General features: G+C 73.0%; 73 protein-coding genes (1 of these 73 only partly in view). 52 read left to right on the forward strand and 21 right to left on the reverse strand.

Translation table 11 applies throughout. The annotated features are described in order from the left end of the window. The 14 genes from ABTX81_RS30210 to ABTX81_RS30275 all read right to left on the reverse strand — a co-directional run. Nucleotides 1-728 (reverse strand): hypothetical protein (locus ABTX81_RS30210; RefSeq protein WP_350552100.1); only part of this gene is annotated, 728 nt, incomplete at its 3' end. Nucleotides 729-825: 97 nt separating this feature from the next. Continuing rightward, complete coding sequence (locus ABTX81_RS30215) at nt 826-1,494, reverse strand: hypothetical protein (RefSeq protein ID WP_350552103.1); 669 nt, start codon at nt 1,492-1,494, stop codon at nt 826-828. 34 nt (nt 1,495-1,528) lie between these two features. Then, nucleotides 1,529-2,185, reverse strand: coding sequence for a hypothetical protein (locus ABTX81_RS30220; RefSeq protein ID WP_350552106.1), 657 nt, complete (start codon nt 2,183-2,185; stop codon nt 1,529-1,531). Further along, nucleotides 2,182-3,309: a hypothetical protein gene (locus tag ABTX81_RS30225; protein ID WP_350552109.1), complete on the reverse strand. Its 1,128-nt coding sequence runs from the start codon at nt 3,307-3,309 to the stop codon at nt 2,182-2,184. The genes ABTX81_RS30220 and ABTX81_RS30225 overlap by 4 nt, the downstream gene beginning before the upstream one ends. A gap of 80 nt (nt 3,310-3,389) precedes the next feature. Then, on the reverse strand, nt 3,390-4,133 hold the full coding sequence (locus ABTX81_RS30230) for a hypothetical protein (RefSeq protein WP_350552112.1): 744 nt from the start codon (nt 4,131-4,133) through the stop codon (nt 3,390-3,392). Between the two features lie 274 nt (nt 4,134-4,407). Continuing rightward, a complete protein-coding gene (locus ABTX81_RS30235) occupies nt 4,408-4,878 on the reverse strand; it encodes a hypothetical protein (protein WP_350552115.1) in 471 nt (156 codons plus the stop codon). Next, nucleotides 4,871-5,593: a zinc finger domain-containing protein gene (locus ABTX81_RS30240; protein ID WP_350552117.1), complete on the reverse strand. Its 723-nt coding sequence runs from the start codon at nt 5,591-5,593 to the stop codon at nt 4,871-4,873. The genes ABTX81_RS30235 and ABTX81_RS30240 overlap by 8 nt, the downstream gene beginning before the upstream one ends. A gap of 82 nt (nt 5,594-5,675) precedes the next feature. After that, complete coding sequence (locus ABTX81_RS30245; RefSeq protein WP_350552120.1) at nt 5,676-6,680, reverse strand: hypothetical protein; 1,005 nt, start codon at nt 6,678-6,680, stop codon at nt 5,676-5,678. Nucleotides 6,681-6,924: 244 nt separating this feature from the next. After that, nucleotides 6,925-7,122 carry a DUF6011 domain-containing protein gene (locus ABTX81_RS30250; protein ID WP_350552123.1) on the reverse strand — a complete coding sequence of 66 codons (198 nt, stop codon included), beginning with the start codon at nt 7,120-7,122 and terminating at the stop codon, nt 6,925-6,927. A gap of 63 nt (nt 7,123-7,185) precedes the next feature. After that, the gene (locus tag ABTX81_RS30255; RefSeq protein WP_350552126.1) at nt 7,186-7,485 is read right to left on the reverse strand and encodes a hypothetical protein; all 300 of its coding nucleotides are present in this window, start codon (nt 7,483-7,485) and stop codon (nt 7,186-7,188) included. Next, a complete protein-coding gene (locus ABTX81_RS30260) occupies nt 7,482-7,790 on the reverse strand; it encodes a hypothetical protein (protein WP_350552127.1) in 309 nt (102 codons plus the stop codon). Before ABTX81_RS30260 ends, ABTX81_RS30255 begins: the two co-directional genes overlap by 4 nt. A gap of 58 nt (nt 7,791-7,848) precedes the next feature. Next, on the reverse strand, nt 7,849-8,334 hold the full coding sequence (locus tag ABTX81_RS30265) for a hypothetical protein (RefSeq protein ID WP_350552130.1): 486 nt from the start codon (nt 8,332-8,334) through the stop codon (nt 7,849-7,851). Between the two features lie 28 nt (nt 8,335-8,362). Then, complete coding sequence (locus tag ABTX81_RS30270) at nt 8,363-8,908, reverse strand: 3'-5' exonuclease family protein (protein ID WP_350552132.1); 546 nt, start codon at nt 8,906-8,908, stop codon at nt 8,363-8,365. Continuing rightward, on the reverse strand, nt 8,905-9,444 hold the full coding sequence (locus tag ABTX81_RS30275) for a hypothetical protein (protein WP_350552134.1): 540 nt from the start codon (nt 9,442-9,444) through the stop codon (nt 8,905-8,907). Before ABTX81_RS30275 ends, ABTX81_RS30270 begins: the two co-directional genes overlap by 4 nt. Before the next feature lie 409 nt (nt 9,445-9,853). Here ABTX81_RS30275 and ABTX81_RS30280 point away from each other — a divergent pair, with 409 nt between their 5' ends. The 45 genes from ABTX81_RS30280 (at nt 9,854) to ABTX81_RS30500 (ending at nt 40,028) form a co-directional block, all read left to right on the forward strand. Beyond that, nucleotides 9,854-10,537, forward strand: coding sequence for a hypothetical protein (locus ABTX81_RS30280; RefSeq protein WP_350552137.1), 684 nt, complete (start codon nt 9,854-9,856; stop codon nt 10,535-10,537). A gap of 86 nt (nt 10,538-10,623) precedes the next feature. Next, on the forward strand, nt 10,624-12,069 hold the full coding sequence (locus tag ABTX81_RS30285; protein ID WP_350552140.1) for an AAA family ATPase: 1,446 nt from the start codon (nt 10,624-10,626) through the stop codon (nt 12,067-12,069). Between the two features lie 81 nt (nt 12,070-12,150). After that, nucleotides 12,151-12,360, forward strand: coding sequence for a hypothetical protein (locus tag ABTX81_RS30290; protein WP_350552142.1), 210 nt, complete (start codon nt 12,151-12,153; stop codon nt 12,358-12,360). Then, a complete protein-coding gene (locus tag ABTX81_RS30295) occupies nt 12,357-12,968 on the forward strand; it encodes a WhiB family transcriptional regulator (protein WP_350552145.1) in 612 nt (203 codons plus the stop codon). The genes ABTX81_RS30290 and ABTX81_RS30295 overlap by 4 nt, the downstream gene beginning before the upstream one ends. Continuing rightward, nucleotides 12,965-13,345, forward strand: coding sequence for a hypothetical protein (locus ABTX81_RS30300; protein ID WP_350552148.1), 381 nt, complete (start codon nt 12,965-12,967; stop codon nt 13,343-13,345). Before ABTX81_RS30295 ends, ABTX81_RS30300 begins: the two co-directional genes overlap by 4 nt. Continuing rightward, a complete protein-coding gene (locus tag ABTX81_RS30305) occupies nt 13,339-13,716 on the forward strand; it encodes a hypothetical protein (protein WP_350552151.1) in 378 nt (125 codons plus the stop codon). Before ABTX81_RS30300 ends, ABTX81_RS30305 begins: the two co-directional genes overlap by 7 nt. A 1,167-nt stretch (nt 13,717-14,883) precedes the next feature. Next, nucleotides 14,884-16,689, forward strand: a complete 1,806-nt coding sequence (locus tag ABTX81_RS30310) for a hypothetical protein (protein ID WP_350552153.1) — start codon at nt 14,884-14,886, stop codon at nt 16,687-16,689. Nucleotides 16,690-16,983: 294 nt separating this feature from the next. Beyond that, complete coding sequence (locus ABTX81_RS30315; RefSeq protein WP_350552155.1) at nt 16,984-18,135, forward strand: ParB/RepB/Spo0J family partition protein; 1,152 nt, start codon at nt 16,984-16,986, stop codon at nt 18,133-18,135. Nucleotides 18,136-18,433: 298 nt separating this feature from the next. Then, a complete protein-coding gene (locus ABTX81_RS30320) occupies nt 18,434-19,288 on the forward strand; it encodes a ParA family protein (RefSeq protein ID WP_350552158.1) in 855 nt (284 codons plus the stop codon). Nucleotides 19,289-19,651: 363 nt separating this feature from the next. Continuing rightward, entirely contained in the window at nt 19,652-19,963 is a 312-nt protein-coding gene (locus tag ABTX81_RS30325; RefSeq protein ID WP_350552161.1) for a hypothetical protein, read from the forward strand. Nucleotides 19,964-20,166: 203 nt separating this feature from the next. Beyond that, nucleotides 20,167-20,736, forward strand: coding sequence for a hypothetical protein (locus ABTX81_RS30330; protein WP_350552164.1), 570 nt, complete (start codon nt 20,167-20,169; stop codon nt 20,734-20,736). Nucleotides 20,737-20,835: 99 nt separating this feature from the next. Further along, nucleotides 20,836-21,075, forward strand: a complete 240-nt coding sequence (locus ABTX81_RS30335) for a hypothetical protein (protein ID WP_350552167.1) — start codon at nt 20,836-20,838, stop codon at nt 21,073-21,075. 171 nt (nt 21,076-21,246) lie between these two features. Then, on the forward strand, nt 21,247-21,573 hold the full coding sequence (locus ABTX81_RS30340; protein ID WP_350552170.1) for a hypothetical protein: 327 nt from the start codon (nt 21,247-21,249) through the stop codon (nt 21,571-21,573). Between the two features lie 191 nt (nt 21,574-21,764). After that, nucleotides 21,765-22,241 carry a hypothetical protein gene (locus ABTX81_RS30345; RefSeq protein ID WP_350552172.1) on the forward strand — a complete coding sequence of 159 codons (477 nt, stop codon included), beginning with the start codon at nt 21,765-21,767 and terminating at the stop codon, nt 22,239-22,241. Nucleotides 22,242-22,301: 60 nt separating this feature from the next. Further along, nucleotides 22,302-22,718 (forward strand): hypothetical protein, encoded by a 417-nt coding sequence (locus ABTX81_RS30350; protein WP_350552175.1) that lies wholly within the window; start codon nt 22,302-22,304, stop codon nt 22,716-22,718. Continuing rightward, the gene (locus ABTX81_RS30355; RefSeq protein WP_350552177.1) at nt 22,715-23,332 is read left to right on the forward strand and encodes a hypothetical protein; all 618 of its coding nucleotides are present in this window, start codon (nt 22,715-22,717) and stop codon (nt 23,330-23,332) included. The genes ABTX81_RS30350 and ABTX81_RS30355 overlap by 4 nt, the downstream gene beginning before the upstream one ends. Continuing rightward, nucleotides 23,329-23,742: a RusA family crossover junction endodeoxyribonuclease gene (locus ABTX81_RS30360; RefSeq protein ID WP_350552179.1), complete on the forward strand. Its 414-nt coding sequence runs from the start codon at nt 23,329-23,331 to the stop codon at nt 23,740-23,742. Before ABTX81_RS30355 ends, ABTX81_RS30360 begins: the two co-directional genes overlap by 4 nt. Before the next feature lie 94 nt (nt 23,743-23,836). Continuing rightward, complete coding sequence (locus ABTX81_RS30365; protein ID WP_350552182.1) at nt 23,837-24,316, forward strand: hypothetical protein; 480 nt, start codon at nt 23,837-23,839, stop codon at nt 24,314-24,316. A gap of 102 nt (nt 24,317-24,418) precedes the next feature. After that, nucleotides 24,419-24,817, forward strand: coding sequence for a hypothetical protein (locus ABTX81_RS30370; protein WP_350552184.1), 399 nt, complete (start codon nt 24,419-24,421; stop codon nt 24,815-24,817). Nucleotides 24,818-24,887: 70 nt separating this feature from the next. Then, nucleotides 24,888-25,832, forward strand: a complete 945-nt coding sequence (locus ABTX81_RS30375) for a hypothetical protein (RefSeq protein WP_350552186.1) — start codon at nt 24,888-24,890, stop codon at nt 25,830-25,832. Continuing rightward, nucleotides 25,829-26,170 (forward strand): hypothetical protein, encoded by a 342-nt coding sequence (locus tag ABTX81_RS30380; protein ID WP_350552189.1) that lies wholly within the window; start codon nt 25,829-25,831, stop codon nt 26,168-26,170. The genes ABTX81_RS30375 and ABTX81_RS30380 overlap by 4 nt, the downstream gene beginning before the upstream one ends. Nucleotides 26,171-26,243: 73 nt before the next feature. Beyond that, complete coding sequence (locus ABTX81_RS30385) at nt 26,244-26,966, forward strand: hypothetical protein (RefSeq protein WP_350552192.1); 723 nt, start codon at nt 26,244-26,246, stop codon at nt 26,964-26,966. Further along, entirely contained in the window at nt 26,963-27,295 is a 333-nt protein-coding gene (locus ABTX81_RS30390) for a hypothetical protein (RefSeq protein WP_350552195.1), read from the forward strand. The genes ABTX81_RS30385 and ABTX81_RS30390 overlap by 4 nt, the downstream gene beginning before the upstream one ends. 22 nt (nt 27,296-27,317) lie before the next feature. Beyond that, nucleotides 27,318-28,055 (forward strand): VWA domain-containing protein, encoded by a 738-nt coding sequence (locus ABTX81_RS30395; RefSeq protein WP_350552198.1) that lies wholly within the window; start codon nt 27,318-27,320, stop codon nt 28,053-28,055. 145 nt (nt 28,056-28,200) lie between these two features. Next, on the forward strand, nt 28,201-28,584 hold the full coding sequence (locus ABTX81_RS30400) for a hypothetical protein (protein WP_350552201.1): 384 nt from the start codon (nt 28,201-28,203) through the stop codon (nt 28,582-28,584). A 385-nt stretch (nt 28,585-28,969) separates the two neighbouring features. Next, complete coding sequence (locus ABTX81_RS30405) at nt 28,970-29,635, forward strand: DNA cytosine methyltransferase (protein WP_350552423.1); 666 nt, start codon at nt 28,970-28,972, stop codon at nt 29,633-29,635. 62 nt (nt 29,636-29,697) lie between these two features. Further along, a complete protein-coding gene (locus tag ABTX81_RS30410; RefSeq protein WP_350552204.1) occupies nt 29,698-30,453 on the forward strand; it encodes a helix-turn-helix transcriptional regulator in 756 nt (251 codons plus the stop codon). A gap of 85 nt (nt 30,454-30,538) precedes the next feature. After that, nucleotides 30,539-30,847 (forward strand): helix-turn-helix domain-containing protein, encoded by a 309-nt coding sequence (locus ABTX81_RS30415; protein WP_350552206.1) that lies wholly within the window; start codon nt 30,539-30,541, stop codon nt 30,845-30,847. A gap of 137 nt (nt 30,848-30,984) precedes the next feature. Continuing rightward, a complete protein-coding gene (locus ABTX81_RS30420) occupies nt 30,985-31,245 on the forward strand; it encodes a hypothetical protein (RefSeq protein WP_350552208.1) in 261 nt (86 codons plus the stop codon). A 72-nt stretch (nt 31,246-31,317) separates the two neighbouring features. Further along, nucleotides 31,318-31,869 carry a hypothetical protein gene (locus ABTX81_RS30425; protein ID WP_350552210.1) on the forward strand — a complete coding sequence of 184 codons (552 nt, stop codon included), beginning with the start codon at nt 31,318-31,320 and terminating at the stop codon, nt 31,867-31,869. Nucleotides 31,870-31,983: 114 nt separating this feature from the next. Continuing rightward, nucleotides 31,984-32,238 carry a hypothetical protein gene (locus ABTX81_RS30430; protein ID WP_350552213.1) on the forward strand — a complete coding sequence of 85 codons (255 nt, stop codon included), beginning with the start codon at nt 31,984-31,986 and terminating at the stop codon, nt 32,236-32,238. A gap of 73 nt (nt 32,239-32,311) precedes the next feature. Next, a complete protein-coding gene (locus ABTX81_RS30435; RefSeq protein ID WP_350552215.1) occupies nt 32,312-32,530 on the forward strand; it encodes a hypothetical protein in 219 nt (72 codons plus the stop codon). Between the two features lie 176 nt (nt 32,531-32,706). Next, nucleotides 32,707-33,192, forward strand: a complete 486-nt coding sequence (locus tag ABTX81_RS30440; RefSeq protein ID WP_350552219.1) for a hypothetical protein — start codon at nt 32,707-32,709, stop codon at nt 33,190-33,192. Between the two features lie 88 nt (nt 33,193-33,280). Further along, nucleotides 33,281-33,820: a hypothetical protein gene (locus ABTX81_RS30445; protein ID WP_350552222.1), complete on the forward strand. Its 540-nt coding sequence runs from the start codon at nt 33,281-33,283 to the stop codon at nt 33,818-33,820. A 145-nt stretch (nt 33,821-33,965) separates the two neighbouring features. After that, a complete protein-coding gene (locus ABTX81_RS30450) occupies nt 33,966-34,391 on the forward strand; it encodes a WYL domain-containing protein (protein ID WP_350552225.1) in 426 nt (141 codons plus the stop codon). Nucleotides 34,392-34,472: 81 nt separating this feature from the next. Beyond that, nucleotides 34,473-34,916 carry a hypothetical protein gene (locus tag ABTX81_RS30455; protein ID WP_350552228.1) on the forward strand — a complete coding sequence of 148 codons (444 nt, stop codon included), beginning with the start codon at nt 34,473-34,475 and terminating at the stop codon, nt 34,914-34,916. 59 nt (nt 34,917-34,975) lie between these two features. Further along, the gene (locus ABTX81_RS30460; protein WP_350552231.1) at nt 34,976-35,398 is read left to right on the forward strand and encodes a hypothetical protein; all 423 of its coding nucleotides are present in this window, start codon (nt 34,976-34,978) and stop codon (nt 35,396-35,398) included. 458 nt (nt 35,399-35,856) lie between these two features. Continuing rightward, complete coding sequence (locus ABTX81_RS30465) at nt 35,857-36,528, forward strand: hypothetical protein (RefSeq protein ID WP_350552233.1); 672 nt, start codon at nt 35,857-35,859, stop codon at nt 36,526-36,528. Between the two features lie 5 nt (nt 36,529-36,533). Continuing rightward, nucleotides 36,534-36,749 carry a hypothetical protein gene (locus ABTX81_RS30470; RefSeq protein WP_350552236.1) on the forward strand — a complete coding sequence of 72 codons (216 nt, stop codon included), beginning with the start codon at nt 36,534-36,536 and terminating at the stop codon, nt 36,747-36,749. Next, nucleotides 36,746-36,934, forward strand: coding sequence for a hypothetical protein (locus tag ABTX81_RS30475; RefSeq protein WP_350552239.1), 189 nt, complete (start codon nt 36,746-36,748; stop codon nt 36,932-36,934). The genes ABTX81_RS30470 and ABTX81_RS30475 overlap by 4 nt, the downstream gene beginning before the upstream one ends. A 63-nt stretch (nt 36,935-36,997) precedes the next feature. Next, nucleotides 36,998-37,906, forward strand: a complete 909-nt coding sequence (locus ABTX81_RS30480) for a hypothetical protein (RefSeq protein WP_350552241.1) — start codon at nt 36,998-37,000, stop codon at nt 37,904-37,906. A 78-nt stretch (nt 37,907-37,984) separates the two neighbouring features. Beyond that, the gene (locus tag ABTX81_RS30485) at nt 37,985-38,623 is read left to right on the forward strand and encodes a hypothetical protein (protein ID WP_350552244.1); all 639 of its coding nucleotides are present in this window, start codon (nt 37,985-37,987) and stop codon (nt 38,621-38,623) included. Nucleotides 38,624-38,699: 76 nt separating this feature from the next. Beyond that, the gene (locus ABTX81_RS30490; protein ID WP_350552247.1) at nt 38,700-38,900 is read left to right on the forward strand and encodes a hypothetical protein; all 201 of its coding nucleotides are present in this window, start codon (nt 38,700-38,702) and stop codon (nt 38,898-38,900) included. A 50-nt stretch (nt 38,901-38,950) separates the two neighbouring features. Next, nucleotides 38,951-39,184 (forward strand): hypothetical protein, encoded by a 234-nt coding sequence (locus ABTX81_RS30495; RefSeq protein ID WP_350552249.1) that lies wholly within the window; start codon nt 38,951-38,953, stop codon nt 39,182-39,184. 160 nt (nt 39,185-39,344) lie between these two features. Continuing rightward, entirely contained in the window at nt 39,345-40,028 is a 684-nt protein-coding gene (locus ABTX81_RS30500; RefSeq protein WP_350552252.1) for a hypothetical protein, read from the forward strand. A gap of 63 nt (nt 40,029-40,091) precedes the next feature. Here ABTX81_RS30500 and ABTX81_RS30505 read toward each other — a convergent pair whose 3' ends face one another. From ABTX81_RS30505 to ABTX81_RS30530, 6 genes are all read right to left on the reverse strand, one after another. After that, on the reverse strand, nt 40,092-41,072 hold the full coding sequence (locus ABTX81_RS30505; RefSeq protein ID WP_350552254.1) for a 3-oxoacyl-[acyl-carrier-protein] synthase III C-terminal domain-containing protein: 981 nt from the start codon (nt 41,070-41,072) through the stop codon (nt 40,092-40,094). A gap of 86 nt (nt 41,073-41,158) precedes the next feature. After that, the gene (locus ABTX81_RS30510) at nt 41,159-42,016 is read right to left on the reverse strand and encodes an MmyB family transcriptional regulator (RefSeq protein ID WP_350552256.1); all 858 of its coding nucleotides are present in this window, start codon (nt 42,014-42,016) and stop codon (nt 41,159-41,161) included. A gap of 414 nt (nt 42,017-42,430) precedes the next feature. Then, nucleotides 42,431-43,084, reverse strand: coding sequence for a phosphatase PAP2 family protein (locus ABTX81_RS30515; RefSeq protein WP_350552259.1), 654 nt, complete (start codon nt 43,082-43,084; stop codon nt 42,431-42,433). Beyond that, on the reverse strand, nt 43,081-44,217 hold the full coding sequence (locus ABTX81_RS30520) for an MAB_1171c family putative transporter (protein WP_350552262.1): 1,137 nt from the start codon (nt 44,215-44,217) through the stop codon (nt 43,081-43,083). The genes ABTX81_RS30515 and ABTX81_RS30520 overlap by 4 nt, the downstream gene beginning before the upstream one ends. Continuing rightward, entirely contained in the window at nt 44,214-44,738 is a 525-nt protein-coding gene (locus tag ABTX81_RS30525; protein WP_350552265.1) for a hypothetical protein, read from the reverse strand. The genes ABTX81_RS30520 and ABTX81_RS30525 overlap by 4 nt, the downstream gene beginning before the upstream one ends. 61 nt (nt 44,739-44,799) lie before the next feature. After that, nucleotides 44,800-45,288 carry a hypothetical protein gene (locus tag ABTX81_RS30530; protein ID WP_350552268.1) on the reverse strand — a complete coding sequence of 163 codons (489 nt, stop codon included), beginning with the start codon at nt 45,286-45,288 and terminating at the stop codon, nt 44,800-44,802. Nucleotides 45,289-45,492: 204 nt separating this feature from the next. Here ABTX81_RS30530 and ABTX81_RS30535 point away from each other — a divergent pair, with 204 nt between their 5' ends. Next, nucleotides 45,493-45,654: a hypothetical protein gene (locus tag ABTX81_RS30535; protein ID WP_350552271.1), complete on the forward strand. Its 162-nt coding sequence runs from the start codon at nt 45,493-45,495 to the stop codon at nt 45,652-45,654. Nucleotides 45,655-45,796: 142 nt separating this feature from the next. On the opposite strand, the gene ABTX81_RS30540 is transcribed toward ABTX81_RS30535, so the two are convergent. Then, entirely contained in the window at nt 45,797-46,291 is a 495-nt protein-coding gene (locus ABTX81_RS30540) for a hypothetical protein (RefSeq protein ID WP_350552274.1), read from the reverse strand. A 164-nt stretch (nt 46,292-46,455) separates the two neighbouring features. Between ABTX81_RS30540 and ABTX81_RS30545 the strand changes: the two genes are divergently transcribed. The 6 genes from ABTX81_RS30545 to ABTX81_RS30570 all read left to right on the forward strand — a co-directional run. After that, complete coding sequence (locus ABTX81_RS30545) at nt 46,456-47,103, forward strand: hypothetical protein (RefSeq protein WP_350552277.1); 648 nt, start codon at nt 46,456-46,458, stop codon at nt 47,101-47,103. Further along, complete coding sequence (locus tag ABTX81_RS30550; protein ID WP_350552280.1) at nt 47,075-48,655, forward strand: terminase large subunit domain-containing protein; 1,581 nt, start codon at nt 47,075-47,077, stop codon at nt 48,653-48,655. Before ABTX81_RS30545 ends, ABTX81_RS30550 begins: the two co-directional genes overlap by 29 nt. Nucleotides 48,656-48,682: 27 nt before the next feature. Continuing rightward, entirely contained in the window at nt 48,683-50,545 is a 1,863-nt protein-coding gene (locus ABTX81_RS30555) for a hypothetical protein (protein ID WP_350552283.1), read from the forward strand. A 73-nt stretch (nt 50,546-50,618) separates the two neighbouring features. Next, nucleotides 50,619-51,413 (forward strand): hypothetical protein, encoded by a 795-nt coding sequence (locus tag ABTX81_RS30560; protein ID WP_350552286.1) that lies wholly within the window; start codon nt 50,619-50,621, stop codon nt 51,411-51,413. 127 nt (nt 51,414-51,540) lie between these two features. Beyond that, nucleotides 51,541-52,281, forward strand: a complete 741-nt coding sequence (locus ABTX81_RS30565) for a hypothetical protein (protein WP_350552289.1) — start codon at nt 51,541-51,543, stop codon at nt 52,279-52,281. 12 nt (nt 52,282-52,293) lie between these two features. Next, nucleotides 52,294-52,704, forward strand: the beginning of a protein-coding gene (locus ABTX81_RS30570; RefSeq protein WP_350552292.1) for a major capsid protein. Its footprint extends 648 nt past the window's final position; only the first 411 of its 1,059 coding nucleotides appear in the window; the start codon lies at nt 52,294-52,296; the stop codon falls past the right edge of the window.

Here is a 52,704-nt window from a genome sequence, read left to right on the forward strand (position 1 = left end):
TCTGCGGCGTCGAGCTCGGCGCGCAGGGCGGGCAGCAGGGTGCGTGCGGCGGCGGCGGCCGCGGGGGTGGGGTGGGGGTCAGCGAGGACGGCGTCCACGGCAGCGCGGGCGGACATCGGCCGGCCGTAGCGGCGCCAGACGGCGCCGGCGCCGTCGGTGGCGTAGGTGATGGTGAGGAACTGGGTGGGGGTCAGGTCGACTGGCGGCTCGCCGTCGCCGGCGAGCAGGGGGCCGAGTCCGCCGGCCTTGACCAGCAGCCCGACGGCCGCCTCGCCGTCCGGGTAGGTGTGCCGCTGCGGGCCGCCGCCGTAGGAGGGGATCGGGCGCACCGTCTGCTGCAGCAGGTGGGCGACCAGCGCCTTCTCCTGGCCGGTGGCGGTGGAGAGCGGGTCGGGCACGCGCTCCAGGAGCCGGCGGCCCTCGTCGCGCAGCACCCATGCCTGGACACCGACGTAGCCGCTGTACTCGTCGACGGCGCCGCTGGTGTACATGCGCAGCGCGCCCAGCACGGTGGCGTCCTCGGAGTAGTCGCGGCGCAGGCCGATGACGTCGGCGTGGTCCTTCAGGTCCCGCTCCACGCTGCGCCGCACCCGGTCCTCGGTGGGGCCGTCCTGCCAGGTGACGCGCCATCTGCGGGTGGGGTCGTCGTAGTTGGCGTCGAACTCGCAGGCCAGGGCGCGGCCGAGGGTGGTGAAGTGGTGGCGGATCTCGGTGCTGCGCGGCGCCATCGGCGCTCCTTCGTGCTGGTCGTCGGCCGGCCGGTGCGCGGTGTGGGGCCCGCCCGGGGTTCATCGTAGGGGCCGGGCGAGCGACGGCGGGGGCGGTTCACCAGAGGCGGCGGGGGTTGGGGTGGTTGCCCTTCCAGGCGCCGGTGTGCGGGTTGCGCCAGTACGGGCGGCTGCCGGGGGTGCCGGCGTGTTCGATGATCCGCAGCAGGGCGTGGCCGAGGTCGGGGCCGGGGCGGTAGGTCCAGGCGGTGGCGGCGAACTCGGCGGCGAGGCGGGCGCAGACCACCTCCCGGGAGGCACCGGCGGACAGGGCGGACAGGGAGGTCACGGGGCGGTGCAGGCCCATGTCGTGCAGGACGGTTGCCCAGGTGCGGGCGGCGCGGTGGAGGGCCATGCAGGCGCGGACGGGGGTGGGCTCGGCGGGGTTCCAGGCGGTGGTGATGATCTGCTGGACGGCGTCGATGAGCGGGTGGTCCGGGTCGAGGTCGGGATGGCGGGAGAGCCGGATCTCGACCCAGTTGGCGACGATCCAGCCAGCCAGGCGCACGGTGCCGTCGGGGTCGGCCCAGGCGCGGGCGCCGGTGCGCCCGGGGTGGGTGAGGTACAGGGCGGCGGTGTCCAGGGCGTCGAGGTTGCCGACGGCCTGGCCGGCGTGGAACATCGCGAGGCCGATGACGCCTGCGACGTGGTCGCCGTGGGTGGGGCTCTGGCGGGCGGCGGCGTCCAGGAGGAACGTCGCGTCGGGGGTGGTGGTGGTCGTGGGCACAGGGGTCCTCGCGGGGGGGTGGGTGGCCGGGTGGTCAGTCGTCGTCGCGTTCGGGGGCGTGGAGGCGCAGGATCGCCTTGAGCGCCCGGCCGAGGTGGGCCGGGCCGCGGTCGACGCGCAGGATCGGGTCCAGGGCGTGGGAGACGAGGCTGGCGTCGGTGCTCGGGAAGGTGTTGCCGGGGTAGGCGGCGATGACGCGCAGCTGGCGCTCCAGGCCCGGGGTGCGGCGCAGGTCGGGGCTGTGGTGGGTGATGGCCCGGCGCAGGCGGCCGGTGAGGTCGGGGGTGGCGGTGCGCTCGGGCCGGGCGTAGACGGCGGTGACGACGTCCCCGAGGGCGGCGGGCAGGTCCAGGGGGCCGGGCAGGTGCAGGCGCCGGTCGTTCCGGACGCGGTGGAGGATGCGCTGGGCGAGGATGTAGGCGGCCAGGTGCTGCAGGGCGAGGGTGTCGGCGCTGGACCGGCCGGTGCGCTCGGCGGGGCGCAGCGGCGCGTGGGGGCCGAAGATCAGGTTGTGGGTGCGGCGGGCGGTGAGGTCGAGGCGGTGAAGACCGGCGGCGGGGCTGTGCTCGGGGGTGGCGGCGGCGTGGATCGCGATGTGCACGACGGCGCCCGGGTCGTAGCGGTGGGAGGCGATCGGCTCGGACGCGGTGGCGATCGCGGCGAGGTGGCCGAGCAGGGCGGTGTCGGTCATCGCGGGTTCCCGGGGGTGGTGAGGGGCGGGACGGTGCCGGTGGCGCGCAGGTGCAGGTACGCGGCGGCGAGCTGCTCGTAGGCGCCGGCCATGGCGTCCAGGCGGGCGCCGTCGCGCTCGTCGGAGAGGTAGCGGTCAGGGTGGCGCAGCGTGGCCGCCTCCCGGTTGAACTGGCTGATCTGCGCGGCGAGCCAGACGTCCGGGTCCAGGAGCGTGGTCGGCGCCGAGTCGTCGTCGTCCTCGCCGACCAGTTCGCGATAGGCGGTGTCGTAGGCCTTCTGGGCGGCGAGGAGTTCGGCGGGCGGCTCGGCGTCGTGGAGGAGCTCCTGCAGTTCCTCGTCGGTGGCGTTCGGGTGGGCGGCGGCCATCGCGGCGTCCTGGGCGGCGATCTGGTTCTGGAACGCCTTGCGCAGGGCCCGCACTTCGGGGGTCTCGGCGGGGACGAGGGCGGCGGGGGCGAGTTGGTGGACGAAGGCGCGGGCGGCGACGCTCCAGATGTGGGCGCCGCAGGAGGCGGGGGAACGGAGCAGGCTCTCGTCCTGGTCGTCGGCGCGGGCGGCCTCGGCGAGGGCCAGGGCGTGGGCGGTCAGGGCGCGCGCCGTCTCGTCCAGCACCGTCATGGCCTCCAGGCCGCCGAGGTCGGCGGCGACCTCGATCTTCGCGGGCCGCATCCGCTTGACCGTGGTCAGCGGGATGCCGCTGAGCCGGTAGACCTCTTCGGGGGTGAGGCCGACGGCGAGCGCGCCGAGGACCAGCGGTTCCAGGCGGTCGGTGACGCTCTGCTGCTCCAGGAACCAGTCCCCCAGGGCGTCGCGGGCCTCATCCGGGTTGCGGAAGTACAGGGCGGGCTGCTCGGGGGCGTGCGGGGCGGCCTCGGCGGCGCCGGTGCGCTCGCCGCGGCGGTTGAACCAGGCGGCGAACGCCTGCGGGCTGTTGAAGCCCAGTTCGCGGGCGGCGGCGGACTTGTTGCCGCCGTGGGCGGTGACCAGGGTGCCGGCCGCGGTGGCCTTGATGCTGTCGAGGTAGTCGGCGAGGTACTCCTGCGCGTCCTCGGCAGCGCGGTAGACGCGCAGGGGGTCGCGGGAGGTGAGTGCGGCGGTGACGTGGTCGGGCAGGGGGAGCATGGCGGGGGTCCTTCGGGTCGTGGATCCGGTGGCGGGCGGGGCGCGGGGCCGCCGGGCGGGCGGCCCCGCGCCGGGGCGGGCTACAGCAGGTCGAAGTCGGCGTACGGGTCGTTGGCGGCGGCGCGCTCGCGGCGGATGAACTCGCGCAGCCGCGCGACGGTGGCCGGGTCCGGGTCGGCGGGCTCGAACGTCCACTCGTGCACGGCCATCTCCTCGCCGTCCTGGGTGACGGTCACCCGCAGCCGGCCGATGTGCTCCGCGCGGTCGTACCAGCGCTCGCCCAGGGCCTCGTTCAGCGCGGCCTCCTCGTTGCCCCGCTCGATGTCGCGCACCCTCTCGGAGCCGATCTCGCGGGCGGCCTCCTCCAGGTCGTTGTCCCACTCGGGGTGCGCGCTGAGGGTGCCGGTGCCGGTGACCAGCGTCCTGAACGCCTCGTCCGGCCCGTCCTGGACCTCGACGGTGTACTCGTAGCCGGCCGCGGCGAGGCCCTCGATGTCGGTCCGCTCCCAGGGCGCGTTCTCGGCGGCGTCGCGTCCCTGCTCCTCGTAGGCGGCGTCGGCGACGCCCCGGTCCTCGCTGTCCCACAGCTCGTCGCTGTCCGGACGCTGGTGGCGGACCGCGAACCGCGGCTGCCCACCGTCGTAGAAGGCGATCAGCTGCAGCAGGTAGGTCACCTGGCCGTACTCGTCGAGGCCTTCGGAGCGGCGCAGCTCCTGGCCCGCGTGGGCGAGGGGCTCGATGCGCTCGGCGGTCTCCTCGTCGACGGTCACCCTCTCGTAGGGGGAGGAGATGATGCGCAGTTCGCCGGCGGTGCTGCTGGCCATGAGTACGCTCCTGGGGTGTGGGCCCGCCGTCGTAACCGGCCGGGCTCTCGGTGCCGGGGGTTGCCGCCCCCGGCACCACCAGGATGAACCCCCGCACCCCAAGATCGCAACGCCATTTTGAAAGTTCTTTCAAATCTTATTTGAAACTCCGGGGTCGCCGGCCGCCGGCGTGCCCGAGCGGACCGACCGGATCTACCGGGCGGCCGGCCCGGCCCTGCTGCCGTAGCCAGGGGCCGGGCGGGTACGGACACGGCCCGTCCCGCCCGGCTGGTGTTCACGGCAGCGGCTGCTCGTTCTCGGTCCTCCAACGGAGCCGGATGTAGCGGGCGGGGTAGTCGGTGATGTCGGCGCTGGCCCGGCGGACCGCGAAGGCGGGCAGGCCCTCGACCTGGACCCGGGTGAGCACGGCGTCCCAGATCGGGATCCAGGCGTCCGGGTCGGTGCCCCCGCCGAGCTCCGCCAGGCCGTCCTGCGGGTCGCGGCGGAGCCAGGCGTCGTGGAGGGTCACGGTGGTGCCGTCGGGCAGGGTGACGATCGCCCGCGGCCCCGGCTGCGGCATGTAGGTGCTGACCTTGCCGTGGCGGTAGAGCCAGAGGTCGACGGCGGCCGCGTCGAACTGCGGGTGGACGTCGTCGCCGCCGACCTGCGCGGGGAAGTCGGGGTGCAGGCGGCGCCAGTTAACGACGGCGGCGCGGCCGACGTCGGCGCGGCGGGCGATCTCGGCGAGGAGCAGGCGTTCAGACATGGCGGTTCACCGTGATGGTGGGGCCGAGGGTGTCCAGGCGCTCGTCCACGCGGCGGGTGGCCTCGGCCAGGCGCACCTTGTGCGGCACCTCGGCGGCCCGGCCGGTGCTGGTGCGACACGGCCCGCCTTCTGCGGCGCCGCACTTCGGGCTCGTGCACTCGATCGCCAGTACCTCGGCGTCGATCGCTCGGGCGCGTTCCTGCGCGCGCCGGGCGGAGGCCGCGCGGGACTCCACGAAGCGCACGCCGGCCATCGCCTCGGGGAACGTCGTCGTCTCGACGTCGCCGTGCCGCCGGGCGATGAACGGGTTCGCCGGCGCCTCCGCGCGGCCGGCCAGGAGTTCGAGCTGCTGGTGGGTGGGGACGATGGTCGGCCCGCCGTAGGTGCGCCGGTCGCTGTCGGCGGCCGCCGCTCCCCAGGCGGCGCCGTCGTTCGGGAACGTCACGGCGAGCGGGACGTCGCCGGCGGTGATGGCGGTCAGGCGCTGGAAGCGGGCGGCATCGCCGGTGATCCGCTCGGCGGTGCGCCGCCACTCCTCGATGGAGGCTTCGAGTTCGACCGGCTCGGCCACGGTCTCGGCGGCGTAGGCGAGCTGGCGCAGCAGCACGCTGACGCCGGACAGGTGCAGGGCGATCTCCTCGACCGTGATGCGGCGCCCGGTGCGCAGGTGCGCGGTGTCGGCCGGGTCGGTGCTGGTCTGCGGGGTGGTGGTCACGGTGGTCTCCCGGTGGGGACGTGCTGCTCCGGCCGGCCGGCGATCGCGCGGACGGAGCGGCGGGGCGAGGGGGGTGAGGCGGTCAGAGGCCGGTGATGGTCATGCGGGCGCCGTACAGCAGCTCCTGGCGGCCGATCTCCAGCAGCGCGGAGAGGTCGCCGGTTCCGGCCTCCAGTTGGGCGGGCGGGATGCTGCGGGCGGGGGCGGTGAGGAACAGGACGGTGCCGTGGTAGTGGGCGGCGGCCATCCACGCCGGTGGCGGGCTCCAGGGACGCGGGGGCTGGTACCAGCGGCCGGTTCCCTGCCGCTCGATGTGCGTCAGGCCGGTGCGGTCGGCGGCGATGCTCCACTCCGGCAGGTGGCGCAGGCCTCCGCGGGTGAGGTCGACTGCGGGCAGGCCGTCGGAGAGCCGGTCTGCGCGGAATCCGAGGTGGCCGTGGCGGTCCTGCTCGCCGGGCTGGAGGTAGAACAGGGGCGGGCTGTTCTCGGGGACGGTGAACACGTAGTAGTCCTCAACGGGACCGCCCCGGCGGCGGTGCTGCTTGGGCGGCAGGTCCTCGGTGCGCACGTCCAGGCCGCGCCGGCGGCGCTCCAGGGCGAGCTGCGACCACGACCAGACCCGGGTCCGACCGCAGCCCTCATGTGTCCACACCGAGTGCTGAAGTTCCGTCGCCCGGGTGGAACCTGGGCGCCGGACCTCCTGGAGGGCGAGACCGACGTGGACTTCCTTCTCGCGGGTGACGTCGATCGGCTGGTCGCACAGGAAGCACACCAGCGGGTCGAGCGAGCCGGGACGTCCTGTCTTCTCGGCGTGTTCGAGCAGCTGCTGCACCTGGTCGGTGTCGGCGAGCTCCTGCACGCCCCAGGCGACGAAGTAGCCGGTGACGGCGGTCTGCGGCCGGTGCTCGAAGGGGTCGGCGGCCGCGTCGAAGCCCATCGGGCCCCGGCCTTCGTCGTCCTCGTCCTGGAGGTGCCGGCCCTGCTGGTACTCGGCGCGTACGGCCTTCAGCGCGGCCTCGTAGGACTCGCCGGTCTGCTCGGCCCGACGGCGGGCCGCGTTCTTCAAGGCCTGCTGCTTGGCGCCCATGGCTGCTCCTCGTGGCGCGTGGTCCCGTGACCCGGGCGCGCCTGAAGAGGGGGAGGCGGGCGGCCTGGAAGCGGACGTGCCGGTGCTGGGGCTGTTGAGTCCCGCTGGGCGGGTTCGGGTCGTCTTCGCCGTCCGGTCACGGGCCGGACTACTGGGCCACGGTCGTCAACAGCGCAGCGGCGACCGGGTTCCACCCTACAGGCGCCGATGGAACAGCGTGCAGCGCCCCGGAGGCGGTTTTCGGTCAGGTGCCGGGGAGCGGGTCCTGGTCGATGTCGTAGCGCACCGTGCGGTCGGGGGCGGTGGCGCAGTGCGGGCCGAGGCGCTCCCAGCGGGATTCGGGGGCGCGCAGGGGTCGGTGGCACTCCCGGCACCGGACGACCGGCGCGCGGTGGCGCGGGACGCCGGTGCCGGGCAGTGTCGGCTCCTCGTGGTCGGTCACCAGGGCCGGGACTCCCCGGCGGCGAGCGGGCAGTGCAGTCGGATGGTGGCCATGGCGCCGATCCTAGGTGAGGGCCGCGGTGGTGGGCGGCGGGCCAGCGGGTTCGACGTTGATGCCGTAGTCCCGTTCGTAAACGCCGTAGCGGGGGACGTAGGTCGAGCTGGCCCAGAAGCGGATGCGGTGGGTGCCAGGGGGCAACTCCGACTCGGGGATGTCGAACGACTCGAAGTTGTCCCAGTCGGTCTGCTCATCGATGACGCAGCGTTCGGGGCACTCGGGCGGGCAGAGGATGGTGTGCTCGCGTTCGCCGTCGTCGTCCTCGGTGATGCTGAAGGCGTGCCAGGGGCCGTATGAGTCGGTCATGGGCTCTCGTCTCCTGCGGGGGTGAGGTAGTCGGCGAGGGTGTCGGGGTCGCTGGCCAGGATCTGGGCGGCCTCGTACTGGATGTGGTGGTAGCCGGCCTCATGGTTGTAGCCCTGCCAGGTCGGCGGGTGGACGGCCCAGGTGCGCAGGGAGTGCTCGGGGTCGGGGTGGTCGGTGAGGGCCTCGCGGACAGCGGCCTTCGCGTCCTCCTGGCCGTGGCCGTAGTCGTCGGCCGGGGCGGCCGGGGCGGGTTCGGCGAGAGCGGTGAGCGCGGCCCTGGTGTCGTTCTCGGTGGTGGTGTGCACGGTTGGTTCCCCCCTCAGGTGGGCCGCCCGACCGGCGGTGCCGGGCGGCGCGCGGTGGTCAGTGCTGGGCGAGGATGTGGCGCTCCCAGGCGTCGACGTGGGTGTCGGCGCACCTGCTGACCGGGGCGCTGCCGAGGGGGCGGCCGCACTGGCAGGTGGCGTTGATGTCGCTGTCGTGGTGCTCGAGGACCAGGGCGTGACCCCCGGCGAGGGTGGCGGGGTGCTCGGTGTCGGCGTCGGTGGTGAAGGTGGCGGCGCGGGTCGCGGCGGCGGTCCAGGCCTCGCGGATGCCGTCGGGGACGGCGTCCCAGTCGGGGATGGGCTGTCCGTCGTACGCGAGGCCGGCTCGGTTGGCGGTGTAGGTCTCGAAGGCGGCGCGGGCGCGGTCGGCGGGGTCGGTGGTGAGCGCCTTCGTGGCGATCAGCGTCTCCAGGCGGTCGGCGACGTCGCCGCGGCCGGGGTCGAGTTCGTGGTCGGCGGGCAGGGTGCGGATCATCGTGATGACGGCGGCCAGGGCGGCGGGGTCGACGACGGGGTTGGGCATGGTGGTGGTCTCCGTTCGGCCGGGACGGTCAGAGGTGTATGCCGCGGGTGCGGAGCTCGCGGGCGGTGTAGTCGTAGAGGTCGCGGTTGTAGCGGGCGTCGTTGAGGGCGTGGTGCTCGGGGGTGTCCTGGGTGGGCAGGAGGACGAGGTCGCCGGCCATAGCGATGAGGGACTGGATGTCGGTGGCCCAGCGGGGGACATCCTCGGGCATGCGGGCCCAGTCGTTGTCCCAGAGCTGGTGGAGGCGGACGACGTCCTGGGCGGCGTACCAGGCGTGGAGGTGGGCCTGGCGGTGGTGGGTGGAGAAGTAGCGGGCGGCGCCGGTGGCGATGTCGGCGAGGGGGCGGACGTCGGGGTGGTCGAGGTCGAGGTCGCCGCCGGGGGTGAGCGGCAGCTGCGGCCACACGTGCTTCAGCAGCCAGGGGTTGTTGTGGAGGGCCGCGATGTTCATGTCGGAGTTGACGGCGTAGAAGTCGGTGCCCTGGTGGTCGGTGAGGGCGAGGGAGATGAGGCCGTCGGGGCCGTGGCAGGTGGTGATGAACTCGGTGTCGAGGAAGACGGGGCGCAGGGTCATGACGGGTTCTCCGGTGTGGGGCGGGTGATGAGGGCGTTGCCGGTGGCGTACCAGGTGCAGGCCTGCTCGCGGCCGCAGAAGACGCTGTGGTGGGTGGGGCAGCGGGCGCGGTAACGGTCGACGGCGGCGACGAGGGTGGGGTGGGCGGGCCGGCGGAGGCCGACGCTGCCGGTGATGCCGGTGCCGTTCCAGGTGGTGCGGACCTCGGCGCCGAGCCGGGTGAGGGCGGCGGCCAGGACGGCGAGCTCGCCGGGGGCGAGGACGTTGCGGGGGGCCTGGCGCTGGAAGTCGAAGTCGGGGTCGGCGATGTCGACGACCAGGACGGGCAGGTCGACGGCGCCGGTGGGGGTGACGGAGTAGCGGCGGTTGCCGTGGGTGCCGAGGTGGGCGCCGTGGTGCTGGAGGATCGCGCCGTCGGGCTGTTCGGTGTCGTAGAGCCAGGCGAGGCCTGCGGTGAGGAGGTGGTGGGCCGGGTGCCGGCCGGGGCCGGTACCCGGCTCCGCCAGGTCGGGGGCGGATGTCGGACTGGTGGGCATGGCTGCTCCGTGGAAGGGGGGTGGCAGGTGGCGGGCAGTTTCGTTACGCTGCACGCGTCGTGCGGGAGCTGCATCTGCTCCCTGGAGGTCGTTGCCCTGGCGGGCGGCGGCCTTTTGTCGTTTCCGGGGGCTCGCCGAGATCGAACATACCATATAAGACTTGCTATTTGGATGCTGTTCATGAGATGGTCTGCCTGTCGGGTCGAGGCGGCTCGATGCCGCAGGACGTACCCGCCGGGGTGCGTGCGGCTTCACGGATAGGAGACTGGGCATGTCGACCGCACTGCTCGTGCCGCCCAGATCGGGGCGGCGCGGCCCCCCGAGAGGACACCTCTACGTGCCTGCCGCTCCGAAGCGATCCCCCCTGCCCTCCGACCGGCAGCGGCGCCGGCGAAGCGCCGCCGAGGAGGTGGAGAACACGACCGCCAGGTCGCTCTACCTACGCCCGGACGTCAAGCGGGCCGCCACCGCGAAGGCCAAGGCCGAGGGCATCGCCCTGGTCCTGAAGATCCGCCAGGGCTGGGACGACTTCATGGCCGGCCGCTTCACGGTGACCAAGCCCGTCCGGACCGAGCCCGGGCAGCCGAAGGTGCGCAGTGCCCAGTGGGAGGCTGATGCCTACTGGGACGAGCTCGCCGCGGTCTGCACGACGGCCTCGACCAAATCCGGGTTCACGGTCAACCCCTCCGTCATCGCGGACCAGTACCTGGCCGCGTGGGTGGGGCTGGAACTGGTGGAGCCGGAGCAGGAGCCCCTGGTCCCCCACACCCTCTACCTCTACGGGTCCCTCAAGGTCCTCGCGATGGAGCAGGCCAAGCTGCAGGGCACCACGCTGACGGACAAGCTCCGCGAGGGCTTCGCCGCCTTCGTGGCCGGCGACCTGGAGATCACCGAGGTGCTCGGCCCGCTCGGGCCCAGCGACAAGAAGAAGCCGATCCCGTTCCGGGCCACCGACTCGGACTGGGACCAGCTGACCGCGTACTGCACGGCCGAGTCCGCCGAGGTCGGGTTCACCGTGAACCCGTCCGTCCTCGCCGACCTGATCCTGCGCACCTGGCTGGGCCTGCCCACGACGAGCGGGGACGCCGGCTAGGCGAGACCCACGGGGACGTGATGCCTGACCGCCGACAACCGGGCCCACGCTCCCGTTTCGAGAACACCATCTGAGAGAGAGTCCCCATGGCTACCGAGGCCATCGGGGCCCCCGCGCACGCGGGGGCCCTGGTTCCGCACACCTCGCTGCAGGTGCGCGCCGCGATCAAGGAGGCGCGCCCGGCACGGATCATGCTCGACGGCCCGTCCGGCTCCGGCCGGACCTGGACCGGGCTCGCCCTGGCGGCGGGTCTCGCCGGTGACGGCGGGCGCATCGGCGTGATCGACACCAACGGCGGCGCCTCGCTGCGCTACGCCGACCAGTTCGCTTTCACCGTGGCGGAGTTGGAGGAGTTCAGCCCCGAGCACCTGCTGAAGGCGCTGTACGAGGTGGGCGCCGCCGGCTGCGACATCGTCCTCGTCGACGACTACTCCAAGTTCTGGTCCGGCCCGGGTGGGCTGCTGGAGCTGGTCGACGCCGCGACCAGGGAGGCCAACCAGGAGGCCGCGAAGGCGCGGCAGCCGGCGCCGAGCGGCGCGGGCTGGACGGCGGTCCGTCCCCGGGAGCGGGCCGCGCTGGAGGCGCTGGCCGCGTTCCCCGGGCACGTGATCGTCACGGTCACCGCGCTGCCGGAGACCGTGCTGGAGGACGTCGGGGACGGCCTCACCGGGCCGCGCCGCCACGGCCTGCGTCTGGACCAGCGCCAGGGCGTGGACGGTCCGTACGACTTCGCCCTGAGTCTGCTGCCCGGCGGTGAGCACCGGGCGGTGGTGAGCAAGTCGCACATGCCCGAGCTGACCGGCCGGCTGCTCGACCTGCGGGCCGACTCCGCCCGGCAGCTCGGCGCCCGGATCGACGCGTGGGCCCGCGAAGGCGCGGACCGCTGGCCGATGGCCGACTTCTACGCCCGCGCATACGACCTGAACACCACGATCGAGGATCTGGAGCTGCTGCTGGGGCAGTTGACCGACACCCGGTCCCTGCGCGTGGCCGCGTTCAACGCGTGGCCGCGTCGGGCCGAGGGCAAGGACCGCAGGCTGGACGAGCAGTACGGCGCCCCGATCGCGCTCGGCGTGCTCGTCCGGCGCCGACTGGAGTCGATGCGGGCCGAGGCCGCGCGCGCCCGCCGCTTCGCCCCGCCCGCCCCCGCTGCGCCGCAGCCGCCCGCGCCCGCCCGCCCGGCTCCGGCCGCGCCGCAGCCCCCGGCGGACCGCCCCGCCCCGGCGCCGGCCGCACCACCGCCCCCGGCGGCGCTCAAGGCCGACCGGCCCGCCAGCCGACCGCTGGAGATCCCGCTCGTCGGCGAGACCAACCCGATCAACCTGGCCACGGCCGGCGTCGTCGCACTGATCCGAGCACCGGGCGCCTGGGACGACACGATCAAGCTGGCGAAGGCCTTCGCGGAGGCCTCGACCAAGCGAGTCGTGGATGAGCCGGTCCGCTGCGAGGACGGCTCCGGGGCGCTGCTGCGCACCGTCCTGACGGCCCGGCAGGACGAGCTCAAGGGCCGCGCCCTGATCGACACGATCTGACCCCCACCCACCCCATGCCCGGGCCGGACAGCCCACCGCCACACCGTGCTGTCCGGCCCGGCCCGCTCCCGGGAGCTCCCGGTGCGCCGCACCCACACCCACACCCTCACCGTGCTCGCCCTCGCCATCGCCCTGGCCTACGCCGTCCACCAGTTGCGCCTCGCCCGCCGGGCGGCGGCCGCCGCCGGCGTGGACGCTGTGGTCGCCCGGTTCGAGGCCGACCTCACCGCCCAGCACTTCCGTACCGCCCGGCGCCCGGGCGCCGGCCCCGAGAAGGGGGACCTCCCTTGACCGTCAACGGTTTCCGCAGCACCCCGCAGAAGGACCTGCGCCGCACCGCCCTGTTCGCCCTGCTGGGCAGCGAGGAGTTCAAGCGCAGCCCCTGCAAGAGGATCGGCCCCAGCAACCTGTGGGTCGACGACAGGATCCGGGCGGTGGACGCGGCGAAGGCGACGTGCGCGCCGTGCCCGGCCCGCGCGGCCTGCGCCCGGTACGCGCTCGAGTACAACGAGACCGAGGGCGTCTGGGGCGGCCTGGACCCCGCCGAGCGGCGGTCGATCCGCCGGCGCCGGGCGCGCCAGGCCGCCGCCGCCAGCGCGGCGAAGCAGGGCGCGGCCGTCCACCAGGCGCTGGCCAACCTCACCACCTTCGCCCGCCCGGACGGCACCGTCGTACGGACCCCTCGGCAGCTGGAGTACGTGAAGGCCATCGCCGCCGCCGACGGGAACCTGAAGAGGGCCCGCGAGCACATCGACACCACCCACCGCTCGATGTGCCACCAGTACCGGCTGCTGGCCGTGCGGGCCGGTCTCCCCGACTCGCAGTACGACCACGTGCCGGATGTTCTCGCGCGCATCGCCGTGGTCCTGGCCGAGGCGAACCTTGGGCAGGCGGCATGAGTACCGCGCCCGAGATCGTGGCCGCCGACGTGCTCGGGGCCCGGCTCGTCACCGGCACCGCCCAGGTGCTGGAGGGCCTGCTGGTCCTGGGCCTGGTCGAGCACGCGCGCGGCCTGGACTCGCTGCCGGACATCCTGCTGCCGACGCTGCCGCCCGGCCCGGACCGCGACGCCGCGCTGTTCCTCACCGGCGCGTCGGCGGCAACGGCGGCCGCAGCGCGACGTTGGCGCGGGCAGCAGTGGGACCCGGAGGAGTTCGCCGCCGCGGCCGCGCAGCTCCAGGAAGCCGGCTTCGAGCTGATGGCCCGCCGAGCCCGGCGGGCGATCGGCGCGGCCCGACTGCTCGGGGACCCGGCCGCGCGGCGGCCGCCGTGCTGACCGCCACCGCCCGCCGCGGCCCGGGCCAGCCGCCGACGGTGGAGATCGGCGACCAGGAGCTGCTCGGAGAGATGCTGCGCCTGGTCGCCGAAGGGGCGTCCGTGGAGATGGCGGCCGGCGGGGTCGGTTGGTCCAGGTCGGGGGTGTACCGGATGGCGAGGAAGGAGAAGGTGTTCCGGCAGGCGCTGACCGCGGCACAGAAGCAGGGGAGGGTGGTGCGCACGCCGCCGCCGGAGTGCGGGTCGGAGAGCCAGTACGGCAAGGGGTGCCGGTGCGAGCGGTGCGTGCTGGCGGCGGCGTCCGCGCGGGCCGGCCGCCGGGCGACGGCCAGGGCTCGCACGGGCGCTCGAACGGCTCGCCCTGACGGGTGAACACCAGCGGCTGGAGGGCGGGATTCCGGAATGCCCAGGGCGGGGGAAGTCGCCGCTGGGTACAGGTTCGACCTCGGGAGAGCGGGCACATTTCCGCAGGTGAAAGGCCACTTTTCGGAAATTGATCTAGGGATGTCCGGGCCTGTTATTAAGGCTGGCCCGGCGGGTGTGGGGTTGTCGGGTCATCGGATGGTCATCGGACTAATCCGGGCAGGGGGATCCGGCGCGCGGGGTGGCTGATGAGTCGCCACGGGGCTGGTGAGGGGGGTAGGGTGAGACCCGGCCAGAGATCGGTGATCATGCTGGCCCCCATGGACAAGAGCACATAAACGCCGAAACCCCGAGGTCTCGGATTCCCAGCAAGCTTGGCGGCAACTGGGGAGACGACTCGGGGCTGTAGGCGCCAAGACCAAGTCAGGTGGTCTCGACGTGATCGATGGTACCCGTGTCCCCTGGAGGGGACGCAAGAAGACCCACCCCGACGGGCGCGTGAACAGTCCGCGCCGACGTCGTCCGGGTGGGTCTCGTCATGTCTGAGGCTGCCCGGCCTGGTCGGCCGGCTCTTGTCCCCCAGTGCTCCGTCCCGATGTCGCCCTGGTGGCGTTTCCGGTTCGGTCGTCCGCCCGTCGGCCCGAAGCCCCGTAGGGGGTCGGTCGCCTTGAGCTGAGTCTCTCGGGCGCTGGTTCCGGTCCCCTTCCCGGGGGACTTACCACCTACATCGCCCGGCCGTCCGTCTCCAGGTGTTTCCCGCACCTGGCCTGACGGCCTCCATGTCACTGCCGGCTCCGCCGGGTTGAGGTTCCCGCCTCCGCCCAGCTCCGGCTAGGGCCCGCTACCGGCTTCCACCCCGGCCACGGGACAACGCTCACCGCCTCTGCACAGGGGGCGGGTCCTTCTCGGTTCTCCACAGAACCACCACACAGAGGTCGGCCACCCGGATCCTCATCCGGAGGGCCACCGCCGAGGGTGGCTTTTTTGCGCCCTCACACACGTTGAAGGAGCAACGCCATAATGCAGCACCGTCATGCCATTTGTCAGGTCGAGCCCCGCGACGGGGTGGATGTCGGCCGAATCTCCACCCTCCCGGGCGACATTCCCGCCCCCCGAGCGGACGTTTCGAAGAGCCCGGGGAACCAGGGATTCGAATTCCCGTTCGAGAATGCGAAGGTGTCGAAGGCCCACCCGCGCGGCCGGGCGGACAAGACGCTCGCAGCCCTCCGCCGCGCCCGGGACCGGATGGTGGACGCCGAGGTCGCCACCGGCATGCCGGCCCTGTCGCTCAGCGAGGACCAGGCCCTCCAGGTCCGCAGGGTCGTCCGGCACATCAACGGCCACGAGCACCTGGCCCGGCTCGGCGGCGGCGAGCGGCTGACCGCGCACCTGTACCTCGCCCACGCCAACCGGACCGGCTACGCCACCCCAGGTCTGAGCCGGATCGGCGCTCTGCTCGGTGTGGACGCCGAGTCCGCCGGCGGCTACCTGTCCCGGGTCTGCGGCATGGGTTTCCTGCGCACCGCCGGCCGCACCCGGCGCCGGGACGGTTCGGTGTCCGTTCACCGGGTCGCGGTGCGCTCGATCACCGACGCCGCCGCGCGCGGTGTCGCCCGCCGGATGACGGCCGCTCAGTGCGCGGTGCTGGCCCGTTGGACGGTCGCCCTGCTGTCCGACGAGGACGTCATCACCCTCGGCCCGGACGACCGCTGGCGGCTGCTCCTGGCCGCCGCCGAGCACCCCCGCGGCCTGTTCCTCGGCGAGCAGCGAGCGCTCGGCAAGCTCTGGGGGCTGTCGGCGTCCGGCACCCGCAAGGCCGTCGCCCGGATGCGGAAGGCCGGCGTGCTGATGACCGAGCAGCTGCGCGACGGGGACGGCCGCATGGGGCAGACGCGCTGGATCATCATCCCGATCGCGGCCGCAACGGAGTGGGCCGACGACTACTTCGCCGCCCTCCCGGACCCCTTGGACCCGACCCCCTTCCTGTTCCCGGACGGCCTTTTTTCGGCTCTTGACCGGCGTCCCGATTCGCCGAGTAGCCCCTTCAAGATCCACTATGGCTTTGACCTGCAGAAACACCACGTTCCCTCAGGTCAGGACCGGCGCCCCGAGTTGCCGGGACAGAACGCTGTACCCCGGACGCTGAGTGGAGAACTGTCCGTAGACAAGGTGCGGGAGGTAGGCGGAACGGACGGTACCCAGTCCGCCATCGATGACCAGCCCACCAAGCAGCCGATGCCCGCCCAGCGCCAGCCGATGCGGATCACCGACGGCACCCGCCTCCTGGGCACGATCTGCGGCCAGCTCGCCCTCGGCGACCCCCGGTGGTCCCAGGTGACCGGCATCGTGCTGGAGCACCAGGGCCTCGTGGTCAACGGCCTCCTGGCCGCCGGCTGGCTTCCCACCCAGGTCCGGGCCCTGCTCGAAGGCCGCAACCTCCCGCACCCCGCCGAGGTCAGCACCAGCATCGGCGCCGTCGTCGCCGGCCGTCTCCGCGCGGCTGCTGCCGGACCGGTCCCCCGCCCCACCGCGTTCGACCGCGCCGCGCAGGTCGCCGCCTGCGACTGCTCCAGCAGCAGCGAGACGACCCCTGACCGCGACGCCTGGCGCGCGGAGTGGACCAGCGCGAAGCACAGCAGCACCGAGACGGCCAACCGCACCGTCGCCGAAGCCACCACCAGCCGCGGGACGATGCCCGAGTGCGAGGGGCAGGATGGGACGTGCGGGCGGCCGGTCTGGGACGCCACAGCGCTGTGCACGTACTGCCAGCCGACCCCGGACCCCACCGAGATGGCGGCGATCGCGCCGATCGCCGCCGCGTTCGCCAAGGCCACCCTGGACGCCGTCGGCTACGACCCGGACGCCCCGATCGACCTGAACCCCCAGCCGGCGCACTGGCTCGATGGCTGGCCCCTCGGCAGCACCGACCAGCTACGCGGTGGCTCGTCCGTGATGGAGCAGCTCATCGGCCCGATTCGGTGAGAGCAGGGTGATTGCGCGGTAATCACTCGCCGCCGTACCCCCTGAACTGTTGCGCCTCGGCTCGTGGTGTTGTGGCCTCAGAACGCCACGGAACACGCCATACTGTGCAAGCACGCGCGCTTGAGCACAGCTCGCCGCAGTCCCCTGAAACGGATCCCCCGCCCGGCAAGATGGCCGTTTTGTCAGATATGCCAGGCAAGGTGATTGCGGCGCAATCACCCCCGCGCCACCAAGTGGCGGAGGTCCGGCGACTAAGCTCAGCGCCCGAGAGTCCCCCCGTCCCGGAGAACCCCCATGTCCGCAGGCCTCGGCGGCCGCAATCTCAGCGCCGCACGAAACCAGCAGCAGCAACTCGCCAATCGGCAGCCGACCGCTGCACTCAACGAGCTGTTCCCCAGCCCGACCAACGGTCGCAAGAAGCTCAGGAACATCCAGTCCCTCGCGACAACCATCAGCTCGGACGGCCTGAGTACCGCGCTCACCGTCATCCCCGCAGAGCACTACATCAAGCACCATCCCGATCACGCTGAGGCCGTGAAGGCATCCGGCCGGCCCCTCGTCGTGCTCGGCGGACACCGCCGCCTCGCAGCTGCACAAGCCGCCGGCCTCGCACGCGTACCGGTCAACATCGTGTACGAGGTCAAGAGCGTCCGGATCGCCTCCCTCCTGGAGAACCTCCAACGCGAACCCCTCACCCCGGTTGAAGAGGGCGAGGAGTTCCAGCGCGCGATGCAGGAAGAAGGCCTCTCCCAGCGCGCGCTCGCCACCCGCCTCGGGGCCGACACCAACAAGCGGGTCTCCCAGACCTACATCTCCCAGCGCATCGCCCTCCTGAAGCTGATCCCCGAGCTCCAGGACGACGTCGACGACCAGTGGAGCGGCGAACGCGATACCGGCATCACGCTGAAGTTCGCCGCCGAGGTCCTCGCCCGCCTTTCCAAGGACGAGCAACGCGCGTATCACCACGGTGACCTCACCAAGGAAGCGGCGACGGCGAAGGCCAAGGGGGAGGAGTTGCCCAAGCCGGTGATTGCGCCGCAATCACCCCCGGCAGTACCGGCCGACCAACCCCCGTCCGCACCGCCCACGAACACCCCACAGACCGCCAGCGCGGCATCGGTGATTGCGCCGCAATCACCGCCCGCTGCACCGGCCTTCGTCGCACCGGTCCAGTCCGGCAGCACTGCGGAGGCTCCTGCTGCCGATCAGCCCGACAGCGCCGAGATGCCAATGCCGCGGCTGCCGGCCGATGAGCCGTCGGACGACCAGCACCCCATCGAGCCGACACCATCGCAGGGCTCGACACCGCGAGCAGACACCGCCGAGCACCGCGTGCTCACCCTCCAGGGCAGCCCGCACGACGTTGCCGTCGCGGTGATCGGCGTGCTGAGCCGGGAGGAGCTGCAGACGTTCTACGACCTGCTCATGGCCTCAAGGCAGAGCTGACCGGATGACGCTACTCACCCCGCAGAGTGAACCTGCTGCGGGGTGAGTAGCGCCCTCCACTGCACCGGTGTACCGTGCCGGACGAACGTCCACCTCGCCCGCCGCCACCAGGCCGCCGCCGAGCTCGTCGAACCCAGCAGACCTCAGCTCTGCCGCTGGTACGCACCAGGACAAACCCGCGCAGCCGCACTCCCCCCTCCCCGCAGAACCACACCCGGCCGGGGTGCGAGTGATTGCCGCGCAATCACCCCGAAGGCACGCGCTTCGCACCGTGCCCCAACCCCGTGGGAGAGACCCCGTGTCGGGCAAGCACCTCAACAAGACCACCGCCACCCGCATCATCGCCTTCATCAACCAGGCCGGCGGCGCGGGCAAGACCACCTCCGCCGTCACCATCGGCGCCTGGCTCGCCAAGTACGGCCTGAGGGTCCTCTTCGTCGGCCTCGACGCCCAGTGCGACGGATCCGCCGCCCTCGGCCACGACGCCCCCGACGAGATCGAAGGCCAGGCCACCATCTACGACGTCCTGACCGACCAGAGCGTCAAGATCACGGACGCCATCGTGCCCGCCTACGCCGGACCCGCTGGCGAGAAGGGCAGCAAGCGGATCGACGGCCTGGACCTGGTCCTCGAGTCCGTCGAGCTGGAGAACGCCGAACAGCTCCTCACCACGATGATGGGCCGGGAGATGTGGCTTCAGCAGGCGCTCGCCCCCGTCGCCGACGACTACGACGTCATCCTGCTCGACTGCCCCGGTAACCTCGGCCTCGTCGTCGTCAACGCCCTCGTCGTGGCCACCGAGGTCATCGTCTGCGTGAAGCCCGGGTGGAAGGAGCTCCGTGCCCTGACCCGCATCGAGCAGACCATCAACCGCGTGGCCGGCACCTTCGCCGCCAACGGGGCGAACCCGGCGATGACCGGAGTCCTGATGGTTGACGTGCCCACCACCCGATCCGCCGGCGCCGTCTACGACGACTCGAAGACCGAAGCTGCCACCGCCTACGGAGACCTGTTCCTCCCCTCCATCCGCCGATCCACGAAGGTCCCCGAGGCCTACGCCCACCAGAAGGCGCTCCCCTTCTACGCCCGCGCCGACGACGTCACCCTCGACTACGCCGCGGTCGTCAAGGCGCTCGGCTTCAGCCGCCGCTGATTGCCGCGCAATCACGCGAGTACCGCGTGGCGGGTGTTCCCGCTACACTGCCCGTGTCCGCACGGACAGTGCCCTTCTTCGGGTGTAGTCGTGTGGGACTCTCAGTGCCCCCAGGTGGCGGTCCGGGTTCCGGTTCCGGTTGAGGTTCGTTGTCGGCTAAACAGCTGAACTTCTCCCCTGGGGGCATGTCCCTTTCTCCCCGCCATTACGGCGTGCGACGGTGTCAAGGTCGCAGCGTCATTTGCGGGCCATTTCGACCGCTGAGTATGGCGCGCCGCCCTCTTCGTTTGCGACGCTAGCCACCGGCGCGGGTGCCGGCAGCCCGGGCGACTTCCCCCCTTGCGATGCCGGACGAGGAGAACGATGGCCGGCCTGGCTGCACACACCGACCCCGATCCTGGTCAGTCCCTGGCCACGGTGACCCACCTACGTCGAGGTCCCGTCAGCGAGCAGTCGGACGACGACCACCGTGCCGCAGCTCTGTGGTGGCAGGACATCTACCGCCAGATGGGCCGGCGCCTGGACGACGCCGCCACCGCCGAAGTGCACCGCATCGTCCTCGCCGGCATGAGCTTCCTGATCGACGGCGCCGAGGAGAACGGCTACGACCGGGCGACCCTCCAGGCGATGCGCACCCTGATCCTGGAGGCCGTCAAGGCCCCCGACCAGCTCTGACCGTTCCCCGGCGACGGCGGGCCGGGCGCCGATTTTGTTGAGTTCGGAACATTCCGGTGGGAACGGTCGTCTGCCATCATGGGGGCGGCAGTGCCTGGAAGTGATCATTCCGCTACGCACCCGGATGGGCCAGGGGCAGCACGGGCCCAGCGCCCGCGCCCCCCTTTCTTCCGGGTTCGGAGCCGAGGGCAGGGGGCGACACCATGACCACACCGCAGCGGCCGACCGGATCCACACCGGCCATGCTGCTCGACGAGCTCGCGAGCCCGCAGGGGCTCAGCCCGACCACCACCGCCGGCATCCCCGGCGGCACCGGTAGCACCGGCACCCGGTACGACCGGTCCCCCATCAACGTCCAGGTCCTCCAGCACGTCACCAAGGCCGACCAGGACGTCGCCGAGTTCATCGAACGGGCCCGCCGCGCCACCGGCGCCGCCGACGCTCCCCTGCCCGCCGACCGGACCGCGGTCTACCGCGCGGCCGCGGCCGCCGCCGCCGAGGTCGGAGGCGACTGGCCCCGCTACCTCGCCGCGATGGAGTGGCGCACCAAGGTGGAGTCCGAGCTGCTGCTCGGCGATGCCGGCAGCATCCGGCGTGAGCCGTGCCCCGAGTGCCGCACCTACGGCCTGATCTGGGTCCGCGCGATGCACAGGGTCAGCTGCCTGAACCGCCACTGCGCCGCGACCACCGAGACCGGCGAACGCCGGACGTTCACCGTGCAGCAGCTCGCCAACGCGCGCACCAGCGCCCGGCGCCTGCGCGTCGCCAGCTGAACCCCGGCCGCTCCGCCGGCCCCGCGCGCTCTGCGCGCCGCCGCCTGCCGCTCCGGGTCCCCTTCCGGCCGGCCGCCGTCTCGCACCGAGGAACACCGCATGCCCACCACCCTGGCACGACCGAAACCGTCCGTCCCCGATGACCTGATGAAGCTGGAGGAGATCGTCGCCTTCCTCGGGCAGTCGGGCCGGCCCATCAGCATGACGACCGCCCGGCGGTGGGCCAGGAGCAAGGAGCGCCCGATCAGGAACTGGGCGCCGCCCGGCCGGGGGCCGGGCCTCTACTCCCTCTCGGACTACCTGGAGAGCCACAGGGAAGCGCAGCCGCGCAAGGTCTGAGCCGCCGCCGGCTTCCGGGCCCCCGCCTGCCGACCAGCCCCCTGCACCGCACGGTGCAGGGGGCTTTCGCATGCCCACAACATACGAAAGACGACTTGCGTAAGTGATGCTGTCTATGGGATGGTGTTCATGCCGACAACGAACACCACCCCGGACCGAAGGGACCCGCCCGTGTCCATCCTCACCACCGCCAAGGTCCACCCCGACATCGCCTTCTACGACAAGCTCGCCGACCACCAGCAGGTCCAGATCGACCACCTCCTCGGCCTGCTGGACGCCGAGTTCGGCCTGCCCGACGCGTTCCAGCGCCGCGAGGTCTCCCTCATCGGCGCCCGGATCCTCGGCATCGAACTGCCCGGCGGGGCCGAACTCGCCCGCTGCCAGGGCCAGGACGGCGACTGTCCGGTCCTCACCGCCAACACCGCGCTGAGCGAGACCACCCACGGCTACCGCTGCGAGGACTGCCTGCCCGCCTTCCACGGCGAGTACGGCGAGTAGCCACCCACACTCCGGCCCGGCCACCGGTCGAACCCCCTCCCCTCCCGGTTCCCGGGGCCGGGCCGGACCCAAGCAGGCCGGGCGCGCGCAGCGGTCGACACCCTCTCGCGCGCGCCCGGCCGCTGATTGCCGCGCAATCACCCCTCACCCTCCCCACGCACCGTCAGCCCACCGGCCGGAGGAACACCGTCATGCCCACGACCCGCCCCACCGCCCTCGACCCGGAGCAGCGCGCGGACACCAGCACCCTCCTGCGGAAGGCCGCCGACCTCCTGACCGAGCACGGCATCTGGCGGGCCCCCGCCAGCCTCGCCGCCCCCGAGGGCTACCCCGACCGCTGGGACCCGCTGCTCTTCGCCGGGGCCGGACCCGCCACCGGCCTCGACCCGCTCGCCGCCCTGTGGCTCGCCGCGCACGGAACCCTGCCCTACATCTTCACCACGCCCACCCTGGAGGCCATCGCCGACGCGATGGACATGGTCACCGGCGACCCCCGCACCGCCGCCGCCGTAACCGCCCTGTCCGACAGCCTCCTCGCCGCCGGGAGCAGCACCGACCCGATCGAGCGGATCGCCTTCTGGGTCGAGAGCGCCTCCGACCTGGCGGTGATCGGCTGCCTCCTGCGCCTCGCCGAGGAACTCGCCGCCCCGGCGCCCACCACCCCCTGACCACCCCTGCCCGGCCGCCCCTGGGGCGGCCGGGCCCCGCCCACCGGGAGAGGCACCGCCGTGCACACCCGCCCCCGCCACCTGCTGCGCCTGGTCGACACCGCCCAGGCCGCGCTGCAGAAGCTCCTCACCACCACGCCGATCACGCTGCGCCGCGCGCGCAACGCCGCCGAGGCCGGCCTGGCCGTCGCCGTCGCCTACTGGGACACCGGCACCCGAGGCGAGCAGGCCGGCCCCGACCCCGACCCCGACCCCGACCCGCACACCCTCCTGCCGGCCGCCCTGGTATACGCCGACGACCAGATCCTCGGCCACCACACCGGCGACCCGGTGCTGTCCACCCTCTGCGGCCCCTTCGGCCACATCACCGGCGACGCCGCCGCCCTGGAGCACCTCGGCGACCAGGCACTGCTCCTCGCCACCGCCACCCGCCTGCGCCTCGAGCGCCCCGTCACCGAAAGGCCCGACCAGCCGTGACCACCCCGCTCCAGCTCCTGCCCGCCCGCTCCCCGTGGTTCACCGCGCCGGCCGACGCCCGGCGCACCGTCTCCGAGCTGACCGCCGACGCCCGCCGCGCCGCCACCGACCGCGCCGAGACCGTCTCCGCCTACGCCGCGCTCCACACCGGCGCCCTCGGCATCCACGCCCCCCACCGGCACTGGCACGGCCACCCGGACGGTACCGCCCACTACGCCGACGGCGACGGCCTGGCCCTCGTCTTCGACGCCGTCCTCGCCGCCGCCGGCGGCCCGGCCGTCACCGCGATTGTGCCCGCCGGCTGCGGCACCGACCACGCCGTCCTCCTCACCGGCCCGGCCGGCCTGGCGCTCGCCCGCACCGCGGCCGCCGGCTGCACCGGCCACCCCGTCGCCGACACCCCCACCACGGTGCTCACCCTCGCCGCCGCCTTCCCGCCGCCGGCCCCGCCCGTCCCGGTGCCGCCGCTCCCGCCGTACCCGCCGACCGCCGGCCGGGCGCCGGAGTCGGCCGCGGCCTGCTGGTGCCCGAAGGGCGGCGACCCCTACCAGTGCCCCGCCGCCGAGGACGACCGGTGCGAGTACCAGACCGGCCAGCCGGCGGCCGGCCGTTGAGCGCGCCCACCCCGGCGGCGGGCACCCAGAAGCCGCGGGTGTTCACGGTCGAGCTGCCGACCGGCCTGGTGCTGCTGAACGCGAACGACCGGCTGCACTGGGCGGTCCGGGCCCGGCGCGTCCGGGAGATCCGGGACGCCGCCCGGTGGATGGCCCGCCACAACAAGGTCCCCCGGCTGGCCCGGGCGCGGATCGACGTCGTGGTGCACCCCAAGCCGCGTGCCTCCCGCTTCGACCCGCACAACTGGGGGCCGTCGGCCAAGGCCGCGATCGACGGCCTGGTGGACGCCGGCGTGCTGCCGGACGACAGCTCGGCGTACCTGGTGGCCAGTGAGGTCCGTGCCGGAGACCCGGTTCGCGGCGGCCGGCTGGACCTGGTGATCACCGAAGTCTTCCGAGACGACCAATAGGCCACCTCGAAAAGGACTTGCATCGAAGATGCTGTTTGTGAGATGTTGTTCATGCCGACAACGAACCGCCTCTCACGAAGGGACCACACCCACCTTGACCACCACCGCACCCACCCGCCCCGGCCCCGACTGGCTGATCCGCGCGATCGACATCTCCCGCCCGTGCCGCCCCTGGGAGGACCCCACCATCCCCGGCACCACGTACACCGCCGACACCCGCGAGCAGGCCGAGGCCAACCTGCCCGCCATCCGCGACACCGTCACCGCCTACATCGCCGCCACCCCCGGCGCCGAGCTGTTGCAGATCCGGATCGTCGCCACGGAGTACCACGGACTGACCGTCGTCAGCGCCGTTCGGTACCCGCCGAACGGCGACATCCCCGACGACGAGGCCGCGCTGACCCGCCGCCTCATCGCCGACGACCCCGCCGCGAACGTCGTGGCCACGCTGCGCCGCGCCGACACCGCCGTGGTCATCGCCGGACAGCCCGGGTCGACCGCCACCGAGAACGAGATCCGCAGGGTCCCGCCCGGTGACGCGTGCGACGACCTGGTCACCCTCCGGGTCGTCTGACCCCGCACCGAACCGGGGCCGCGCCCGCCTCCTCCCCTCCGGCGGGCGCGGCCCCACCCACCGCCCGGCGACGGGCCCCCACACCCCGCCTGGAGAACCCCGATGCTCACCACCGTCCGCACCTACCGCAGGCTCCCGCCCGATTGGGCCAAGCGCCGCTACGAGCAGTTCAACCGCGCCATCAAGGTCACGGCGATCGTCCACCACCTGCTGCGCGAACAGTTCGTCCACTCCGCCGACCAGGCCACCGACGCGGTGATCATCGCCGCCGCCCGCGACATCGCCGCCGGAAGCAAGCTGCCCTCGCCGACCACCTGCCAGGCCGTCCGCGACACCATCGCCGCCCTCATCACCGTCCCGATGCCCGACACCAGCGACAAGGACGCCATGGAGCAGATCCACCAGCTCCTCAACGGCCAGGGCTGGGACGGCAACACCTTCGAACAGCTCGCCAGCATTGTCCGCTCCACCGGCCGCACCATCGCCGACACCGACCACTGACCACGCCGCCCGGGCCCGCCCGACCCCGCACGCCGGGCGGGCCCGCCCAACCCCCGAGGACACCACGACCGTGACCACCGACCCGCGCGAGTACTACGCCATCCACCTGCCCGACGGCCGCTACCTGCACCACCTGCCCCACCGCCTCCTGGAGGGCATCCGTCCCGGCGGCACCCTGACCCTGCACAGCGACACCGGACAGCTCACCCGGGTGCCCGGGCAGAGCGACTGGTGGGCCGCCGACCACCCCGTCACCGGCCCCGTCACCGCCCGCTGGACCCCCTACCCCGAGACCACCAGCTACCGCATCAAGAACCCCGCCGACGCGAACACGGTCTTCCCGGCCACCGTCACCGTCGACGAGTTCCGTGACATGGAGGACAACCTCGGCGGCGTCGTCTTCCGCATGTACGACCCCATCACCCAGGACCAGCCCGAGCAGTCGCAGGCGCTGGACGCCGGCCCCTGGCGCTTCCTGGAGGGCGAGCAGCCCCCGGCCGATGGCGACCGCCGGTGGGTCGTCGACCTGCCCGCCTCCCTCACCAACCACCCCGAGTACAGGTGGTGGCTGCCTGGCAAGCTCACCGGCCTGTTCGACGCTGTCGCGAATCACGCCAAGTCCAAGGGCGTCGACAGGTTCGGCGTCGGCCGCTCCACCGTGAAGTTCGACGGCGTCGAGGGCCACCTCCGGGTGGACTACGCCGTCCCGTTCCAGCGGCCCGTCACCCACCAGCTGACCGAGGACTGGAAGGGCAAGAAGCTCCGGCGCCCCGAGACCGTCCAGACCATGGAGAAGCGCCGCATCGTCCTGCCCGTCCCCGACGCGGTCCACGCCGACAACTACGCCGCCGCGCTCGCCCAGTGGAACGACGAGTGCACCCGCTGGACCGCCGCCATCGACGCCGAGATGGGGGTGAAGGCGTGCAACCACTGCGGCGGCCACGGCTTCATCCCCGACGGCCTGGAGCAGTACACCCCCGCCCCCGCCTCCCGGAACGAGACCCCGACCCCGTGACCAACCCCACCACGACCGTGCTGCTCGCCGTCCACGGTGAGCAGCACGTCACCCTCGACAGCGAGGCCTTCAACGCCGCGCTCACCGCCGGCCCCGCCGCCCTCGACGACCTCCTCGAAGGCCACTTCGACGGCCTGGACATCCGCAGCGCGATCGTCCTGCCGAGCGGCGACACCATCCCGCTCGCGCCGGAGCCGCTCCCGGGCCCCGACATCCGCGCCCTCGCCATCGACGTCCACCGCGACGCTGTCGACTCCGGCAGCCAGGCCGTCCTCGGCTCGGCGGAGAAGCTGCTTCTCGCCCTCGGCGTCGACCCCACCCAGGTCCCCCCGTTCTGACCCACCCCAGGCCGCCGGGCCGCGCACCATCAGCGCGCGGCCCGGCGGTCGGCCCACATCCACCGGAGCACCGATGACCGCCGACACCGACCCGCCCGACCCGCCCATGACCGCCTGCCCCGTCCACCCCGAGAAGCTCCGCTACGCCACCGCCGAAGCCGCCACCGCCGCTGTCACCCTGCGCTCCCTGGTCCGCGGCTACCGCCGTCAGCGCCCCTACTACTGCCACCCCTGCGGCTGGTTCCACGTCTCCACCAAGCCCCCGCGCACCGTCGCCGCCCCCACCGGCGACGACGGCCATGCCCTCCAGGACGACGTCCTCGCCCGCTGGTTCACCACCCGCACCCCGGACGTGCAGCGCCACCTGGTCCTCAAGGACCTGGAGAACCTCCTCGCCCCGGAGCTCGCCGCCGTGCTGCGCCACCCCGAGGTCGTCCCGGCCTGGCTGCACGTCCTCAAGCCGCTCATCAGCGCCGCCTCGCTCGCCGCCGACGGCCCGCTCGTCGGCCGGCGCGCCGCCCGTGCCCGCCTCGCCCTCCTCCAGGAACGCCGAGACGAAGCCCGCGCGCTGCTCCCCAAGCCCCCCACGGGCGCCGGCACCCCCGCTGGCCGCAACCCCACCACCGTCCGCGACTACGCCGCCGCCGCCCTGCGCCGCCGCCAGGCCGACGAGGCCCGCGCGGCCGCCATCGCCCTGCTGATCGGCCGCCACCCCGCCGACTGGGCACAGCTCCTGGACCACGAGCGCCGCCAGCGCCGTCTCCCGCCGGCCGACGACAGCGGCACCGCAGCATGAGCGCCGTCCCCCGCCACGGCCTCACCTGGTGCCGGACCTGCCTTCAACAGGTCCGGCGCACCACCACCGCGGCCGGCCGCGTCCAGTACGTCGACCCGGAGCCGAACGACAACGGCAACGTCGTTGCCCGCCTGGACGCCACCGGCACCTGGCACTCGCGCGTCCCCGACGCCGACCTCCCGCAGGCCCCGTACGAGCGCCGGTTCATGCCCCACGCCGCCACCTGCACGGCCGCGGGCCGCACCCTCGCCCCGGCCAGGCTCCCCGACAACGTCGCCTCCCTCGACGCCCGCCGCCGCCGGCGCAACACCCCGCCCACCCTCTTCTGAACACCGAACGGAGAACCCCACCATGTCCCTGCGCGACCGCCTCTCCGGCAAGCCGACCGCCACCGCCGGCCCCACCGCGCCGACCGCCCCGGCGCAGCCGGCCCCCGGCATCCGCAGCCTCGTCAAGACCGCCGGCGTCTCCCTCACCAAGCACGGCCTGGGCGACGCGCGCGCCGCCGTCTACCTCGTCCTCGACCACTCCGGCAGCATGCGCCCCCACTACGCCACCGGCGCGGTCCAGCGGATCACCGAGCAGGCCCTCGGCCTGGCCGTGAACCTCGACGACGACGGCACCGTCCCCGTCATCGCCTTCAGCTCCTGCGCCGAGCCCCCGGTGCAGGTCAGCCTCGGCAACTTCCCCGGCGCCGCCGACCGTATCTCCCGCACCGCGCGGTGGGGGAGCACCGACTATGTCGCCGCCATGGAAGCCGTCGTTACCCACCACACCATGACCGCCGCCCCCGGGACGCCCGCCCTGGTGGTGTTCCAGACCGACGGAGAGCCCGACCAGCCCGACATGACGGCCTTCCTGCTGCGCAACCTGTCCACCGCGCCGGTCTTCTGGGCGTTCGTCGGCTTCGGCGACCGCGTCCGCTTCCTGGAGCGCCTCGACACCCTCGACAGCCGGCTGGTCGACAACGCCAGCTTCTTCCACGCCGCCGACCCGTTCCAGGTGAGCGACGCCGAGCTGTACGACGGCATCACCGGCCAGTACGCGGCCTGGCTGCGCGACGCCCGGGCGGCCCGCATCGTGCGCTGATCCGGCCGGGCTCGGCGTGAATACATTCTCAAATAGGACTTGCGAAAACGCTGTTTCAATTGAGATGGTGTTTACTCCGACACTGCCGGGGGGCGGCCACACCACGCGGCCGCCCCCCGGCCCGACACACCCACCGGAGAACCCGATGACCCAGCAGCCCTACACCGACATCGACCTCCGCATCGAGGCCGCCTCCCAGCTCGACACCGCCGGCGAGGACTTCAGCTACCTCGGCATCGCCGAGGCCATGCAGGGCGAGGAGCCCTGGTCCACCCTCGACGCGGGCGACTTCGACACCGCGCACCGCAAGATCGACGACCTCCTCAGGAACGCCCCCGGCCTCGGCGACTGGGCCGTGGAGATGGGTGCCGACGGCTTGGTCCCGTACGACCGTGCGCTCACCGTGCTCGGCGACACCTCGAAGCAGCCCCTCGTGCGCGTGCACTTCGCGTTCGCCCCGGAGATGTCCGAGGCCGCCCGGAACGCGTTCGTGACGGGTCTCGGCGAGGCCACCAACGCCAACCTCTGACCAGCCCGGCCCGCCGTCCACCCCGGACGGCGGGCCCGGCTCCACCGACGCCGCCCCGTTCTGATGACCCGCCACACCTGCCCACCCTGCTGCCACCCCTGTCTCGCCGCCCAGGAGCGCCGGCAGCGGCCAGCCCTCCAGCTTCCAGTACAGACAGAATCCCAAAGAGGACTTGCGTAAGGGATGTTGCTATTGAGATGGTGTCAGCGCCGACATTGAACCGCCGTCCCTGGAGCCCTACATGGCAGCGCGACACCCCGATGCCACCCTGCTGACCACCACCCAGCTCGCCGACATCGCCCGCCGCCTCCGCGCCCGCCGAAACCGCTCCACCACCCGCCGCCCCCGCGTCCTCGACCTCTTCTGCTGCGCCGGCGGCGCCGGAATGGGCTACTACCGCGCCGGATTCGACGTCACCGGCGTCGACACGGCCCCCCGCCCCAACTACCCCTTCCACCTTCTCCAGGCCGACGCCCTCGACGCCATGCGCGAGCTCTGCCAGGACTTCGACCTTGTCCACGCCTCCCCGCCCTGCCAGGGCAGCTGCACCCTCACCAAAGGCACCAACGCCGGACGCGAGTACATCGACCTGATCCCGCAGATGCGCCAGCTGTGTGAGTGGTACGGCGTCCCCTACGTGATCGAGAACGTCCCCGGCGCCGACATCCGCCAGGACCTCACCCTCTGCGGCGAGATGTTCAGCCTCGACGTCATCCGCCACCGCCACTTCGAACTCAACTGGTGGGGCGACGAACCCGAGCAGCCCAAGCACGTCAAGCACCGAGGCCCCGTACGAGGCTGGCGCCACGGCGTCTGGCGCGACGGCCCCTACATCGCCGCCTACGGCAAGGGCGGCGGCAAGGGCAACGTCACCGAGATGCAGAACGCCATGGACATCCACTGGACCAACGTCCACACCGAGCTGACCGAGGCCATCCCGCCCGCCTACACCGAGTTCATCGGCCGCGCCTTCCTCACCAACAGCTACTGGGGCACACCCACCCCGAACCCGGCACCCCCCTCCGTCCGCGCCGCCCTCACCCCGGCCTGACCCACCCGGCCGCCCGCCCACACCGGCGGGCGGCCCTCCAACCCCGAAGGAGACCACCGCCCATGCCGCACGTCGAACCCAACCCGCCCAGCCCTTACGCCACCGCCGACCCGGCCTATCGCCACATCCTCCCCGCGCCGGCCCTGTTCCCCGACCCCAGGCCCGGCGCCCTGGCCCTCACCGCCTGCCGTGAACTCGCAGTCGCACCCGACGAACTGACCAACGCCATCCGCGGCGACGGCATCCTCCCGGGCGGCCTCTGCCCGCCCTGCGTCACCGCGATGACCACCGGCGTCGAACCGGATTGCCAGCCGCCGCGCCCGTGCACCAACTGCGGCATGCACACCGAGCACAACGCCATGTGCGCGCTCTGCCGCATGGACAAGCACGACGCCGCCCGCGCCGAGCAGCGCCCCGGCGGGCGCCCTGTGACGCGCCCGCTCACCCCACGCGAACGCGACGTCCTTCGGTTCACCGCCGACGGCCTGAACGCCGTGCTGATCTCCCGCCGCCTCGGCGTCGGCGAGCAGGCCGTGCGGGCCGAGATCAAGCGGGCTGTCCGTGCGCTCGGCGCCCGCACCATCGACGAGGCCATCCAGCTCCACAACCAGCCCCCGGCCGGGAAGGAGAGCACCGTGGACCAGGCTCAGCCGGCGAACACGACCCCGACGCCGAGATCCCGCCGGCACCCTGCCGACGTCACCGCCCGCCACCTGATCCAGCACCGCAACACCTACGCCGACAAGATCACCGAGGAAGAGGGCGACCTCATCACCAAGGCCGTGGCCCTGATGTGGGAGATCGCGTTCCGCCGCTGACCCGCCCGCCCGCCCGCCGACGCCCACCCGGCCGTTCCGAGCGCCCGGGTGGGCGCTCCCGTTCCCCACGGCCAGGAGGAGAGACATGTCCGCTTCCGAACCCAAGCCCGGCGACCCCCTGACCGAGCGTGAGCTGAAGGTGATGGTCGGCATCGCCAATGGCCGGACCCGGGCAGCGATCGCGGGCGAGCTCGGCGTCTGCCCGGACACGGTGCGCAGCGCCGCCGGCCGGGCCCGGCGCAAGCTCGGTGCCGGCACCGACGCCCAGGCCGTGGTCCTGCTCTTCGCGCTGCGGCAGTTCGACCTGCACGAGATCAGGTTCCCGCGGGAGCTGCTTGCTCCTGGGGAGGTTGGCGCATCGGTGCAGGTCAACGGGGGTGCTGTGGCTGTGTGAGGCGTAGGCCGGCTGTGGGGCGGGGTGGCCGGCCTCTGTTCAGCCGGGGCGCATCTCAAATAGGACTTGCGTAAGCGATGTCGTGATTGAGATGCTGTTCGTGCCGACAGCGAGCCGCGCCCCTCTGGAGGGAACCGATGATCCTGCTCCTCACCGCCCCCGTCATCCTCGCCGCCACCGACCGTGACGGCCTGCTCTGGGCCTTCGCGATGCTCCAGGAGCGCTGTGACCTGCCGTTCCACTACGTCGGCCGCGCGGCGGTCGGCGCGGACCGCGACCGGGTCCTGGAGGCGCTGCGGGTGATCGACACGGCGGAGCTGCCGTGGCTGGCCGACAGTGACGAGGGTGAGGAGGCCTGGTACGAGGCCCTGCTGATCGAGGTTGCCGCGCTCGCCTGACCGGCCGTCCACCCGGCGCCCGGGACCACGCTCCCGGGCGCCCCCGCCCTGTACCACCTGGAGAGGAACCCGATGATGGACTCGACCGACTACAAGTTCCGCACCGCCAACGACACGTGGATGATCAGCTCCGCCTCCTTCGTGCACGCCGCCGCCGAGCACGGCGACAACGTCACCACCCGCCACCCGGACGGTTCGATCGAGATCGTCCACGCGCTCGGCGGCGGCAAGGCGATGCTGTACGTCCCGGTCACCGACGCGCAGGCGCAGCAGATCAGGGACGCCAACCGCGAGCGCGGCCGGAAGGTCCGGCCGCTGGTCGCCCTGGTGAGGAAGGCGCTGCGCGCGGCCGAGGACGTTCCGGACGGCAAGCACATGCTGGAGCTGGGGGTCGGGATGCGCTCGGGCGTGGTCGCCTCCGTCTTCGGCGGCGCGGTGCTCGTGAACTACTGGCACATGACCTACCTGTCCGAGTTGTTCGCCGGGCGCCAGGACCAGGACCCGTGGGCCGACGGTGGCGTCCGGGACGCCACCCGGGCGGCGCTGGAGGCGTTCGCCGCCGAGCACGGATGCACGGTCACCGAGGGGGAGAAGCGGGACCGGTTCCTGGTGACCCCGGCCTGACCGGCCGTTGGCCGACACGGGTCCCGGGGCGCAGCGCGACGGCGCCCCGGGGCCCGTGTCCGACTCCCTTCCCCGCCGTCCCTTCCCCGCCGTCCCTTCCGAGAGGAGTCCCTGATGTCCGACGGGATCAGCCCGGCCGCCCAGGCCCTGTACATCTCCGTTCACGAGACCGGCGCGCTGCTCACGCCGTCCGAGGTGCAGGCCGAGCGCGCGGCCCGCGTCGCCGAGCTGGGGTTCAACGGGCTGCGGGTGGTGTCGTTGAAGCGCCGGCTGTTCTGCGCCGCCGCCGAGCCGGGTGCGCACCTGGACCGGATGGCGTGGGCCAGCGCGGCCGGGCTGTTCGCTGACCCGGAGTGGGAGATGCCGTGACGCATCTGCGGTTCCGGCGCGGGCTGACCGCGCACGCCCTGGCCAACTGCTGCTGGCCGGCCCCGACCTGCCGGTGATCCTCCCGCCCAGCGCCGGCGACCCCTTCGTGACCTACCGGCCGGTGGCCGGCGCGTCCACCGGGGACGCGGTGTTCAGCGGCCTCGACGGCCCGGACGGCAACACCGACGCCCCTGGGCAGTACCCGGGCGGCATCGGCCCGGACGGCACCGTCTGGGAACCGGTCGTAGTCCTGGATGCGGCCGGCACCGAGTGGTGCGGGCGGGGGGAGTAGGACCGCGGCGCGGCGGGCCGGCCTTCGGGGATGTTCCCCGGGGGCCGGCCTTTCGGCGTTCCCGGGTGCGGCCGCGCAGGCTGAACGGCATCTCAAAAGGGACTTGCGCATGTGATGCTGTGAGTGAGATGGTGTTCGAGCCGACAACGAACGCCCGACCCCGGGAGGGAACCACCATGTCCGCGCCGACCACCGAACTCCTCAACCGCTGCCGCCGCCTCACCCGCCGCCCCTGGAGCCGCTGGACCCGCACCGGCCGCGCCCTCGCCGCCCTCCTCGACCACACCCACCAGGAGGCCATCCGCCAGCGCGAGCACGCCACCGCCACCGGCCTGCCCCACACCATCGTCGCCGTCGACACCGGGCGCCCCGACCACGACACCGCCACCGCCGTCACGACGCTCGGCAACGCCGTGCTGCGCCGCAACCTCCTCGCCCCGCTGTCCATCACCGTCGGCCCCCGCGTCGTGCGGGTCGCGCTCCGGCCGCAGACCCTCGGCCAGTGGGACAAGTGGGTGGCCGCGATCAACGCGGGCCCGACCACCAACAAGGGTTCGTGGGCGCAGGCCAAGGGCGCCATCGGCGGCGTCCCGGTGATCATCGTGGGTTACGACGTCACCGCCCTGGCCGCCGCCGAACTGCGCGCCCGCACCAGCCGATAGCGGCGCCCCGCCGGGCCCCGGGGGGCGACTTCCCCGGGGCCCGGCCCGCCGCCCCGCAGCCGACCGCGCAGACACCGAGGAACCCCCGATGAACACCACCCCCCTCCCCGCCGACCACCAGCACCCCGTCACCTTCAAGTGGGCCACCCGCCGCCGCGTACCGCAGTCCCTGTGGGCGGTCCCGGCGGTCGGCCGGCACTGGACCGTGACCGCCAGCTGGCGCGGCATGGTCTTCACCGTCGCCGCCCTCCCGGCGACCGCGTCCCGGGGGCCGGCCTGGTACATCACCCGCAGCCCCGCCCCGTCCCTCAACCCGCGCAAGTGGACGCCGTGCATCGCCGGTGCCAAGGCCTGCGAGTGGGGCACCAAGGGCCAGCCGGACGCCGAGGCCGCGATGCTCGCGCACATCACCCGCCGCCGGGCCGCCGAAGCCAAGCACCGCGCCGCCCAGGCTGCCGACGCCGGCCGCCCCCCGGCCCCCTGGAGTTCCCGCCTGCCCGATCTGCTCGGCCCGGTCCCGCGCATCACCTACGCCCCGCTGGAGGACGACCCCACCAGCGCGGCCGCCCGGGCCCGGATCGCCGAACTCGCCGAGCAGGGCGTCACGTTCGAGGTGATCGGCGGGTAGCCGGCCTTCGGCCGGGCCGGCTCCGGAACCCTCCCGGTTCGGGCGGCATGAACAACATCTCGAAAAGGACTTGCGTCAAAGATGCTGTCCATGAGATGTTGTTCATGCCGACAGCGAACCGCACCGAACCGGGAGGGGAAACCCGATGTTCACCGCCACCACCGCCAACACCGCCACCACCAGCACCCGCCTCATCAAGGCCATGGACCGCCAGCACCCCGTCACCATCTCCTACGTCAAGGAGGACGGCGAGCGCACCGTCCGCACCATCGAGATCTTCGACTTCACCATCTCCAAGGACGGCCACGTGCTGATCCTGGCGATGCAGCGCAGCAACGGCGAGCGCCGCTCCTTCCGCCTCGACCGCATCACCGCCTACACCATCCACCGCACCCGCTACCTCATCGAGCGCGACGAGACCAAGCTCCCCAGCGCCCCCACCCTCAACCACCCGGGTGGCCCCGCCGTCCTCCTCGACTGCCCCACCCCCGCCGCGCTCGGCGACCACGCGGCCATGACGGACCTCCTGGCCAACCCGGTCGCGGTCCTGGCCGACCTCCTCGCGGACTGACCGGCCCGCCGGGCCGCCCCACCCGGGCGGCCCGGCCCGCCGACCCCCAACCACACTCCCCAGCAGAGGAGTTCATCCGCCATGCCCATCCCCAACGTCGCCGCGCTCATGGCCGAACTGCACACCCGCGCCGCCTTCCGCTACCGCACCGACCGCGACAACGCGCGGATCGCCGAGATCACCGACACCCTCGCCCGGCACGCTGCCGCCCCCGAGGGCTACACCCTGCCCCCGGCCGCCGCTGCACTCGGCGACCACGCCCTCCGGGAGGGCTGGATCTCGGCCATCCGGTGGGGAACCGGCCCCAGCACCGGACGGCCCTACGTCGTCCTCGACATGCGCCACCCGGCCTACCGCCCGGGCCGGGACCGCCTGATGCCCTGGATGGTCGTCGCGGTCTGGCACACCAGCAGCGCTGCGGGGGGCTGGTACTTCTCCGGCGGCTTCTGCCGCATCGGCGAGGGCGCGCACGGCGTCCACAACCCCACCGCCGCCGCCAACCTCATCACCTGCAACCCGGCCTGACCCGCACGCCCCGGGGCCGCACGATCCCGGCCCCGGGGCCCGAACCGGAAGACACCGCCATGCCCGACACCTCCCCCTCGAACGCGCTGCTGATACCGGTCAGCGACGCCCCGCAGCCGATCACCCTGCCTGACCTCACCTGCGGCGGTGAGACCGCCGTCGGCGTGTCCACCCTGCTGGACACCGGCGCCGTGGGTGTCTTGCGCCTGACCTCCCGCCTGACCCTCTGGTTCGGCGTGGTGGTCGCCGACACGCCGGACACCCTCTCCAGCCCCAGGGCGCTGGGCCTGAACGAGCGCGCGGACCACCTCCGGCTGCGGTACATGCCGGAGTTCCCCGAAGTGCTCTACGGCCCCGTCGTGCTGCTCGGCGGCGTCAACTTCGGGCCCGGCGGGCCGGTCGACGGGCTCAGCCCGGACCAGATCGAGGCCGGCCGGGCGCTGCTGCGCCCACCGGGCCGGGGCGGCATCCCGACCCTCTGACAACAGACGGCATGGACGCCATCCCATTGAGGACTTGCGCAAGTGATGCTCTTGATGAGATGGTGTTCATGCCGACAACGAACCGCCCCGAACCGGGAGGGAAACCCCATGAGCACCGAGCCCCGCCTCTGCGACTGCGACTCCTGCTGCCACAACGACCCGACCTGCCACCACCCGAAGTGCCCGGCCGTGAACTCCGGCCTCGACAGCACCGACGAGTAGCCCACTGACCGGGCGGCCCCCACCCCCTCCGGGGGCCGCCCACCCCGCCCCGCGACGAACAGCCGACAGGCGCCCCCCGGACCCCTACCCGGGTTGCGGCCCCGGCGCCGTCGCGGGCCCCAGGACCGGCCGGGCCAGGCACGCGACCCGGCGCCCGGCACCCCTTCCGGCAGCGCCCGCTCGCGCCGCCCGGCCGGTCCCCTCACACCACCAGCACACACCGCAGAGGAACCGCCATGTCCCAGAGCACCGCCGAGGCGCAGCACACCAACCCCGACGCGCCGATGCTCGCCGAGATCATCGGCGCCGCCGCCCCGATCATCGCCACCGTGCTCGCCGACCTGCCGCACACCGTCCAGCCCGGCATGATCACCTTCCAGTACCACCGGGACGGCGTCACCGCCGCCCCCGCCGCCACCTGCGACCGCGACCAGGGCACCCGCCTCCTCCTCAAGGTCGCCGACGCCTTCCACGGCGCCGGGTGGGGCTTCAGCCACCGCTACCGGGACGGGAGCTACTCCGTCCTGCGCTCCACCCGCATGCACCACCCGCTCGAACTGAGCGGCACCCGCACCATCACCCCCCCGGCCCCGGCGGAGCGCTACGCCTACGAGGCCACGTGCGGACAGTCCATCCCCCTCGACATCTACACCACCCGCGCCGAGGCCCAGAGGCACGCCGAGGACTTCGCCCACGCCACCTTCTCCACCGGAGTGACCGGGTGGTCCTGGCACTTGGACAACCCCGACGACGGCCAGGACGACACCGACACCCCGCACCCCGAGGACAGCCAGACCCTCTACGCCACCGTCCGCGACGACAACGGCCGGGACGTCATGCTCCCCACCGCGTACCGGATCATCGCCCACCAGCTCCAGGACACCTACGACCCCCGCGCGGACCGGTGAGACCCGTGCGCCTTCTCGAACTGCGCCACCGCGTCCACATCCTCCTCGGCGCCGAAGCCGAGCGCCCCGACAGCGACGTGACCGAGGTGACCATGGCCAACCCCGCCACCTGGGACGGCCCGTGGGGCATCACCGTCACCACCCGCGACGGCCGCAGCTACCGCCTCGACTTCACCGCCGAACCGGTCGCCGACCACAACGACCCCCAGGCCGCGCCGTGAGTGCCGACTACCGGCACCTGCCCCGCCACGTGGCCCCGGCCACCGATGAACTGGTCACCGAACTGGCCCGGCACTCCCGGCTGTGGACCGTTCTGCCGGAGGACGCGGACATGGGCCAGTGGCTGGCCTACTGCGTGACCAGGCTCCTCGCCCGGCTCGCCGCCACCGAACAGCCCAACCGCTGAACCGCCCCGGGGGCGCAGCACCCACTGCTGCGCTCCCGGGCCCCGAACCGAAACGCCACCACCATGACCGCCCCGATCACCCCGCACCCGCTGCTGATCCCCGCGCCGGCCACCGCCCCCGGACAACCGCCGGCCGCCCGCACCACGCAGCTCCTGCCCGCCGGCCACCACGCCGAGGCCACCATCCGGCTGTCCGACACCAGCGGCCGCGCCGTCGAACGGCGCACCCTCGCCGCCACCCTCGCCCCCGCGTTCGGCCTGTACGTCCACCGCCGCACCGAGTGGGCCAGCAGCTGGAGCACCGCCACCGACGGCAGCGTGCTGCGCACCGACACCCCGGTCCGCCACGACGGCCCCGGCCGTGACGTCCTGGTCGTCTCCGGCCCGGCCGACGCCGTCGCCCGGTACTGCGCCGCGCTGCCCACCCTGCTGGTGGAGCTGGACCGCGCCGCCGCCGAGCACACCCGCACCTACACCGCCTGGCTGCGCGAGCAGGCCGAGCAGGGCTGGAGCAACCCGCGTGAGCACCGCACCATGGCCCGGCACTGGCGCCGGCACCTGGTCGAGGCGCTCGCCAGCATCCTCGCCTCCGGCCGCGCCCCGGCCGGGCCGGCCTTCGACCCCACCGTGTCGTGGCACCACCAGACCTGCGCGGCCGCCGCCGACCTCGCCCGCGAACTCGGCTGGACCTGGCTCGCGCAGTGGGAGCAGCCGACCGCCGCCGCCGCGCTCGCCTCCCTTCTCGACGTGGCCGTCCCGGACCACCAGGACGCACCACTGCCCGCCGCCGCTGCAGCGCCCGCCGAGGCCGGCCCGAAGCCCGCCCTCGCACCGCCTGCCCGGCGCCCGGCCCGGCCGCGCTGCCACGGGGCCCGGCTGCGGCGCCCGCTCGCCCGCCGACCCGACGCGCTGCGCCCCGCACCCGCCCGGCCCCACCACCGCGCCGACCGACGCTTCCCCGCCCGCTGCTGACCCACCCCGCCCGCAGCGCTGCGCCCCGGCCACCCCGGGGCGCAGCCCTCCACCCGCTCCTTTGAGAGGACCACCACCATGCCGCACGCCGTCATCGTCCACCGCCCCGGCGAATATCGGGACATCAGGATCGGACCCATCCGGTACAAGTCCACCACCACCGAGATCGCGCACCGTCTGGCCCGGTTCATGCCCACCACCCCCCACCTGCCCGGGACCACCCTCAGCACCGGCCCCTACGACGCCAAGCTGCCCCACCTGCCGCTGCTGCCCGACGACCCCGGCCGGCTCGCCGCCATGATGGACGACCAGCCCGGCGAAGGCACCGACGAGGCGTTCCCCAGCCTTTTCGACCGCGCCCAGGCGCAGTTCACCATCGCCGAGCTCGGCCCGCTCTGGGACGCCGCGCTCGCCGCCTACGATGCGCGGCACAGCACCGGCAACGACCAGGACCGGGCGCCGGACGCCCCGCTCACCACCACCTGGACCGGCCTCACCACCACCCTGCCCGGCCCCGGCACCCCGATCGTCGTGGACCTGGTCCTCGCCGACGGCCGCCGGGCCGAACTCCACCTCGACGACGAACACCGCGAGGCGCTCGGCCTGGCCCTCGTCGACCCGGGCCAGGTGGAGAACGACAACCCCCGGCCCGCCCGCACCGGCCGGCGCCGGGGAACCGCCCCCTCCCGTCTCGCGCTGCGCCGCCGCACCCCCTGACCGACCCAACCACCACGCCTTCGCCCGGCCGGGCCCCGCGCTCCGGCCGGGCCCCAACCCCAGGACGAACCCACCGATGACCACCAGCCACCAACCCCCGGCGCCGGCCCGCTGCGACCGCCCGGCCTGGGCCCGCACCGCCGCGGCCGCGCGCACCGCCGCCGACCACTACGCCGCCGGCCCCCTCCTCGCCCCCGGCCCCCGTCCGGCCGTCCACCCCCTGCAGCGCCGCCACCCGCTCTACGGCACCCCCGCAGCCTTCCGCCCCACCAGTTGACCTTCTCCGGATACTTCCCTGGGGCAGGTCTGCTCACGAGAGGATGAAGCATGACGCGCGATGAGCGAGACGAGTTCTGGATCAGGGCCTACCGTCTGCGAGCCGGTGCCTACCGAGGCGCTGCCGCCCGTGACGAGATGTGCGCGGTTGCCATCGAGGCCGCACGGTCGTTCCGGCACCTCAGCGAGACCATCTCGGCAGCTGAGGCCGCCGACATCGCCACCCACCCCTGCCTCGCCGAACTGAACGTCCAGCTCAACGGCTACTACGGCGACGACCACTGACCAACGCCACCCCGGCGGGATCGCAGCACGTCACCAACGACGTCCAGCCCCGCCCGGCCGGCTGACCGAACCACCCCGCTCCACCCGGAGCCGGCCGATACGCTGGCCCCGTCATCAGCCCTGGAGGGCAGCCCACCGTACCTACCTCTGGAGCTCCCACATGTTCACCGTCACCACCGGCCAGCTGCTCCGCGACGCGATGGCCTCGATCGAACAGGCCGGAACCGGTGAAGAGGAGCCGGCCCCTGTTCTCCTGCACTCGCCGCCCTCGGACCGCGCCGGCCACGGAGGAACGGTCGGATGGCACCCGCTCGTCGCCATCGCGGCCGCCGGCCACATCGTCCAGCACTGGAGCGATGGCTGGCAGCACAAGGGCCCGTTCGAGGTGGAAGCCGGCAGCCCCGCGGGCCGGGCCGCTGTCCTGCTCTACCCCGGCACCCCCAGCTTCGCCTCGCGCCGCCTGGAGGCCGGTGGGCACCCCAGCGACGGAATCCGGGTGAGGGAACTGTGCGGTCACCACGGCTGCGCCGAAGACGCTCCGGCGGGGCCCGGATCACGCTGCTCCGCGCACTTCAGCGACCCGGTACCGACCTGGCGCAAGGACAGCACCTACTGGGCGCGGATCGCCATCGATGCCTGGCGGACCAAGTACCCGACACGGGGGGAGGAGAAGACGCTGCTCGACAACGAGCGTCACCGCCTGATCGAGGGAGCGCTGAGCATCGGCATGCGGTCGTCGGACCTGCACGAAACGACCGGGATCGACCGCGCCGCCATCGACCGGATCGCCGACCCACAGCGGGCGCCGGAGTGGGAGGGACACCCGCTGGACGGCCCCGCCTGAGCCCACCAAACCGACGGCAGAAAGAAGCCCCCGGCCGTTCGCGCCGGGGGCCACTGCCGTGCGCTACGCCTCCGACCCGTCCTGCCACGTCACCTTCGCCGCGCCCACCGTGAACCCCGGGCCGAAGCCCAGCAGCAGACCCTGCTGCCCGGCCGCCGGCGGTGTCTCGTAGGTGCGCTCCAGGACCCGCAGCACCGCCGGCCCGCCCAGGTTGCCGTCCTCGTCCAGCGACCGGTACGCGTGCACCAGCTGCTCCTCGGCCAGGCCGAGTTCGCGCTGCAGGTCCGCCAGGATGGCCAGGCCGCCGGTGTGGGTGACCACGAAGTCCAGCGGCCACCCGTCCAGCCACTTCCGCAGCGCCGGCGCCATGTCGACCACCGACTGCGTGGAGTCCTTGTCGCTGTCGAAGTGCATCCCCGCGGCGTCGACCCGCTTGCGGTAGCGGCGCGCGCTTCCCGGCAGAACGTACTCCCAGGTGTCGTCCACCGCCAGGCCCGGACCGAGCGGCACGCCGGAGACGACCGCGGCGACCGCGCTGTCCCCCCACAGCAGCTTGAAGATGAAGTGCGCGACGTCCTGGTCGTCGTGGTGGTGGATCGCCGACAGCACCTCACCGCCAGCCACCAGGACCCGGGCACCGGACCGGGCCCGGACGTGGTCGACGGCCTTCGTCAGCGCGTGCACCCCGCCGCCGCAGCCGGACTGCGTCAGCGCCGTGCGCGAGATGTCGGCGGCCAGGCCGAGCTTGCGCTGCAGCGCGATGTCCAGCCCGGGCACCCAGTCCGTGGTGGAGCTGGTGGTCACGATGCCGTCGACGTCGCGCGGGTCGAGCCCGGCGTCGGCCAGCGCGCGGTGGGACGCTGCGGCGGACATCCGCAGGACGTCCTCGACGGCCGCCGCGTTGCGCTCGGCGAAGGTCCGGTCGGCGAGCACGACGTCCAGCGGCCGGGAGAACCGGCGGGTGGCCGGCGACTTCGCGAGGATCCGCAGAATCGCCCCGATCCGCGGGTGGTCCGCGTGCCGGACCGCGATGTCCGCGGTCATCTCGGAAACGGTCACGAGGTGTTCGCCGAGAACGGTCGTCGGCCTGGATATGTACGCGTACGGCATGGTGTGCCGCCTTCCGGGGGTTATGTGCAGGGAGGAACAGCGCGGCGCAGCGGCGGGCCGGGCACGTAGTCCGGAACGAGGTACGTGAGCCGGGCGCCGGGCGCGCCGAAGGGCGTGGCGGGGGCGATGGTGACGCTGATCCGCCGACCCTGGCCGGCGTGCCACAGCGGCCGGGAGTTGCCGTCCGGCTGGTGGTAGGCCTCCAGGGTGGAGGCGTACAGCGGGCCGGCCACCGGGTCGCTGGTGACACGGCGTTCGAGCGCGGCCAAATCGGGGTTGTCGGGGTAGTCGTTGCAGGCCGCCCGGAGCTGGGGGAGGACCATGCGGGCCCAACTGCTCTGCCAGTCCGGCAGGCCGATTGTGCGCGCGTACGGGGAAAGGACCATCCATTCCATCGTATTGTGCGGCGGAATTCCTTCGGGGAACAGGTCGTCGAATAGCTGATTGCTCGCCAGGAGATTCCACGCGAGGTCGTTCACGTAGCAGGGGAACGCGGTCTGCGCCCGGACTATCGCGCCCCAGTGACCGCCGAGGGACATGCCGTCCTCGGGGTCGAGGGTGTGGGGCGGCTGGTGGCCGTAGACGAGGTGCCACAAGGTCGTCCACTGCTCGCGGGTGAGCTGGAGGATCCGGGCGACGGACTCCAGGTACTCCGCCGTGACCAGGCCGCGGGGCCGGCCTCCCTCGAATCGGCCGTAGGTGCCGGAGGAATGGCCGGTGAGCTGGTCCATGTTGTCCTGGGTTAGGCCCGGCGCCCGGCGGCCGCTGCCGCTGGTGCGCGTGGGGGGCAGACCGAAGTCGGCCGGGTCGTGCTTGCCGCGCAGTCCGCAGAGGAACGCCTTCAGGACCGCCTTGTCGCCTCTGCCCCTTCTGTCCAACGTTCCGCTCTTCCTTCGCTGAGGAGTCGACAGCGGCCCCGCCACACAAGGGGGGCTTTGCCTGTTCTATAGGTACGGATCTTCCCTGTAAAACGCTATCCCCCGGGCGCGACAATCGACCGGTAGGCGATCGACCGAGCGGACAGCGCCGTCCGGCAGGGCAGGTGAGGAGCAGAATGGCAAGGGGGGCACATGGCACACCGGGAAAAGAATTTCCTCCAGTAAGGCAACCCTTATCGCGGCCGGCCCTTCGGCTCATCACCTACGAGCCCGGGGACCCGGACGAGGATCTGCCCCTCACCATCCGCTGCGCCCGCGCCGCCGGCCCCGACGGCCCCGACGTCGGCCAGCTCATCGCACGGCTCTGCGCCCCCCGGGCGGACCGCTGACCAGCGGTCCGCCCGGTCGCGCTTCTCAGCCGGCCAACCGCACCGCCAGGACGTAGACCCCGCCGGCCACGGCCAGGCCGAGAACCGTCCCGGCCACCACCTGGCCGACGGTGTGCTCCCGCACCCGCACCCGGGCCCAGCTGATCACCGGCACCAGCACCAGGCCTGCCAGCCACCACCACCCGTACTCCGCGGCCAGCATCGCGAACGAGCCGGCCACCACCGCGGCGTGCACGCTGACCTTGTACCAGCGCGTCACCGGCCACACCACGGTGATCGTTGCCCACATCGCCGCCGTCAGCGCCACCATCGCGGCCGGCGCTGACGTCGCCACCTCGAGCGCCACACCGGCCGCCGCCGACCCGACGATCACTGGCAGCACGGCCATCCGCTTCGCCCGGTCGACGAGATGCCGCTCGGACCACTGCCCGCCGGAGCGCGCGTAGACGATGTACGCCATCGGCAGCACCGCGGAGAACACCACGGCGATCGCGGCCCACCCCAGGCCCTTCCAGCCGAAGTGCACGCCGAAGGCCGTGGACACGGCGACGATGACGTTCTTCGGGTCCACCAGGTCGCTCACCCGCCGGCCGATCCGCCACGCCGTCGACTGCGGCTCGGCCGGCCCGCCCTGGTCCCGGCGCTCCCCCTGGTCCTGCTGCCGCACGTCGGTGCTCACCGCGCCGTCCCCTTCACGTACTGGGCAGCCACACCGGCCGCCCACTGGATCTCCCGCTCCGGCGCCCGCAGGTCCTGCTCCAGGACCTCGTCCGGCTGCTGCTCCACCCCGGCCTCCCCGTCCGCCTTGCGGCGCAGCGCCGCGCGCAGCCACAGGGCTTCGGTGACCGAGTCCGACCCGACCCGCACCGCCTGGTGGCCGGCCGCCGGGTCGGCGTACGGGGCCAGGCTCTGCGTGCCGTCGCGGACGGTGAACGCCATGTACGCCACATCGAGCGTGCGGTCCCCGGCGGTGAACATCTCCCGCCAGCGGGACCGGCGATCCCCGAGGACGAGGTGCGGGAACGCGTCGGCGATGTCGGACCACAGCGGGTGGATCCGCCAGATCGCCCGCTGGTCCCGCACGTACCGCACCAGGGACCGCATCGGAGCGATGATGAGCCCGGCGAGGATCAGCAGGATCGACGCGGCGACGATCACGTCCGACAGGGCGTCGACCGTCGCGTTGTACCCGAAGTCGCGGTCGGCGATCGTGCCGACCACGATGGAGATCCGGTGGACGGTGTAGACCACGCCGAGCGTGCAGCCGAGCGCCAGGCTGCTGACCCCGGTCCGCGCCAGGCCCCTCGGCACGCCGCGCCGGCCCCGCCAGAACACCATTGAGCCGATCAGCATCGACGCCCCGAGGTAGCCGTAGAAGATGGCCATGTAGGCGCACACCCCGGCATCGTCGTAGTGCTGCACGATGACGTCCGCGGCCGTCGCCGTCTCGGGGTGGGGGACCGCGACGAAGAACAGCACCGCCATGAACGCCGCACTGGTCGCGACCAGCGGGAAGTTCGCGCGGATGCGGCGCGGGTCGGCGTCGTAGACCGCGTACAGGTAGTCGAACAGGAACGCGATCGACGTCATGGCCGCCAGGTGGCGCGCCAGGACGGGCAGGCCCGGCACCCAGTCGTGCAGCGCGCCGGCGTCGAACCCCGGGCGGTTGGTCAGCAGGGCCACGCCCAGGGCGCCGATGCACAGCGCCAGCGACCGGCTGACGCGGTTGCGGTTGGCCAGTGCCGCCGGAAGGCGCCACAGCGCCACCCCGATCAGCGCCGCCGGGAGGAGACCGAAGAGCAGCAGGTTCACCGGCCGGCTCCCAGGGTGCGGCGCACGGGGTGCGCGAGGGTGGATGTCAGACGCCGGCCGTCCGGCGTCGTGCCGTGCCCGGACCCGATCAGGTTCGCGAGCAGGAGTCCGATCACCTCGGCCTCCTGCTCCTGGACGGTGTCGTAGCTGGCCCTCGGCAGGCCGAACAACTGGGAGACGTAGCTCGGTTCCATGTCGGGGAACGCGGTGCGGATCATCTCCGGGTTGAACTCGGGCTGGTGGCCGGCGATGACGTGGCCGAGCTCGTGCAGCTTGATCTGCGTCTGGTGCGCCAGGCTGGTCCGGGTGCTGTAGAACAGCACGTCCACCGAGGCCAGCGGGACCCACAGCCCGGAGTGGCTGGAGGAATCGGCAGCCGGGGGCAGCGGCAGGAACTGGATGGGCCGGCCCCGCTCGGCTGCGAGCGCCTCGGCCAGGGCCTCGGCGGAGAACGGATCGGGTATCGGGAGCTGGGAGACGATCCGCTCGCACCGTGTGCGCAGACCTCTGGGCAGGGGCATAGGGGGACGACCTTGTGCTGTGAGGAGCCCGGCGCGGGGCCGGGCGGGGAGTGCTGGGGGATCAGGGTCTGCGGTGTTCGGCCTCGGCCGCCAGGAGGTCGTCCAGCAGGGTGCTGAACAGCTTCTGCTTGGACTCGGGCAGGACGGCGGCGCGCTGCATGATGCCGGCCACGCCGGTGTCCGGACTGACGGTGGCCAGGCCGTGCGCAGTGCGGACCTGGGCGAGCATCCGGGCCGCGTCGTCGTCGTTGCCGGTGAAGTAGGCGGCGCCGTTGGCCAGACCGAAGGCCGCACCGAGGGCGTTGAGCGTGTTGACCGTCGGGTTGGGCGCCTCTCCTCGGGCGTTGCGGCCTTCGCGCAGGTGGCGGACGGTGTCCTTGTTCAGGTGCCGGTCGGGGTGGGTCGCATCGTTCGCCTTCTCGACCACCTCGGTGTTGGTGAGCTCCGGTGCTCCGACGCGCGCGCGGGCCTCGTTCAGTGCGGCGAACAGGTCGCCGAGCCTTCGGGCGATGACGGCTGCCTGGCGGACGGTCCTTGAGGTGGTAGGCATGGGGCCCCGATCTAACTTTCGAGAAATGTACACGTCACATTCTTCCCTTGGACATCACCCCAGGCCGGGGCGATGACAACCCTCTACCGAACAGGCACATCCTGTGATTATGCTGCGGACGCCGCTATCCCGGTAGAGGACAGCTCTATTCTGATAGAACCGCATCTGACTCCTCGCCACCGCCCCCAACGAGAGCAGGACACGTTGCCGACTACCTCCAGCGCCGCCACCCTGCCGGCCCCGACCCCAGCCCCGCCCAGCTCCTCCCTCACCATCCGCTGCGCCAACGCCGCTGGCCCCCGCCCCACCCCCGACATCGCCGCCCGCATCGCCGAACTGCGCGCTGCCTCACCCGACGTGCGTTGACAGTTCTGCAGTTCAGCCCCACGATCAAGACGCGCGACGGCCCCGGGACGGATGAACCTTAATTCTCCTAGGTCTGATGTGACGTCCCCTGCGCACACTCAGCAGAAGCCCGGGGCCCGCGCGCAGCACCCTCACCAAGCCGTCAGGCCCACCCGCCGGCCTTCAGCTCGTCCGCCAGCAGCCGCGCCTTCACCACGATCGCCGCCGCGTCCCGCTCGCATGGTCCCTTCGCCACGAACCGCGCCTGCTGCTCGCACCCTCCCAGCGCGTAGGACTCCCCGGCAGCGCTGATCTCCGTCACCAGCGCCCTCACCCGCGGCTCCCGCCCGCCCGACACCGGGAACCGGTCCGCGTGGTTCGGCACCGACACCGTCGCCGTTTTGGTCACCCCGCCGAGCCACACCGCGCACTCCCGCCCGCCCAGCGTGAGGCACAGCGCGCTCGACGGCGGTTGAAGCTGCCCCTCAAGCTCCGCCACCAGCTCCCGCCCCCGCGCCGCACCGCCCGCCCCGGCCGCGGGGGCCGACGCCGCACCGGACGCCGCGCCTGACGGTTCCGCGGCCTGCGACGAGACCGCCGGCTGCGCCCCTCCCGCGCTCGTGCACCCCACCAGGCCGGCCACCAGCAGGACCGCCACCGCCACCGTTCGTACCCGTATCCGCATGGCGCGGATCCTGCCACCGCCGCACCCCGCCCGGGGACGAAACCGCACAACCGCAACCGGCCCGCGACCAGCAGGAACCGAGCACCCCCCGCCGTAAGGGATCATGGTGGGGTGCGCGGGGGTGCATGGAGTCCACCGTGTCCGCAGCACCAGCCGAGTACGACCCGCGCCGCCAGGCCGTCCAGGCCCGGCGCGCCGAAGCCGTGCGCCTGCAGCTCACGGCCGGCTGGTCCCCCCTCGACATCGGCCTCCACCTTCACGCCGACCCCTCCCTGAACACCCGCGGCCGCGCCGTCGCCGAGGGCTACGGCGCCAAGCAGTACCGCGAAGGCGCCACCCCGCTCACCGCCGGCCGCCTGGTCCAGGCCGTCACCCGCGACATCAACCGCGCCCTCCAGAAGCAGGCCACCGAGTACGACACCGACGTTGAAGCGCTGCGCCGCGTACGCGTCGCCCAGTACACCGCGGTGCTGCGCGCGGCGCTGAAGGAAGCGCAGATCGGCGAGGACACCGAGCCGGAGGAGTGGGAGACGCCCGAGGACCGGGTCCGCGCCGCCGACCTCCGCTTCAAGGCCCGCGACCAGGTTCTGCGCGTCCTGGCCCGCCTCGACGTCGTCCAGGGCACCCCCCGCCCCACCAAGACCGAGGTCACCGGCGCCGACGGCGCCCCCCTCATCGACATCCCCTCCCTCGACCAGCTGCGCGACCTCATCGCGGCCAACACCGCCGCCGACCAGAAGGAGGGGGAACCGGCCGATGGGCAAGACGAAGAAGCAGCGCCGTGACCCGAAAGCGGAACTCGCCGCCCTCATCACCGAATACAAGAAGCTCGCCCCGGAGCAGCGCGCTGCCGTCGCCGCCCAGGTGAAGGCGCCGATGCGCGTCCACCTGGCCCAGGCCGAGCAGGGCATGCTCATGGACCGCTCGCCCGGCCAGATGGCCAGCGTGCTGACCGACGGCATCGAACTCCAGGCCCCGCACCTGGACTTGATTGACAAGCTGTACGCCCGGATCGCCGATGGCGAGCAGATCAAGGCCATGATCGAGATGCCGCCCCGCCACGGCAAGAGCCAGCGCGCTTCGCGGTGGGGGCCGCTGTGGTTCCTGCGCCGCCGACCGCTGCTGCGCGTCATGCTCGCCTCCTACGGCTCCGAGCTGGCGGACGACCACGGCCGGTGGGTGCGCGACCAGATCGCCGAGCACACCGACGCCCTCGGCATCACCCTCCACCCCGGCTCCCGCGCCGCGTCCCGCTTCGACCTGGTGCCGCCCCCGAAGTCCGGCGTGCGCGGCGGCATGGTCACCGCTGGCGTCGGCGGCTCCCTCAACGGCAAGGGCTTCAACCTGGGCATCGTCGACGACCCGTTCAAGGGTTCGGACGACGCAGGTTCACCTGCGCAGAGGGACCGGGTGTGGGAGTGGTACCGGTCGGTGTTCTTCACCAGGCGCGCGCCGCAGGCCTCCATCATCATCATCAACACCCGCTGGCACGAGGACGACCTGTGCGGCCGGCTGCTGGAGCAGAACCCGGACGGCTGGGAGCGCATCAACCTCCCCGCCGTCGCCTTCGCCGAGAACGACGCCCTCGGCCGGCCGCCCGGCGCCGCACTCTGGCCCTCCCGCTACGACGAGGCCGCGCTCGCCGAGATCCGCGCCGAGGTCGGCGAACGCATCTGGTGGGCCCTCTACCAGCAGCAGCCCCGCCCGATGGAAGGCGGCGTCTGGAAGTGGTCGTGGATCAGCGACCACCGCATCACCCCGCAGCAACTCCTCGGCATCATCCTCACCAGGGTGGTCGTGTTCGTCGACCCCTCCGGCGGCGACGTCCTGCGCGACGAGGTCGGCCTGGTCGCCGCCGGACGCGACGCCGCCGGCGAGCTCTACGTCATCGCCGACCGCTCCGCCAAGATGGGCGCAGAGCAGTGGGGCCGCGAGGCCTGCCTGCTGGCGATCGAGCAGGCCGCCGACGCCATCGGCGTGGAGAGCAACTTCGGCGGCGACATGGCCCGCCAGGTCATCGCCCAGGCCTGGGCGCAGCTGGAGCGCGAAGGCCTCACCCGCGGCATGCTGCGCCCCCGCCTGATCGACGTCTTCGCGAAGCAAGGCAAGAGGTTGCGCGCCGAGCCGATCGCCCAGCTCTACCACCTCGGCCGGGTCCACCACGTCGGCGAGCACGTCTCCCTGGAGGGCCAGATGGTCACGTGGATGGCCGGCATGGACTCCCCGGACCGGATGGACGCCGCCGTCCACGCCCTCACCGAACTCGCCGACCCGTCCGGCAACACCGGCCCCGGCATCGGCACCTACACCCGCGGCCCGCTGCCCGGCCGCCGCTGACCCGACCACCCGAAGGAGGACACCACCGTGGGCATCAAGCAGATGCTGCTGGACGGCTGGTCCTGGTTGAACTACAAGCCGGTGTTCAACGCGCAGGGCGGCGCGCCGCACCGCCGCGCCTACCCCGAGGTGTACTCGCAGTGGGTACCGGCCGAAGACGCCCGCCGCCTGGCCGCTTACAAGACGATGGTGGCCTACGACAGCAACCAGGCCGGCGCGCTCACCGCGATCGAGTCCGGCAAGGACGACGACCGCCGCGAGTACGGCGACGCCGCGATGCTCAACGAAGCGATCCAGGCGCACATCCTCGGCCGGGAGCAGCACATCGTCGTCGACGGAGCCGCCACCACCACCACCAAGCCGAAGGACGGCGACGGCGGCGGGCAGGAGCACGCCCAGGCCGTGCAGGAGCGGCTGCGCGAGTGGGCGGAGGACGAGCAGGTCGTCCTGAAGCTCCAGCAGGCCGAGCGCAAGGCCGTGGTGCAGGGCGACGGCGTCTACTACCTCGGCTGGGACCCCGAGCGACAGCGCCCCCGGCTCACCGTCACCGACCCCGGCTTCTACTACCCCGAAATCGGCGAGGACCCGGGCCCCGACTACCCGTTCCGGGTGCACCTGGCGTGGGACCTGCCCGCCGACCCCAAGCGCGGCCTGAAGGACCGCGTCCGGCGGATCACCTGGGAACTCGGCCCGATCGGGGTCCAGCACGCCACCCAGTGGGGCGACGACGGCCGCCCCTACCGGGGCCCGGTGGTTGGGGACGACGGCCAGTACGCGCTTGTCCCCGGCGACACGGTCGACGGCCCGTGGATCGTGCGCACGTACCCGTGGAGCGACCGGCCGTCCCGGTGGACGTGCTACCTCACCGACGCGACGTGGCTCCTGGAGGACATCAAGGGCGACACCAGCGTCTACCACCTGCCCATGGACCGCGCCGAGTTCGCCGCCCGCTCCGACGGCGAGATCCTCGACCGCCTCGACCTGATGATCGACTTCATCCCGGTGGTCCACGTCCCCAACACCGTCCCCGACGCCGAAGAGCACTGGGGCCGGCCCGCGCTCGCCCGCGTGCTCCAGCTCCTGGACGAGCTCGCCGGCAACGACACCGACACCGCGCACGCCTCCGCCACCACCGGCATGCCCGTCATCGCCGCCTCCGGCCTGCTCACCCGCCAGACGGACCTGGCGGTCACGCCCGGCCTGGTCCTGGAGCTGGAGACCGGCGGCCGCCTCGACGTCCTCGACACCGCCGGGCAGCTCGAGCAGCTGCGCGACACCAGCCAGACCCTCCTTGACCGCCTCCACGCCAACGTCCGGATGCCCGCCGTCGCGCTCGGCACCGCCGACCAGGCCCAGATGCCGTCCGGCTACGCCCTCGCCCTCACCATGAGCCCGCTGGACATGATGGTCGCCGCCGGCCGCCTCGCCCGCGCCCACAAGTACCGGCTGTTGTTGAAGTTCGTGCAGAGGCTGTTCATGGCCGGTCAGCACCCCGACTGGACCGGCCCGGTAGAGCCCGCGCACCTGGAGTTCGGCGCCTACACCCCCACCGACCTCACCACGCTGCTCACCGACGTCGCCACCGCCCACACGGCCGGGCTCATCAGCCTGGAGACCGCGCTGCGCCTGATCACCGAAGCCGGGTGGGTGATCGAGGACATCGAGGACGAGATCAAGCGGATCCAGGCCCGCCAGTTCGCCAAGGCCAGCGAGCTCGCGGACGCGACCGGCGACCAGCAGGCCGTCCGCGACTACCTCGGCCTCAAGGGCGCGCCGCCCAAGCAGCCGCCCGCAGTCGTCCTGCCGCAGCAGGTCCCCCAGCCCCCCCAGCAGCCAGGCCAGCCGCCCGCCGACCCCGCCAAGGCCCCCGACCAGGGCACCGACAAGTAGACCGGACCGAGCACACCATGATCACCCCTAAACTGGTAGCAGCGCGGGGGCGTTCACGGTGGAGGACACCACAATGCGCCGTGCCGTCATACGCCGCCAGATCGAGGCGGCCACCATGCTGTTCAACACCCCCGTCCCGCCCGCGCCGGGCGCGCCCGCCCCGGCCGGCGGCAACCCGGTTCCGACCCCGCCGCCCACGCCGCCGGTGCCGGGCCCGCCGGACCCCACGCCCAAGCCCTACGTCGACTCCACCCAGCCGCCGCCGGCGAACCCCGGCGAGCAGATCCTCACCGTGCCCCAGCGCGCGCTGAACGACATGCTCGCCAAGGAGAAGCGGCAGGGCGGCCAGCACGTACGCCGCCAGCTCGCCGAGGCCGCCGGCCTCGACCCGAACACCGTCACCGACGAGCAGCTCACGAAGGTCCTCACCGACGCGAAGGCCGCCCAGGACGCCCTCCTCACCGAGGAGCAGCGCCGCCAGGCCGCCCTCGACGACCGAGAGAAGGCCCTCAAGGCGAAGGAGGACGCGGCCACCGCCGCAGTCGCCGCCGCCGAGGCCGACCGGCGCAACGCCCGCCGCGAGGCGCTGCTCACCCGCCTCGGCGTTCCCCTGGAGGACGTCGACGTCGCCCGCGCCTTCCTGGACCGGGCCGTCACCGACGACGCCGACGAAGCGGCCGTGCAGACCGCCGCCGAGCAGCTCAAGACCACCAAGCCCGCCCTGTTCACCGGTACCCCGGCCGTCCCGGCCGCGCCGCCCGCCCCCGGCGGACTCCCCGCCGGCGGCCCGCCGACCCGCCAGGGCCCGACCAGCAAGCCCGGCGACCGCGGCCGCGAGCGCGCCAAGGCCATGGGCCTGGCGGGCTGACCGAGCACCACCCCGCGCACCCCGGAGGGACCACGCCCTCCAAGCCCCACCCCTCCCTCGTGGACGGCACCCCTGGCGCAGGTGCCCACGCCCAGCACGCACCTGTCCCGAGGGAGGGAGATCCGGCATGGTCATGCCGCCGATCACCACGACCACCGACTACAGCGCCAACAAGCTGTGGCTGGCATCCACGCACGGCACCGAGACCAACCAGTCCGTCACCCTGGACGTCTCGAAGTTCACCCAGGGCACGCACTGGAAGCCCGGGTCCGGCCCGGACCAGCCCTACAGCGTCCTGAAGAGCGGCATCCCGCTTGGGCGCCTCACCGAGTCCGGGCTCTACGCCCCGTACACCGGGCCGAGCTCGGAGACCCAGACCGTCACCATCACCGGCGGCCCGACCGGCGGCACCTTCACCCTGACGTTCTCCGGCCAGAACACGGCGGCCATCGCCTACAACGCCACCGCCGCGACCGTGCAGGCCGCCCTGGAGGCGCTCAACAACATCGCCGTCGGGGACGTGAAGGTCACCGGCAACGCGGGCGGCCCCTACACCGTCGTGTTCGCCGGGAACTTCGCCGGCGACAACGTTGCGCAGATGACCGCCAACGGCGCCGGCCTGACCGGCGGCACCACCCCGGCCGTCAACGTCACCACCCCGATCGGCGGCGGCACCCCGGGCGCCAGCGACGGCACCGAGGTGCTGGCCGGCTTCCTGGAGTCGGACACCCACTTCGTTCCCGGCCAGCCCAAGGCGATCGCCTCGCTGCGCATCCACGGCCTGGTCAACCCGGCCAAGCTGCCGGTGCCGTTCGTGCAGCCACTGCCCGGCTACACCACCGCCGACATCTTCTACGTCACCACCTGAGGAGGCTGACCCATGCCGAACGAGATGCTCGACAACCTCCTCAAGGGGGTCGACGCCACCGAGATCAACGCGTTCGTCCGTGCGATCGCGACGAAGGACGACTTCGAGCTCACCAAGAGCGTCATCCCGGTGAAGACGCTCGACACGGTGAAGTGGAAGACGAAGCGCACCAGCCGCCGAGTCCTCCCCGCGCAGTTCCGCTCGTGGGACGCCTCCACGCCGATCGCGGCCCGCGAGTTCACCCGCATCGAGACCGAGGGCCAACTCCCCCCGCTCGGACAGAAGTTCATCGTCAACGAGCTGGAGACGATCCTGCTCCACGTCTCGCGCGGCCAGGACGGGGAGGAGCTGATCGAACGGCTCTACGACGACGTTGCCGCGCACGTCCTGTCCGTCCACCAGCGGATGGAGATCGCCGCCGGA

The sequence above is a fragment of the Kitasatospora sp. NPDC097605 genome (assembly GCF_040302725.1).
Classification (GTDB): domain Bacteria; phylum Actinomycetota; class Actinomycetes; order Streptomycetales; family Streptomycetaceae; genus Kitasatospora.

Bases quoted from the DNA above. Each gene is read 5' to 3' on its own strand.
- ABTX81_RS30220 (WP_350552106.1), bottom strand. From the start codon at position 2,185: ATGACCGACACCGCCCTGCTCGGCCACCTCGCCGCGATCGCCACCGCG.
- ABTX81_RS30225 (WP_350552109.1), bottom strand. From the start codon at position 3,309: ATGCTCCCCCTGCCCGACCACGTCACCGCCGCACTCACCTCCCGCGAC.
- ABTX81_RS30230 (WP_350552112.1), bottom strand. From the start codon at position 4,133: ATGGCCAGCAGCACCGCCGGCGAACTGCGCATCATCTCCTCCCCCTAC.
- ABTX81_RS30235 (WP_350552115.1), bottom strand. From the start codon at position 4,878: ATGTCTGAACGCCTGCTCCTCGCCGAGATCGCCCGCCGCGCCGACGTC.
- ABTX81_RS30245 (WP_350552120.1), bottom strand. From the start codon at position 6,680: ATGGGCGCCAAGCAGCAGGCCTTGAAGAACGCGGCCCGCCGTCGGGCC.
- ABTX81_RS30255 (WP_350552126.1), bottom strand. From the start codon at position 7,485: ATGACCGACTCATACGGCCCCTGGCACGCCTTCAGCATCACCGAGGAC.
- ABTX81_RS30265 (WP_350552130.1), bottom strand. From the start codon at position 8,334: ATGCCCAACCCCGTCGTCGACCCCGCCGCCCTGGCCGCCGTCATCACG.
- ABTX81_RS30270 (WP_350552132.1), bottom strand. From the start codon at position 8,908: ATGACCCTGCGCCCCGTCTTCCTCGACACCGAGTTCATCACCACCTGC.
- ABTX81_RS30275 (WP_350552134.1), bottom strand. From the start codon at position 9,444: ATGCCCACCAGTCCGACATCCGCCCCCGACCTGGCGGAGCCGGGTACC.
- ABTX81_RS30285 (WP_350552140.1), top strand. From the start codon at position 10,624: ATGGCTACCGAGGCCATCGGGGCCCCCGCGCACGCGGGGGCCCTGGTT.
- ABTX81_RS30300 (WP_350552148.1), top strand. From the start codon at position 12,965: ATGAGTACCGCGCCCGAGATCGTGGCCGCCGACGTGCTCGGGGCCCGG.
- ABTX81_RS30315 (WP_350552155.1), top strand. From the start codon at position 16,984: ATGTCCGCAGGCCTCGGCGGCCGCAATCTCAGCGCCGCACGAAACCAG.
- ABTX81_RS30325 (WP_350552161.1), top strand. From the start codon at position 19,652: ATGGCCGGCCTGGCTGCACACACCGACCCCGATCCTGGTCAGTCCCTG.
- ABTX81_RS30330 (WP_350552164.1), top strand. From the start codon at position 20,167: ATGACCACACCGCAGCGGCCGACCGGATCCACACCGGCCATGCTGCTC.
- ABTX81_RS30335 (WP_350552167.1), top strand. From the start codon at position 20,836: ATGCCCACCACCCTGGCACGACCGAAACCGTCCGTCCCCGATGACCTG.
- ABTX81_RS30345 (WP_350552172.1), top strand. From the start codon at position 21,765: ATGCCCACGACCCGCCCCACCGCCCTCGACCCGGAGCAGCGCGCGGAC.
- ABTX81_RS30370 (WP_350552184.1), top strand. From the start codon at position 24,419: ATGCTCACCACCGTCCGCACCTACCGCAGGCTCCCGCCCGATTGGGCC.
- ABTX81_RS30385 (WP_350552192.1), top strand. From the start codon at position 26,244: ATGACCGCCGACACCGACCCGCCCGACCCGCCCATGACCGCCTGCCCC.
- ABTX81_RS30390 (WP_350552195.1), top strand. From the start codon at position 26,963: ATGAGCGCCGTCCCCCGCCACGGCCTCACCTGGTGCCGGACCTGCCTT.
- ABTX81_RS30395 (WP_350552198.1), top strand. From the start codon at position 27,318: ATGTCCCTGCGCGACCGCCTCTCCGGCAAGCCGACCGCCACCGCCGGC.
- ABTX81_RS30400 (WP_350552201.1), top strand. From the start codon at position 28,201: ATGACCCAGCAGCCCTACACCGACATCGACCTCCGCATCGAGGCCGCC.
- ABTX81_RS30405 (WP_350552423.1), top strand. From the start codon at position 28,970: ATGGGCTACTACCGCGCCGGATTCGACGTCACCGGCGTCGACACGGCC.
- ABTX81_RS30410 (WP_350552204.1), top strand. From the start codon at position 29,698: ATGCCGCACGTCGAACCCAACCCGCCCAGCCCTTACGCCACCGCCGAC.
- ABTX81_RS30415 (WP_350552206.1), top strand. From the start codon at position 30,539: ATGTCCGCTTCCGAACCCAAGCCCGGCGACCCCCTGACCGAGCGTGAG.
- ABTX81_RS30420 (WP_350552208.1), top strand. From the start codon at position 30,985: ATGATCCTGCTCCTCACCGCCCCCGTCATCCTCGCCGCCACCGACCGT.
- ABTX81_RS30425 (WP_350552210.1), top strand. From the start codon at position 31,318: ATGATGGACTCGACCGACTACAAGTTCCGCACCGCCAACGACACGTGG.
- ABTX81_RS30430 (WP_350552213.1), top strand. From the start codon at position 31,984: ATGTCCGACGGGATCAGCCCGGCCGCCCAGGCCCTGTACATCTCCGTT.
- ABTX81_RS30440 (WP_350552219.1), top strand. From the start codon at position 32,707: ATGTCCGCGCCGACCACCGAACTCCTCAACCGCTGCCGCCGCCTCACC.
- ABTX81_RS30445 (WP_350552222.1), top strand. From the start codon at position 33,281: ATGAACACCACCCCCCTCCCCGCCGACCACCAGCACCCCGTCACCTTC.
- ABTX81_RS30450 (WP_350552225.1), top strand. From the start codon at position 33,966: ATGTTCACCGCCACCACCGCCAACACCGCCACCACCAGCACCCGCCTC.
- ABTX81_RS30455 (WP_350552228.1), top strand. From the start codon at position 34,473: ATGCCCATCCCCAACGTCGCCGCGCTCATGGCCGAACTGCACACCCGC.
- ABTX81_RS30460 (WP_350552231.1), top strand. From the start codon at position 34,976: ATGCCCGACACCTCCCCCTCGAACGCGCTGCTGATACCGGTCAGCGAC.
- ABTX81_RS30465 (WP_350552233.1), top strand. From the start codon at position 35,857: ATGTCCCAGAGCACCGCCGAGGCGCAGCACACCAACCCCGACGCGCCG.
- ABTX81_RS30480 (WP_350552241.1), top strand. From the start codon at position 36,998: ATGACCGCCCCGATCACCCCGCACCCGCTGCTGATCCCCGCGCCGGCC.
- ABTX81_RS30485 (WP_350552244.1), top strand. From the start codon at position 37,985: ATGCCGCACGCCGTCATCGTCCACCGCCCCGGCGAATATCGGGACATC.
- ABTX81_RS30490 (WP_350552247.1), top strand. From the start codon at position 38,700: ATGACCACCAGCCACCAACCCCCGGCGCCGGCCCGCTGCGACCGCCCG.
- ABTX81_RS30495 (WP_350552249.1), top strand. From the start codon at position 38,951: ATGACGCGCGATGAGCGAGACGAGTTCTGGATCAGGGCCTACCGTCTG.
- ABTX81_RS30500 (WP_350552252.1), top strand. From the start codon at position 39,345: ATGTTCACCGTCACCACCGGCCAGCTGCTCCGCGACGCGATGGCCTCG.
- ABTX81_RS30505 (WP_350552254.1), bottom strand. From the start codon at position 41,072: ATGACCGCGGACATCGCGGTCCGGCACGCGGACCACCCGCGGATCGGG.
- ABTX81_RS30525 (WP_350552265.1), bottom strand. From the start codon at position 44,738: ATGCCCCTGCCCAGAGGTCTGCGCACACGGTGCGAGCGGATCGTCTCC.
- ABTX81_RS30530 (WP_350552268.1), bottom strand. From the start codon at position 45,288: ATGCCTACCACCTCAAGGACCGTCCGCCAGGCAGCCGTCATCGCCCGA.
- ABTX81_RS30550 (WP_350552280.1), top strand. From the start codon at position 47,075: ATGGGCAAGACGAAGAAGCAGCGCCGTGACCCGAAAGCGGAACTCGCC.
- ABTX81_RS30560 (WP_350552286.1), top strand. From the start codon at position 50,619: ATGCGCCGTGCCGTCATACGCCGCCAGATCGAGGCGGCCACCATGCTG.
- ABTX81_RS30565 (WP_350552289.1), top strand. From the start codon at position 51,541: ATGGTCATGCCGCCGATCACCACGACCACCGACTACAGCGCCAACAAG.